49 protein-coding genes and 1 pseudogene (2 of these 50 only partly in view) are annotated in these 57,036 nt (G+C 67.5%); 15 read left to right on the top strand and 35 right to left on the bottom strand.

The annotated features are described in order from the left end of the window. Positions 1-38, top strand: the 3' portion of a protein-coding gene (locus FGM06_RS02840) for a UvrD-helicase domain-containing protein (protein ID WP_144797344.1). Its footprint begins 2,809 nt before the window's first position; only the last 38 of its 2,847 coding nucleotides appear in the window; its start codon lies beyond the left edge, outside the window; the stop codon is at positions 36-38. A 324-nt stretch (positions 39-362) separates the two neighbouring features. Here the strand turns inward: FGM06_RS02840 and FGM06_RS02835 are convergent, their stop codons facing one another. From FGM06_RS02835 to FGM06_RS02825, 3 genes are all read right to left on the bottom strand, one after another. After that, positions 363-1,334 (bottom strand): TatD family hydrolase, encoded by a 972-nt coding sequence (locus FGM06_RS02835; protein WP_144797342.1) that lies wholly within the window; start codon positions 1,332-1,334, stop codon positions 363-365. A gap of 322 nt (positions 1,335-1,656) precedes the next feature. After that, positions 1,657-2,598, bottom strand: coding sequence for a 2-dehydropantoate 2-reductase (locus FGM06_RS02830; protein ID WP_144797340.1), 942 nt, complete (start codon positions 2,596-2,598; stop codon positions 1,657-1,659). 475 nt (positions 2,599-3,073) lie between these two features. Beyond that, positions 3,074-4,750 (bottom strand): sensor histidine kinase, encoded by a 1,677-nt coding sequence (locus tag FGM06_RS02825; protein WP_144797338.1) that lies wholly within the window; start codon positions 4,748-4,750, stop codon positions 3,074-3,076. Between the two features lie 264 nt (positions 4,751-5,014). Between FGM06_RS02825 and FGM06_RS02820 the strand changes: the two genes are divergently transcribed. Beyond that, a complete protein-coding gene (locus FGM06_RS02820) occupies positions 5,015-7,318 on the top strand; it encodes a PAS domain-containing protein (RefSeq protein WP_144797336.1) in 2,304 nt (767 codons plus the stop codon). A gap of 88 nt (positions 7,319-7,406) precedes the next feature. Here the strand turns inward: FGM06_RS02820 and FGM06_RS02815 are convergent, their stop codons facing one another. The 4 genes from FGM06_RS02815 to FGM06_RS02800 all read right to left on the bottom strand — a co-directional run bounded on the left by FGM06_RS02815 (position 7,407) and on the right by FGM06_RS02800 (position 12,694). Continuing rightward, entirely contained in the window at positions 7,407-8,651 is a 1,245-nt protein-coding gene (locus FGM06_RS02815) for a glycosyltransferase family 2 protein (protein ID WP_144797334.1), read from the bottom strand. Between the two features lie 306 nt (positions 8,652-8,957). Continuing rightward, on the bottom strand, positions 8,958-10,175 hold the full coding sequence (locus tag FGM06_RS02810) for a hypothetical protein (protein ID WP_144797332.1): 1,218 nt from the start codon (positions 10,173-10,175) through the stop codon (positions 8,958-8,960). Positions 10,176-10,480: 305 nt separating this feature from the next. Further along, entirely contained in the window at positions 10,481-11,959 is a 1,479-nt protein-coding gene (locus FGM06_RS02805) for a hypothetical protein (protein WP_144797330.1), read from the bottom strand. Positions 11,960-12,409: 450 nt separating this feature from the next. Beyond that, entirely contained in the window at positions 12,410-12,694 is a 285-nt protein-coding gene (locus tag FGM06_RS02800; protein ID WP_144797328.1) for a DUF5789 family protein, read from the bottom strand. 171 nt (positions 12,695-12,865) lie between these two features. On the opposite strand from FGM06_RS02800, the gene FGM06_RS02795 reads away from it, so the two are divergent. Then, positions 12,866-14,074, top strand: coding sequence for a threonine synthase (locus FGM06_RS02795; RefSeq protein ID WP_144797326.1), 1,209 nt, complete (start codon positions 12,866-12,868; stop codon positions 14,072-14,074). Positions 14,075-14,132: 58 nt separating this feature from the next. Beyond that, the gene (locus FGM06_RS02790) at positions 14,133-14,585 is read left to right on the top strand and encodes a hypothetical protein (protein ID WP_144797324.1); all 453 of its coding nucleotides are present in this window, start codon (positions 14,133-14,135) and stop codon (positions 14,583-14,585) included. Between the two features lie 25 nt (positions 14,586-14,610). Here FGM06_RS02790 and FGM06_RS02785 read toward each other — a convergent pair whose 3' ends face one another. The 5 genes and pseudogenes from FGM06_RS02785 to FGM06_RS02765 form a co-directional block, all read right to left on the bottom strand. Beyond that, positions 14,611-14,898 (bottom strand): lipoyl domain-containing protein, encoded by a 288-nt coding sequence (locus FGM06_RS02785; protein ID WP_144797322.1) that lies wholly within the window; start codon positions 14,896-14,898, stop codon positions 14,611-14,613. After that, the gene (locus FGM06_RS02780) at positions 14,895-15,923 is read right to left on the bottom strand and encodes an alpha-ketoacid dehydrogenase subunit beta (RefSeq protein ID WP_144797320.1); all 1,029 of its coding nucleotides are present in this window, start codon (positions 15,921-15,923) and stop codon (positions 14,895-14,897) included. Before FGM06_RS02780 ends, FGM06_RS02785 begins: the two co-directional genes overlap by 4 nt. Continuing rightward, positions 15,916-16,962, bottom strand: a complete 1,047-nt coding sequence (locus tag FGM06_RS02775) for a thiamine pyrophosphate-dependent dehydrogenase E1 component subunit alpha (RefSeq protein ID WP_186310952.1) — start codon at positions 16,960-16,962, stop codon at positions 15,916-15,918. Before FGM06_RS02775 ends, FGM06_RS02780 begins: the two co-directional genes overlap by 8 nt. A 134-nt stretch (positions 16,963-17,096) precedes the next feature. After that, positions 17,097-18,260 carry a hypothetical protein gene (locus FGM06_RS02770; protein ID WP_144797318.1) on the bottom strand — a complete coding sequence of 388 codons (1,164 nt, stop codon included), beginning with the start codon at positions 18,258-18,260 and terminating at the stop codon, positions 17,097-17,099. 573 nt (positions 18,261-18,833) lie between these two features. Next, positions 18,834-19,475, bottom strand: a pseudogene (locus tag FGM06_RS02765) (SDR family NAD(P)-dependent oxidoreductase); the annotation flags it as partial. On the opposite strand from FGM06_RS02765, the gene FGM06_RS16235 reads away from it, so the two are divergent. Further along, entirely contained in the window at positions 19,386-19,568 is a 183-nt protein-coding gene (locus tag FGM06_RS16235; protein ID WP_241662548.1) for a hypothetical protein, read from the top strand. The pseudogene FGM06_RS02765 and the gene FGM06_RS16235 sit on opposite strands and share 90 nt — an antisense overlap. A 17-nt stretch (positions 19,569-19,585) precedes the next feature. Here the strand turns inward: FGM06_RS16235 and rdfA are convergent, their stop codons facing one another. The 3 genes from rdfA to FGM06_RS02750 all read right to left on the bottom strand — a co-directional run bounded on the left by rdfA (position 19,586) and on the right by FGM06_RS02750 (position 23,647). Further along, a complete protein-coding gene (gene rdfA / locus FGM06_RS02760) occupies positions 19,586-20,209 on the bottom strand; it encodes a rod-determining factor RdfA (RefSeq protein ID WP_144797316.1) in 624 nt (207 codons plus the stop codon). Between the two features lie 78 nt (positions 20,210-20,287). Further along, positions 20,288-22,255, bottom strand: coding sequence for an archaea-specific SMC-related protein (locus tag FGM06_RS02755; RefSeq protein ID WP_144797314.1), 1,968 nt, complete (start codon positions 22,253-22,255; stop codon positions 20,288-20,290). Between the two features lie 42 nt (positions 22,256-22,297). Next, on the bottom strand, positions 22,298-23,647 hold the full coding sequence (locus tag FGM06_RS02750; protein WP_144797312.1) for a DUF362 domain-containing protein: 1,350 nt from the start codon (positions 23,645-23,647) through the stop codon (positions 22,298-22,300). Positions 23,648-24,028: 381 nt separating this feature from the next. Here FGM06_RS02750 and FGM06_RS02745 point away from each other — a divergent pair, with 381 nt between their 5' ends. The 3 genes from FGM06_RS02745 to FGM06_RS02735 all read left to right on the top strand — a co-directional run bounded on the left by FGM06_RS02745 (position 24,029) and on the right by FGM06_RS02735 (position 27,362). After that, positions 24,029-24,790: an IclR family transcriptional regulator gene (locus tag FGM06_RS02745; RefSeq protein ID WP_144797310.1), complete on the top strand. Its 762-nt coding sequence runs from the start codon at positions 24,029-24,031 to the stop codon at positions 24,788-24,790. A gap of 51 nt (positions 24,791-24,841) precedes the next feature. After that, positions 24,842-26,044, top strand: coding sequence for an MFS transporter (locus FGM06_RS02740; protein WP_144797307.1), 1,203 nt, complete (start codon positions 24,842-24,844; stop codon positions 26,042-26,044). Between the two features lie 61 nt (positions 26,045-26,105). After that, positions 26,106-27,362 (top strand): CaiB/BaiF CoA transferase family protein, encoded by a 1,257-nt coding sequence (locus FGM06_RS02735; RefSeq protein WP_144797305.1) that lies wholly within the window; start codon positions 26,106-26,108, stop codon positions 27,360-27,362. Here the strand turns inward: FGM06_RS02735 and FGM06_RS02730 are convergent, their stop codons facing one another. Then, positions 27,363-28,346 (bottom strand): NADPH:quinone reductase, encoded by a 984-nt coding sequence (locus tag FGM06_RS02730; RefSeq protein WP_144797303.1) that lies wholly within the window; start codon positions 28,344-28,346, stop codon positions 27,363-27,365. A 106-nt stretch (positions 28,347-28,452) separates the two neighbouring features. Here FGM06_RS02730 and FGM06_RS02725 point away from each other — a divergent pair, with 106 nt between their 5' ends. Next, a complete protein-coding gene (locus FGM06_RS02725) occupies positions 28,453-28,836 on the top strand; it encodes a VOC family protein (RefSeq protein WP_144797301.1) in 384 nt (127 codons plus the stop codon). 34 nt (positions 28,837-28,870) lie between these two features. Here the strand turns inward: FGM06_RS02725 and FGM06_RS02720 are convergent, their stop codons facing one another. From FGM06_RS02720 to FGM06_RS02700, 5 genes are all read right to left on the bottom strand, one after another. Continuing rightward, positions 28,871-29,197 (bottom strand): Zn-ribbon domain-containing OB-fold protein, encoded by a 327-nt coding sequence (locus tag FGM06_RS02720; protein WP_144797299.1) that lies wholly within the window; start codon positions 29,195-29,197, stop codon positions 28,871-28,873. Continuing rightward, positions 29,194-30,399, bottom strand: coding sequence for a thiolase family protein (locus FGM06_RS02715; RefSeq protein WP_277752396.1), 1,206 nt, complete (start codon positions 30,397-30,399; stop codon positions 29,194-29,196). The genes FGM06_RS02720 and FGM06_RS02715 overlap by 4 nt, the downstream gene beginning before the upstream one ends. Before the next feature lie 245 nt (positions 30,400-30,644). Next, entirely contained in the window at positions 30,645-32,144 is a 1,500-nt protein-coding gene (locus FGM06_RS02710) for a tripartite tricarboxylate transporter permease (protein ID WP_144797297.1), read from the bottom strand. After that, positions 32,145-32,726 carry a tripartite tricarboxylate transporter TctB family protein gene (locus FGM06_RS02705; protein ID WP_186310951.1) on the bottom strand — a complete coding sequence of 194 codons (582 nt, stop codon included), beginning with the start codon at positions 32,724-32,726 and terminating at the stop codon, positions 32,145-32,147. 151 nt (positions 32,727-32,877) lie between these two features. Then, positions 32,878-34,038: a Bug family tripartite tricarboxylate transporter substrate binding protein gene (locus tag FGM06_RS02700; protein ID WP_144797293.1), complete on the bottom strand. Its 1,161-nt coding sequence runs from the start codon at positions 34,036-34,038 to the stop codon at positions 32,878-32,880. A gap of 299 nt (positions 34,039-34,337) precedes the next feature. Here FGM06_RS02700 and FGM06_RS02695 point away from each other — a divergent pair, with 299 nt between their 5' ends. Next, positions 34,338-34,769, top strand: coding sequence for a universal stress protein (locus FGM06_RS02695; protein WP_144797292.1), 432 nt, complete (start codon positions 34,338-34,340; stop codon positions 34,767-34,769). Here the strand turns inward: FGM06_RS02695 and FGM06_RS02690 are convergent, their stop codons facing one another. Further along, positions 34,770-35,825: an isocitrate/isopropylmalate dehydrogenase family protein gene (locus tag FGM06_RS02690; protein ID WP_144797290.1), complete on the bottom strand. Its 1,056-nt coding sequence runs from the start codon at positions 35,823-35,825 to the stop codon at positions 34,770-34,772. It abuts the gene before it with no gap. A gap of 180 nt (positions 35,826-36,005) precedes the next feature. Here FGM06_RS02690 and FGM06_RS02685 point away from each other — a divergent pair, with 180 nt between their 5' ends. Both FGM06_RS02685 and FGM06_RS02680 read left to right on the top strand, forming a co-directional pair. Continuing rightward, a complete protein-coding gene (locus tag FGM06_RS02685; protein ID WP_144797287.1) occupies positions 36,006-36,788 on the top strand; it encodes an enoyl-CoA hydratase/isomerase family protein in 783 nt (260 codons plus the stop codon). Beyond that, entirely contained in the window at positions 36,785-37,990 is a 1,206-nt protein-coding gene (locus FGM06_RS02680) for a CaiB/BaiF CoA transferase family protein (RefSeq protein ID WP_144797284.1), read from the top strand. The genes FGM06_RS02685 and FGM06_RS02680 overlap by 4 nt, the downstream gene beginning before the upstream one ends. Positions 37,991-38,426: 436 nt before the next feature. On the opposite strand, the gene FGM06_RS02675 is transcribed toward FGM06_RS02680, so the two are convergent. From FGM06_RS02675 to FGM06_RS02665, 3 genes are all read right to left on the bottom strand, one after another. Continuing rightward, positions 38,427-41,390, bottom strand: coding sequence for an FAD-binding and (Fe-S)-binding domain-containing protein (locus FGM06_RS02675; protein WP_144797282.1), 2,964 nt, complete (start codon positions 41,388-41,390; stop codon positions 38,427-38,429). 132 nt (positions 41,391-41,522) lie between these two features. After that, on the bottom strand, positions 41,523-43,781 hold the full coding sequence (locus tag FGM06_RS02670) for an NADP-dependent malic enzyme (RefSeq protein WP_144797280.1): 2,259 nt from the start codon (positions 43,779-43,781) through the stop codon (positions 41,523-41,525). Positions 43,782-44,122: 341 nt separating this feature from the next. Next, complete coding sequence (locus FGM06_RS02665) at positions 44,123-45,730, bottom strand: thiamine pyrophosphate-requiring protein (protein WP_144797278.1); 1,608 nt, start codon at positions 45,728-45,730, stop codon at positions 44,123-44,125. Between the two features lie 244 nt (positions 45,731-45,974). On the opposite strand from FGM06_RS02665, the gene ddh reads away from it, so the two are divergent. After that, entirely contained in the window at positions 45,975-46,913 is a 939-nt protein-coding gene (gene ddh, locus FGM06_RS02660) for a D-2-hydroxyacid dehydrogenase (RefSeq protein ID WP_144797276.1), read from the top strand. Between the two features lie 375 nt (positions 46,914-47,288). On the opposite strand, the gene FGM06_RS02655 is transcribed toward ddh, so the two are convergent. The 8 genes from FGM06_RS02655 to FGM06_RS02625 all read right to left on the bottom strand — a co-directional run bounded on the left by FGM06_RS02655 (position 47,289) and on the right by FGM06_RS02625 (position 54,199). Beyond that, complete coding sequence (locus FGM06_RS02655) at positions 47,289-48,059, bottom strand: IclR family transcriptional regulator (protein WP_144797274.1); 771 nt, start codon at positions 48,057-48,059, stop codon at positions 47,289-47,291. Positions 48,060-48,777: 718 nt separating this feature from the next. Continuing rightward, positions 48,778-49,182 carry a helix-turn-helix domain-containing protein gene (locus FGM06_RS02650; RefSeq protein WP_144797272.1) on the bottom strand — a complete coding sequence of 135 codons (405 nt, stop codon included), beginning with the start codon at positions 49,180-49,182 and terminating at the stop codon, positions 48,778-48,780. A gap of 117 nt (positions 49,183-49,299) precedes the next feature. After that, complete coding sequence (locus FGM06_RS02645; RefSeq protein ID WP_144797270.1) at positions 49,300-50,358, bottom strand: sulfite exporter TauE/SafE family protein; 1,059 nt, start codon at positions 50,356-50,358, stop codon at positions 49,300-49,302. Continuing rightward, positions 50,348-50,512 (bottom strand): DUF7512 family protein, encoded by a 165-nt coding sequence (locus FGM06_RS15930; RefSeq protein WP_186310950.1) that lies wholly within the window; start codon positions 50,510-50,512, stop codon positions 50,348-50,350. The genes FGM06_RS02645 and FGM06_RS15930 overlap by 11 nt, the downstream gene beginning before the upstream one ends. Positions 50,513-50,796: 284 nt before the next feature. After that, positions 50,797-51,972: an inorganic phosphate transporter gene (locus FGM06_RS02640; protein WP_144797268.1), complete on the bottom strand. Its 1,176-nt coding sequence runs from the start codon at positions 51,970-51,972 to the stop codon at positions 50,797-50,799. Positions 51,973-51,981: 9 nt separating this feature from the next. Then, a complete protein-coding gene (locus FGM06_RS02635; protein ID WP_144797266.1) occupies positions 51,982-52,440 on the bottom strand; it encodes a YeeE/YedE family protein in 459 nt (152 codons plus the stop codon). Next, a complete protein-coding gene (locus FGM06_RS02630) occupies positions 52,440-52,994 on the bottom strand; it encodes a YeeE/YedE family protein (RefSeq protein ID WP_144797264.1) in 555 nt (184 codons plus the stop codon). The genes FGM06_RS02635 and FGM06_RS02630 overlap by 1 nt, the downstream gene beginning before the upstream one ends. An 11-nt stretch (positions 52,995-53,005) precedes the next feature. Then, positions 53,006-54,199 (bottom strand): MBL fold metallo-hydrolase, encoded by a 1,194-nt coding sequence (locus tag FGM06_RS02625; protein WP_144797262.1) that lies wholly within the window; start codon positions 54,197-54,199, stop codon positions 53,006-53,008. Between the two features lie 248 nt (positions 54,200-54,447). Between FGM06_RS02625 and FGM06_RS02620 the strand changes: the two genes are divergently transcribed. Further along, positions 54,448-54,693 (top strand): sulfurtransferase TusA family protein, encoded by a 246-nt coding sequence (locus tag FGM06_RS02620; protein ID WP_144797259.1) that lies wholly within the window; start codon positions 54,448-54,450, stop codon positions 54,691-54,693. 2 nt (positions 54,694-54,695) lie between these two features. Continuing rightward, complete coding sequence (locus FGM06_RS02615) at positions 54,696-55,283, top strand: DsrE/DsrF/DrsH-like family protein (protein WP_144797257.1); 588 nt, start codon at positions 54,696-54,698, stop codon at positions 55,281-55,283. A 298-nt stretch (positions 55,284-55,581) separates the two neighbouring features. Here the strand turns inward: FGM06_RS02615 and FGM06_RS02610 are convergent, their stop codons facing one another. Both FGM06_RS02610 and FGM06_RS02605 read right to left on the bottom strand, forming a co-directional pair. After that, on the bottom strand, positions 55,582-56,223 hold the full coding sequence (locus FGM06_RS02610) for a DUF1641 domain-containing protein (RefSeq protein ID WP_144797255.1): 642 nt from the start codon (positions 56,221-56,223) through the stop codon (positions 55,582-55,584). A 2-nt stretch (positions 56,224-56,225) separates the two neighbouring features. Beyond that, positions 56,226-57,036: the 3' portion of an NAD(P)/FAD-dependent oxidoreductase gene (locus FGM06_RS02605; RefSeq protein WP_144797253.1), read on the bottom strand. Its footprint extends 332 nt past the window's final position; 811 of the gene's 1,143 nt are visible here — the last part of the coding sequence; the start codon falls outside the window, past its right edge — the gene reads right to left on this strand; it ends in the stop codon at positions 56,226-56,228.

Genomic DNA, 57,036 nt, shown 5'->3' with positions numbered 1-57,036 from the left:
CCGAACTCAAAGACCTCGTGCGAGCACACCAAGCGTAACTGTCTCCCGGGTTGGGCGGTCATCGACGAAAATCAGGAGGGTCGCGCCGCGTCGTCCGCCGGAGATGTCGTTGTTGACGTTGTCGGCGGACATGATGACGGGATAGGGATGCTGTGATCCGCTCATGACGGCGCCTCCCCGAGTGGAGTCGTCAAAAGCGAGGTTCGATCTCTCTCGAGTTCTCTTCAGCTGAGGCCGAGATGGTGCTGAAGAATTCGTTTCGATACACGACCACTTGTCACAACCTATATGAAAATACAGCCCGAACGGTGCGGGAACTGTTTAGACACGTCGAGTACCTCGGGACATGGCCTCGAGGTGGTTCACGCTAGATCCAGTATCTCTCGTGGATTCTCGTAAACGACTCGACGGACGTCCTCACGATCGACGCCGAGACGGAGCAGGTCGAGCATCGTCCGCTTCATCACGAACGGGTCGTTGTCCATCGCGCCGATCAGGTCCGTGTCGACGACGATCCGGTCGCTACCGTGTGCGTCGATCGCCGCGGCAATATCGCGGGCATCAATCCCCCGAAGCCACGGTGCACTTACGCTGTACGCGAGGTAGCAACCCGTGTTTTCCAACACGAAGTCCCGGACGCTCCGGCCGGCGTGATCGATCACAAGCTGCTCCTCGGACAATCCCACTTCGTCGGCGAGTGCGAGGTCGATTTCAACGGCCTCCGATTTCGGGTCATCCGAAGATAACAGCGGGTCGGTGAAATTGCGGTTCCCCTCCTCGTAGCTCTGGACATGTCGCGGGTCAACATCGCCTTTGCTCGACCCCGGCGTGTGGACGAGCACCGGAAGCCCCGTGTCGCGTGCGACACGAAACTGCTCGCGGACGACTTCCTTTTGACCCTCTAGCGGCCAAGATACGGTGTGTTGTGTCGACTCGATTCCAGTTTCACCGATGGCGATCACTCTCTCATCCTTACAATACTCGGGGAGCACGGCGACGAGTTCGTCGGTGTTCTCGACCCGAGACCACGTGTGAATCCCGACGGCAACGTATTGATCGTAGAAGTGCCGGTGATCGAACGCGGCGGCCCGCCGAAGTGCGTCGTCCCACAGAAACCGGACATCATCGGAACTCACTGGCCGATACGGTGCCCAATAGTACCCCGCCGCTATCGCGACCGCCGCCTGCCCGCCGCTCAGATCGAATTTCTCGCGGTCATTCCACGTCAACGACTGTGTGTGCTGGTGAATGTCCACCCACGGGATGTCGACCGGATCCGGTGTTGCCCCCGCTTCCGGCGAGTCACCTATCGGCCGTTTCGACGGTCCACTCATCGGTGTTGCCACTCGGGACGTTCAAACTGTCTAGGCTTGTCTCGCTCGCTCTGTTGATATGTCGACGGAGGGTTGCGCCTGTTCTCATCGAGATGGTGTGTACGTGTCGGTGAGCTTCGGATCCCGCTCTGTGCTCCGTTCTCGATTTGGCCGACACATTTTGTCATGTGTTACCACAACTGACCTCGCCAACGGCTTAACAGTTTGCTGAAAGCAGCGTCTCGTGTTATGTGAATTTGGCTCTGTTGGAATCCCTGACCGGTGATCGTTTTTCGCTGTCTCGCTGAATACGGGACGCGTATTCGGCTCGAATCAAACCGTATCAAGAGCCGTCGGCTTCGCTCGACCGGTTTCGCCGCGCCCACGGTTGCAGAATCGCGTAGATGGCCTCGTTCATGGGGACGGCGACGTCGTGTTCGCGGCCCCGCCGGACGACCGCGCCGTGTAGGGCATCGAGCTCCATCGGCTTCCCGTGCGTCATGTCGTAGTGGAGAGACGAGTACGAGTCCGCGCCGAGATCCTCGGCGAACTCCATCCACCGGTCGACGGTCCCCTCCGGTAGATCGGCGCCGGTGGCCCGGCCCACCCGACACACCTCGTCGACGATCCGTCGGTACATCTCCCGTGATTCACGGTGGCTCCGTATCTCGCCGAGCGGGAGGCGTACCGCCGCGGTCATGCCGGCATGCGCGCAGATGAACGCGGTCTTCTCCCAGAGGTCGGTCCGTATCGCGTCGGACAGCTCGGCCTCCATTCCGTCGGCGCGGTCGCACCACTCCAGGAAGCGTTCGGCGCGGTCGCTGCGCGCGTCGTCCAGTTCGCCGTAAGTGAAGCTGGTCGGCCCCCCGGTGTGTTCGACGACGCCCGGTTCCGCGATCGTCGAGAAGATGTAGGCGACACCGCCCATGACGTGCTCGCGGCCGATCTCGGCGACGAGCGTCTCCTCGTTGTCCAGGCCGTTCTGCAGCGAGACGACGGCGGTGTCGTCGTCCAGGAGCGGACCGAGTTCCCGGGCCGCCGCCTCGGTGTCGAACGATTTGACCGTGAACAGCACGACGTCGCAGCGGCCAACGTCGGCCGGGTCGTCGGTCGCGGGCAGATTCACCGAGAAGTCGCCGTCGACGCTCTCGACGCGGAGACCGTCCCGCCGGAGCGCGTCGAGGTGGTCGCCTCGCGCGATGAGGTGGACGTCGGCGCCGGCCCGAGCGAGACGGCCGCCGAAGTACGCGCCGACGCCGCCCGCCCCGTACACCGCGACCTTCATCGGTCCTCACTCTCCGTCGGAATCGGACTTGGGTCTGACATCGTTCAGTACGGTTCGGACCGGTCGTGTTAACGCTTGTCTCGTCGCACCGACCGCGAAGTTGTCGCGGAATTCCCTCGCGACGCTACCCTCCATCGCGGCGAGCGGCGATCTTGACACGGCGCAGTTCGAGAGCCGGTACGATACGGTCGAAGAGCACCGAGTTGGCCAGCCGCAGATCGAATACAAAAACTGGGTCGGTAACCGACTCAGGGAACGCCACACGGTGACGGTCTCCGACACGGGAGACAACAACGTCACGTACACGAAAACGTGCGAGCCGACGCGCTCGGACGTCCTCTCCCGATTTTTGCCGTGAACGAATCGGAGAGAAACCCGCGTTCACGGGCGATTCCGGTTGGGGCGCGGAACGTTTTGCACTGGCGAGACGCCCACTCGGCCATGAATCCGACACGTCGACGCAGCGGGTGACCGCTCACAACGCTACTGCGAGCACGTTCCCGTCGTCGTACTCGAAGCTGATCTCTCCGTGTAACTTGCGCGTACACCAGTAGGCGATCCACAGCCCGATCCCCTGCCCGTGTTGGAGTGCGGTCTCCTCGCCCGCCCGCAGGGTCTCGACCTCGTGCTCGGGGATCCGGTCGTTGCCGTCTCGAATCTCGATGCGAACCTCGCTGCTCGACTCTGTCGCCTCCGTGACCGCGATGTCGACTGTCGGCTCCGCGGCGTCCGAGTGAACGATCGCGTTCTCGACGAGATTGTCGAGGAGCACCGACAGGATCTCCCTGTCGGTACGAATCTCGTGGTCCACCGGTTCGACCGTCGACGTGATCGTCGCATCGCCGTGCGCGGTCGAACGCGTCCGCACGATTTCGGCCACGACGTCTTTCACCGAGAGCGACTCCGGTTGCACGCCTCGTTGTTGCACGTCCTCGAACTCGCGGACCTTCTCGGCGATCGAGTTCAGTCGGTCGCTCGCAGCGGCGATCATGCCGGCCTGCGTCGCTTGGGTCGTCTCACCGACGGTCGTTTTCAGCAGCTCCGCGTACCCGCCGATAACCATCGTCTCGTTTCGGAGGTTATGCCTGAGAACGCGGTTGAGCACCTCGAGCTGTTGCCCGCGCTGCCGTTCCTCGGTCACGTCGTACAGCACGGCCATACTCCCGACCGATTCGCCGACCGGGTTCGTCAAGTCGGTAAACGACACGGCGAACGTCCCGCCGCCGTCGGTCCCGACCGTGATCTCGCCAGTCTCGCGAAGCTCTTCGGACGTGACGCCGAGGACCGACTCCAACGAAATCGGAAGCGACGTCGACGACGGGGTCAAAAAGAGCTCTTCCACCCGGTCGTTCACCCGGACGACCCGTCCGTTGGTATCGAGGACGAACACGGGGTCCGATAGCGAGTCCAACCCGGTCTGCTCCGCCATCCGCTGTGTCGCCGGGTTCGTCTCGAACATGTGGGTGCCCACGAACGCGTACGCGTCGAGCGCGACGTGAATGAGCATCAACGGCGCGGTGAGATGCAGCTGCGGGATCGGTCCGACGCCGAGCAGCCACAGCGACACGCCGACAGACGGCGGGACGGTACTCAGAATGACCGCCGTCGCTTCACGCCGGTACAACGGCCCGTAACTCAGTATCGCTCCGATGAGCAGCAGCGAGCCGACGCCCGCGGTCCCGATCGAGAACAAGAACGCGAACGCCCCCCACGGTTGAACCGTGTACGTGGCCGTGGCGAGGCCGAACACCGGGTCGAGCTGGAAATCGGTCCACACGAGCTCATGAATCGGATTCGTCACCGCGAGGGCGACCGACACGAGCGGGACGACGGCGACGATCCCGAACAGCGGGGTGCGGATGAGGTTCCCCCGTCCGGTGTAATCGAGACCGAACGCGAGGAAGAACGGGCCCATGAAACACACGCAGACGAACGCCACGACCGCGAGCGCGATCCGCACCGTCGGGTCGAAGACGAGCAACGCGACGCCGTACGCGAGACAGAACACGGCGACCGACGCCATATTCCCCATGAACCAGTTCGCACCCGACTTCCCGCGCTGCCGGTACAGGTACCGCAAGAGATACGCGGCCCCGCCGCTGGCCGCAACCGAAGCGCCCACAATCGCGAGTCCAACCACTCCCGGAGTCATCAGTCGATACGCGTAATTGGCGTATAAACGATTATAACATTGTGGATACCGCCCATCGAGTCCGCCGAGTGGAGAGAGGACCCCGCTGAATTCGGTGTCGTACTCCTCGACCCACGGTCTGTGACGGACTGTTCGAGCCGATCCGCGCGAACTGTCTTCTGGAAAGTCAACTCAATCCTTGACGCTCGCCGTGCCGCGCCTCGAGCCTACCTCGGCGAACTCGTTTTGAGAAAGAATTATTTTCCGGGTGACACACACGCAGCCATGCACCTTCTCTGCGTTGACGACGACGCGGACTTCTTAGATCTCGCCGCCACGTATTTAGGACGGAAGCTCCCCGCGGCCACGATACACACCGCGACACGGGTCGAAGACGCGCGCGAACTCATCGAGACGGAACCGATCGCGTGCGTCGTGAGCGATTACGAGATGCCGACGCGAAACGGGCTCGAACTCCTCCGCGAAGTCCGCGACGCGCACCCGGACTTACCGTTTATTCTGTTCACCGGGACGGGGTCGGAGGAGATCGCGAGCGAAGCCATCTCCGCCGGCGTCACCGATTACCTCCAGAAACGAGGGCCGGAACAGTACGACCGGCTCGCCGCCCGCATTCGACACGCGGTCGCCGAGCACCGAACGGAACACCAGCTACGGGAACGCGTCAAAGAGCTCACCGCGATTCAAACGATCAGCGGCCTCCTCACCGACGGCGACGACCGGTCGATACACCCGCTCACCCACGTCGTCACGTACCTCCCGCAGTCGTTACAGTTCCCGGACGAGGCCGTGGCGGCGCTCACCGTCGACGACACGGAGTTCACCTCGCCCGGGTACGACCCGCCGGTCGAACGGCTCACGGTCCACGACGTGACGACCGCCGGTACCGAACTCACGCTCACGGTCGGGTACACGGCGGAGGTCGAGACCGCGGCGGACGGCGACGCGTTTCTCCCCGAAGAGCGGGAACTGCTGTCCACCGTCGTACGGCTTATCGCGGCGTACCTCGACCGGCAACGCGTTCTCTCGGATCTCCGAGAAGCGGACCGTCGGCTCACCCTCATCCTCGAACACACGACCGCGGTGATGTATCTGAAAGATACGGACGGACGGTACGTGTTCGTGAACGCCGCGTACGAGCGGTTGTTCGACGTAGACACCGAGGATCTCGTCGGCCGGTTCGACGAGGACATCCACCCGTCGGACGCGGCCGAACGGGTCCGCGCGAACGACCGCCGCGTGCTCGAGACGGGCGAGCCGATCGAAGTCGAAGAACGGATCACGGTGGACGGCGAGGAGCGAACGTACCTCTCACTGAAAGTCCCCGCGGTGGACGACACCGGCGACGTGGACGGAGTGTTCGGCGTGTCCACGGAGATCTCTGAACACAAGAAACGAGAACACCAACTCGAAGCGCTCAACCGAGAGATCCCGCGGTTACTGTCCGCGGAGACGGTCGAAGCCGTCGCCGAACGCGGGGTCGCCGCCGCGCGCGAGATCTTGGACCTCCGGGCGAACGCGATTCACTTGTACGACTCGGAGACCGAGGAACTGGCGCCGATCGCGTACACCGATGAGGTCGTAGCGCTCGTCGGTGACCCGCCGTCGTTCCGTGCCGGAGAGGGTATCGCGTGGCGGGTCTTCGAGGACGGGACCGCGACGGCGATCGACGACGTCCACGCCGACCCGGACGTCTATAACCCGGAGTCGCCGATCCGGAGCGAGTTACACCTCCCGCTGGGCGAGTACGGCGTTCTGATCGCCGGGTCACCGTCCCCGTCGAACTTCGATACGCAGGACGTGACCGTCGCCGAGATCCTCGCCGCTCACGTCACCACCGCGCTCTCGCAGGTCACCACCGAACGGACGTTACGCGAGCGAGAGGAGGAGCTGGAAGCGAAAAACGAGCGACTGGAACAGTTCGCTAGCATGGTCTCACACGACTTGCGGAACCCGCTGACAGTCGCGTCCGGGAACCTCGACTTGTACCGTGAAACCGGCGACGAATCCCGCCTCGACACGGTCGACACGTCGCTCGATCGCATTCGAGACCTCGTCACGGACCTCACCGCGCTCGCCCGCCACGGCGACTCCGCGGAGCCCCACGAACGGCTCGACGTGTGCGACGTCGCCCGCGACGCGTGGAAGCTGATCGATACGCGGTCGGCGACCCTGTCAGCGGAGCCGTGCACGGTGACCGGCAACGCCGGGCAGCTCACGGCCCTGTTCGAGAACCTCTTCCGAAACAGCGTGGAACACGGTTCCACGAGCAGCCGGGCGGAACCCGGCGACGCCGTCGGGCACGGCGGCGACGGCGTGACCGTTCGCGTCGGTCCGCTCGACGGCGGCTTCTACGTCGAAGACACCGGTGACGGGATTCCTCCGGAGGAACGAGACGACGTGTTCGATCACGGATACACGACCGGGTACGGCGGCAGCGGCGTCGGACTCACCATCGTCTCACGCATCGCGCAGGCACACGACTGGGAGGTCACCCTCACGGACGGCGCGGAAGGCGGCGCCCGGTTCGAATTCCGGACACCGGAATCGGCTGACCCGTCCGATTCCTGAATAGCACCCGGTCGAGAGGACCGGCCGGCGGTCGTCGTCGGGCGCCATCTCGGGGCAACGGCTGGGGCGTACGTCCCGCCGGCGCGGCTCACTCGTTCCCGACCTTCGTCGTCACCCGGAACGTCTCCGGCGGGTCGAGGATCCCCGCGACCGTTCCCATCGAGTGGATCACGGTGATCAGCGGCGCCAGCGGGAGCGCAAGCGCCCAGTGTCGGTGAGTGTCGCCGTAGTACGCGACGCCGAGCAGGAACCAGCCGAGCGTACACAGCGCCAGCCCCATCGACGCGAGGAAGAACCACCCGCCGTACGCGATCGTCACGCTCAACAGCGACAGCGGAACGGCGATCAGCGTCACGATCGGCGAGAGCGCCCACGCGTAGTTCCGCACGCGAGTCAGCAGTTCGTACCGGAACGGGAGCATCGTCGAGGCCTGCACGTTGCCGGCCGCCCAGCGGCGACGCTGCTGTAGGATCTCGTACAGCGACGGCGGCGCCTCGTTCCGACACACCGCGTCGGACAGCGCGAACGTCACGTCGAGCTCCTGGAACGCCGCCCAGACGAACGCGGTGTCCTCGACGAGCGTCTCACGGTCCCACGTCGTCCGCTCCTCGACGTCGGTGCGCACGGCGATCCCGCCGCCCCACGCGAACAGCGGAATCGAGAGGCGAGCGAACGCGCGCTGTTCGAACTGCACGCCCATCCGGTAGACGTCGGCCAGATAGCTGAGGTTCGACCCCGTGCGGCGCGGCTTCTCCCGGAGCTGGACGATGTCCGCGTCCGGAAGCCCGTCGAGCGACTCGACGACGCTGTCCTCGTCGAGGTACAGTACGAACTCCCGCCGGCACTCCAGCGCCCGCCGCGCCCACTCCTGCGCGCGGCCCTTCCGCACCGCGCGGCACGTGAACTCCTCGGGGACGACGTGGACCGTCGCCCCGCTCACGTCGATCGGCGACTCCGCGATCACGTGAACGTCGTCGAGCCCGTCGGGCAGCGAGTCGACGGTCTCCTGGACGACCTCGGCGGCGTCGACGGTCATGATCCGCACCTGCATCTCGTCGAGGCCGTACTCGTTCGGCGGCGGCTCGTACCCCGCGCCGACGACCGTCGTGAGGACGAGCCAGACGAGCGCGGTCGCGCCGAACAGCAGCGTCACGCCCCACAGCGCGATCCCGAACAGCGACGCGACTCCGCCGTCCCCGACGGCGGTCGTCGCCGCCGCCTGAGCGGGCGCCGTCCCGGGCCCGGTGATCACGGTCGGTGCGACCACCGTCGCGACCCCGCCGACGACGAGCACCAGCGTCACCGCGACCAACGCGATACGTTCGGTGTTCATCGTACCTCCCCCTCGCTCCCCGACCCCTATGAACCGTCCAAACGCTGCACCCGGATTCACCCGCCTTCTGACCGGATTTACGCCCTTAATCTCGCGTAATCCGACTTAATCGCACGACCCCAGCGCCGTGGTGAGTGTTAGTGTGACTGTGTATACCAATCCACACGAACACCGCCGAACCGACCGGTCACCCCCGCAACCGTGTCGCGCGCGTCGGACTGAGATCCGTCCCCGGCTACGTCCCTCCGTCCCCGACTACGTCGCGCCTCGTTTTCACCGCCAGTCCGTCGCGTGGGGTCGGGGAAATCAGTTCGATCGCGCAGCGAACACGCTCGCGACGAGGTACGCGTAGCCGAGCGCACCGAGGAGCGTGAGCCGACGGCCGAAAGCGATCGGTTCGGCCGAGACGGCCGCCGTCGCGGGACCGAGGATGGCGGGCGCGACGACACCGAGAATTTCGATCCCGAGCCCGCACCCGAGCGTGGCGATCGTCACGCTCGCCATTCGATTCGACGACCCGGGAAACACGCCCAGCCGCGGCGGATAGAACTGAAACGAGGTGCCGACGATCATCAGGCCGAGAAAGCCGAGCAGATTGACCCGGAGGTGCGTCTCGATCAACGCCGCAGAGGCGCCGCCGAGCGCGAAGTGACCGCCGAAGAGGACGCCGATGACGCCGAACGCCGCGCTCGGAGGGAGGGCGTACAGTCCGATTCGGCGCGTGTCGGACCGGACCCACATGCCGGAGACGACGAGCGCGAAGCCGACCATCGCGATCGCCATCAGGGCGGCACCGATCGGGAGCCACCGCTCGTCGACGAACCCGACGGCGATGAGCCCGGGAGCCGTCGCGGCCGCGGGCAGGACGAGCGCGGCCGACCACCGAGCCGGACGCGCGCCGAGGAACCGCGGAAGCAGTCGAAATCCGAGCGTGACCACGAGCAACGTCGCGGCACCGGCGGCCAAGAGATGCGTTGCGGCGGCCCGCACGCCGATCAGCGGCGGGAGCGCTCCCGTCTGCCCGGCGACCGTCTCGTAGGTGCCGGCGAGGAGATACAGGAGCACGACCGGCACGAAGTGGTTCGCGAACCGGTCGACTCGGCGGCGGTCGGCGTTGTGATCTCCGGTCCCGGTCGCCCCGCGTCGGAGCGGTCCGCCGATCGTCACTGCGATCGACCCGACGAACACGGCGACGCCGATCGCCCACAGCACGCTGCCGAGAGCGGCGAGCTCGACGCGGAGGCCGCGACCGAGAAGCGGGTCGATCGCGAGACACGCCGCTCCGGCAACGGCGAACGGGAACTGGACCTGCGGCGCGCGCTCGGAGACGAGTTCAGCGTCGAAGTACGCCGGTACGAGCGCGTAAGCCTTGCCGAACACGACGTTGAACACGAACCCGAACAGGGCCAACGCCACCGCCGTGCGCCGTGGGAGGCCGGCGACGGTGGCCGCCTGCCAACAGCAGAATGCGATCGCCCCGACGAGAACGTATCGACGCGACCAACGAGAGATTGCAGCGGCCATGACTCACCCGTTCGGGGTCGGAGCGGCGACCATCCCCACGATGACAGGACGATCCGTCATCGTCTCTCCGTCGAAGTCCTCCCCTTCGACTGTACTTTCACGGGACACCGCCGTTCGCTTCCGATCGCTTACTAATAAACGTTCTGTCAGAACCGTTCGAACGGTCGACGCACGGCGATGGTCGAGTGAGGCGCGACCCTGACCACAGGACGCCGGCGGATCTCGCGACACGTCGATTGACCTGCTGTCGCGGGCCCGTCGGCAGCGGGGGCCACCACCGACGCGCCGACGACTTCCGCCGCGAGTCACCGGCTCGACCAGCGGACGAACGGCTCTCCGCTCCCGGCCTGCCGGATGTACTCCCGTTGCATCCCGGCGATGGCGGTGTCGAGATCCTCGCCGTCGTCGAGCCGCGCCCTCACTCGGTCTCGCTTCCACGTCGCCGGCGTCGTGCGGGTCGTCCAGCGGCGCTCGACGGGATCGAGGAGATCGTCGATGCGGGCGTCCGTCAGTCCCCGGTCGCGGAGTCCGGTGCGAGCCAGGGCGAACAGATCCGAATAGAGAACGCTCGGATCGTCGGTTCGGCCGCCGTCGCGGGTCACCCACGCGAGGGGTGCGTCGAACCCCTCCCGGCTCGCCGCGTAAAGCGACTCTCGGGCGGCCCGCCACGAAAGATCGAGCAGGGGGTGATCGGTGATGACGACGCCGTGGAGCAGGCCGGCGACGAGCGCCTGGAACCCGACGACGTCGGCCACGCTCGGTTGGGCGGCGAGCGGTCGGTACTCGATCCGGGGCCCGTCGGGGCCGAACACGGGGCGGACCCATCGCCAGCAGGTACTCTGCTTGTGGAGCAACTCCCAGTAGTCGGCTTCGAACCCCCTGCGGGGCTCTTCCGTACGCCACTCGCGGAGGTACGGTGCACACAGTCGGTCGTCGACGATGCGATCGACTGCGTCCGCCGGGGAGTCGATGTCGCGGGGGAACCGAACCTTGCCCCGGTCGCGGACGTTCATCGACTCGAACACGGGGAGTCGGAGCTCGACCCCGGCGGACAACACCGTCTCCCTGTCGGCGTCGGTGTACAGCTCGGGCGGGAGAAACGGGGCGTTCGCCGCCAGCGCCACCACCGGGCCGACGGTGCGCAGCGCCGCGTTGAAGTACGGTGCGAACTCGTCGACCGGCGACTGGAGGTGGATCTGTAGCGAGGCGGCTAACGATTCGACGAGGATCGTTCGAAACGTCCGACGGCAGCCGGGGAGCGCTAGCTCGACCGACCCCTGGGTGGTGATGTCCGCCTCCAGCGCGTAGTACCGGTCTTCCGGCGAGAGGTTCGCTGACACTTCGAACCCCCCCTTCGTTTCGGTCGCGGAGAGATACGTCAACGGTCCCTCCGGGGGGCCGACTGTCCAGATCCCGTCGGTGACGAACCGCCGGTCGCGGGCCGCGAACGCCTCTCGGACAGCGGTTACGCGCTCGGTGAGACAGTCCGCCTGTCGCGCGACTCCCTCGGGATCGAACGCCGTCGCCGGCGTGTTCAACTCGGCGTTGTGCCGCCCCAGCTCGCGTTCACAGACCGACGGCATCGCCGTTTCGGGAGCGGCCGCGAGCCGGCCGTCGCCGTCGACGGTGTAGCCTTCGAGCTCGAGCCCGAGTCGAAATCCGCCGTCGAATTCACCGGCCTTGAGACGCTCTCGGAGCGCCGCCGCCTGTCGTTTGACTCGCCGTCGGAATGTCCGCCGCGTCGCCGCGCTCCGACTCCGTCGGACGATCGCAGCGCAGTCCATACCTCGTGTTCGGCGCCCAACATTATGATACTTGGTACCAATAGTCAATGTCGGCCCGGATCACCTCACGGGCGCGACGGCCACAACACCTGGCAGTAAGGTATACCATACGGTTATGTGAGTCGGTGACGTACCTCGCTGCGGAGTACTGAACACCAAATGAGAGACACTCGTCCGGTCGTCTGTGCGCGGTGCGGTGGCCCGAGCGGAGTCGACGACGTCGTCGTGAAGCATTCCTCGTCCGATCCGCTGGTCGTCTCCGAATGTGCGGGCTGTGGCGCGATCGTCGGTGTTGGTGCCCATCGGTAGCCCGTCGCCCGCGCGTTCCCCGACCTGTCGCTCCCCCGTCCGATCGGACGAGCTCGAACGGTCGACGACGCGTGAAAGCGACTGGCCGAAGCCGTTTTCGCCAGTGAGTAGCCCGTTACCAACTACCGGCCGGCTCGGGGTTTAAAACGAGGTCTCGTCAGACTCGGTGGCGGCGCTCCCGCGGTCGTCGTATCCCTTCCGCCCGACCGCGTCCTCCGGGAGCAGCGAGGTGACGAACTCCTCCAGTTCGGCCTCGGACCGGAAGGCGTCGGGCTCGTCGTCGACCACGCCGAGGATCTCCGCGAGCGGCATCGTTTCGCCGTTCGCGAACTCGACGACGGCCTCGTCGCACTCCTCGACGACGGTGTCGAACGCGACGGGGTACTGGCGGTCGCAGACGTCGGTCATCGCCGTCTCTCTGTCCATGCTCATTTTTCGTGATGAATACTGAAAAGGCTGGTGCCGGGCGCGCTCGCCGGCGATCGTGGCGGCGGTCGGGGAACCAGTACCGCTCGGCGGTCCGACGAGAGCGACGCGATAGGTGAGCGCCTCCGCGCGGTCGGAGGGTATACGTGACCGCGCGCCGCAGGACGCTCCATGTCTCCCGCGTTGCGGTGTTACCGATGTGAGGAACGATATCAGGACTCGCTCCGCGTCCGGTGCGACTGCGGAGAGCCGCTCTGGTTCGAGACCGACGCGGCGGCGTTCGACTGGGCGGACTGCCGGGAGTACGACGGCGCGTGGCGCTACGAGCCGCTCTTGCCGATCGACCGGCCCGACGGCGTCGCTCGGGCCGCGGGCGGCACCCCGCTGGTCAGGAGCGAGGGGCTCGACGCCGCCGCGGGCTGTCGCGTGTACGTCAAAGACGAGGGCGAACACCCGACCGGCGCGTACAAGGACCGGGGCAGCGCCGTGGCCGTCCCGCACGCGATCGCCGCGGAGGACGGCGCCGTCGGCACCGTCTCGTACGGCAACATGGCGATGAGCACCGCCGCCCACGCCGCGAGCCTCGCCCGCGAGTGCGTCGTCCTCGTCCCCGACGACATCTCCCCTGTCCGACTGGAACTCATCGGCCAGTACGAGCCGACGATCGTGCGGGTCGACGGCGACTACGGAGCCCTCTACGGCGACGCGCTCGCGCTGTCCGAGGAGCTCCCAGTCCGGTTCCTCGTCAGCGACGCCCCGGCCCGGATAAGCGGGTACGCGACCGCGCTGTTCGAGATCTGCGAGGCGTTCGCGCCCGACGCCCCCGACGCGATCGTGGTGCCGACGAGCTCCGGGGGGTTCGCCTCGGGGCTCTGGCGCGGGATCCGCGACCTCGACGCCGCCGGACTCCTCGACGAGCCCCCTCGCCTGTACCCCGTCCAGACCGCCGCGGCCGACCCGATAACGCGGGCGTTCGAGTCGGGCGCGACCGACCCGACGCCCCTCGCGCCCGACGAAACCGGCGAGACGATCGCGCACTCGATCGGGAACCCGGACCCGCCGAGCGGGGGTCGCACGCTCGCGGCGGTCCGCGACACCGGCGGCGCCGTCGTCTCGGTCACGGACGACGAGATTCGGGCCGCACAGTGCCGGTTCGCCGTCGAAGGCGGGTTCTGCGTCGAGCCGGCGTCGGCGGCGTCGCTCGCAGGCGCGACCCGGCTGTCCGAGCGCGGCGAGATCGCCGCCGACGACGACGTCGTCCTCGTCCCGACCGGGACGGGATTCAAAGAGCTCGGGACCGGCGACGCGTCGGTGGCGTCCGAGCGGACGGACCGGTCGGCGCTTCCGGAACGGCTCGCCTCGCTGCTCGGTGTTCGCTGATCCCGCCGGTAGAGAATCTCCGAGTCGGCTTTTCCCGTCGCGGTACGAACGCCGACTGATGAGACTCACGCCCGGATCGGAGACGGGATCGATTCGGCCGCACGCGTTCCTGTACCCGCTTGGGGTCTGGGCGGTGATGGCGGTCGTCGCCGTCGTCAACGGCGTCTTTCGAGAACTCGTTCTAATCCCCAGAATCGGCGACTACCCCGGGCACGTGGCGAGCACCGCGCTCCTCGTCGCCGCGATACTCCTCGTCTCGTTCGCCTACTTCTCGCGGACCCCGACCGAGTACGGACGGATCGAACTGATCGGTGTCGGCGTCCTGTGGACGATGCTCACCGTCGGGTTCGAGTTCGTCGTCGGGTGGGCCGAGGGCACGCCGGTTTCGGTCACGCTCGGCCAGTACGACGTGCTCGCGGGGCAGGTCTGGATCGCCGTCCCGCTCGCGCTGCTCGTTTCTCCGCTGCTGTTCGGCCGGTATCTGGATTCTTCCGCCTCGGAGCCCCGGTAATCGGGCGGACGGGGGAGGCGAGCCGTCACTCGGTCCGGATCCACCCGAGCGTGTCGCCGATCTCGAACTCGTCGTCCTCGCCCACGACGATCTCGTCGAGAGTCCCCGCCACGGGCGCGGGAATGTCGACGCTCACTTTCTCGACCTGTATCTCACACAGCGTGTCGCCGGCCTCGACCGCCCGGCCTTCGCGGGCGAACCAGTCGACGAGGATCCCCTCGGTCTCGTCGACGTCGGCCTCCCAGTCGCCGGTCGCGCGGACCGCGACCCGCATCCCGGAGCCGCCGTCGGCCGCCAGTCGTCGTCCGCTCATTCTGCGGACAGGACCGCTCGAACGCGCTCCTCGATGTCGTCGGCGTCCGGGATCACCTCGTTCTCCATCGGGCGGGCGTACGGGATCGGCACGTCGGGAACGGCCACCCGCTCGACGGCGTCGAGCGCGTCGAGGTCGCGGTCGGCGACCCGCGCGATGATCTCTCCGGTGACGCCGAACGACCGGTAATCCTCGTCGACGACGACGAGCCGCCCGGTCTTCCGGACCGACTCGAGGACCGTCTCGGTGTCGAGCGGGACCAGGCTCCGGAGGTCGACGACCTCCGCGTCGATCCCCTCCGCCGCGAGCGACTCCGCCGCGTCGAGCGCGCGGTGGACGTGGAGCCCGAGCGTGACCACGGTAACGTCGTCGCCCTCGCGCTTGACGTCGGCCGACCCGAACGGGATGGTGTAGTCCGTCTCCGGGACCGGCGTCTTCGGGCCGTCCGGCGCGGGCATCCAGCCGATCCCCATCAGCCGTTTGTGGAACAGGTACATCACCGGGTCGTCGTCGCGGATCGCGTTGTGCATCAGCCCCTTCGCGTCGTAGGCGGTCGACGGCACGACGAGCTTCAGTCCCGGAACGTGCGCGAACGTCCCGTAGAGGGTCTGCGAGTGCTGGGCGGCGTCGTTGTACGTCCCGCCGACGGCGGCCGTGAGGACGAGCGGCACGTTCACGTTGCCGCCGCTCATGTAGGTGTTCTTCGCGAGCTGGTTGTAGATCTGGTCCATCGCGACGCCGAAGAAGTCCGCGAACATCAGCTCCGCGATCGGACGCATCCCCTCCTGCGCGGCGCCGACCGCCGCCCCGAGGTACGCGGTCTCGCTTATCGGCACGTCCATGATCCGGTCGCGACCGAACTCGTCGAGTAACCCCTGGGTGCTGTCGAAGATGCCGCCGTAGTCGGCGACGTCCTCGCCCATGTAGAACACCTCCTCGTTCTCGCGCATCTCGTGGGCGATCGACTCGACCATCGCGCGGCTCATCGTCAGCTCGCGGTCGACGACGCCCTCCGACTCACTCATCGCCGTTCACCTCCGCGAGCTCGAACTCCGGTTCGTCCGTCGTCACGCCCGAGGGCGGGTTCACGAACACGTCGTCGTGGGCATCTTCGGGGGCGGGCTGCGGCTGCTCTTTCGCCCACGCGATCGCCTCCTCGACCCGCGCCTCCGCGTCCTCCCGGATCCCCGCGAGCCCGTCATCGTCGACGCCGTGGTCCCGAAGCTCCGATTCGAGCCTGTCGATCGAGTCGCGGGCGAGCGCGGCCTCCTCGTCCTCGTCGGACCGATACGCCTGCGGATCGCCCATGAAGTGGCCCATCCGGCGGTGGACCTGCACCTCCAGGAGCGTCGGTCCGTTCCGATCCCGCGCACGCCCGACCGCCTCGCCGGCCGCCTCGTAGACGGCGAGGGCGTCGTCACGGTCGACGCGAACGCCGGGCATGTCGAACCCGGCCGCCCGATCGGACCCGTCCTCCACGTCGGTGACGCGCTCTTTGGGCATGCTGATCGCCCAGTCGTTGTCCTCGACGACGAACACGACCGGCAGGTCGTGGACGCTCGCGAAGTTCAGCGACTCGAGGAACGCCCCCTGGTCGATCGCCCCCTCGCCGAGGAACGCGACCGCGACGGCGTCCTCGTTCCGCTTTTTGGCCGCCAACGCCGCCCCGGCCGCCGGCGGACACCCCTCGGCGATGATCCCGCTACACGCGAAGTTCACGTCGGGGTCGAACAGGTGCATGTGCCCGCCTTTGCCCTTCCCGAGGCCCGTCTTCCGCCCGAAGATCTCGGCGGTCATCCGCTTCAGGTCGACGCCCTTCGCGATGGCGACGTGATGGGGCCGATGCGGCGCCGTTACGGTGTCGTCCGGTCGAAGGTGGTGACAGACGCCCGCGGCGGCCGCCTCCTGACCCGCCGCGAGGTGGAGCTCCCCGGGAATCGGCCCCGCGGAGATGTCGAACGCCGGCTGTTTCCCCTCCAGGTACTCCTCCTGGAGGCGTTCCTCGTAGTACCGCGCCGTTACCATGTCGGCGTACAGCTCGCGCATCTTGCCTACTGATACCATGCCACAGTAATGTACACGGTTAATAATATTAGATACTTCTGGTGGCATCCGAACGACATATCCGGAGCACACTCGCCATCGGCGGGTCACCTTCCGGTCGCGTTGCCGCTGTTCCCGATCGGAGTCTCCGGCGCCTACCCGAGATCGGCGACGATCCACGGCTTCTCGTCGGGGTCGTACTCGTCTATCGCCCCGCTGTGGCTCCGCGTCTCCGGAGCGAGCACGCCGACGTGTTTCAGCTGCTGGACGAAGTTGAAGAGGACGTTGTTGCGGATCACGTCCCGCCAGACCGACGGGTCGCGATAGAGGCGCGCGGTCTTCCCTCGCTCGATCAGCTCTCGGGCGCGAGCGGCGCCCCGCGTCGTGCAGAACGCGCTCAGGAAGACGTTCGGGTACTCGCGGACCAGCCGCTCGACGAGGTCGAGGAACTGCACGCGCGGCCCCTCCTTGCGGAGCGCGTCGAGCAGCAGGCCGAACTCCGGGTGCCGGGAAAACGAGTTCCGGAGGAGCACCGCGAGCGGCGGGTGGACCTCGGCGACCGTCTTCCCGGTCACGTCCCGCTTCGTCAGGCGGAGGTCGTCGAGGTCCTCGACCCCGTACCCGCGGAGCACCGTCGCGGCCAGCTCGCCCTGGGAGGTCAGCGCGTGCGGCGAGCCGAGCGCGAGGAGTCCGAGCGTCCGCGCGCTCGCGACGGTCTCGTCCCCGGCGCCGAACCCGTACTCGTCGGCGATGACGTCGACGAGCTCGTCGCGCGCGAGCGGCCCGTACCGGTCGAGGGCGACGACCGGCGCGAGGTAGTTCAGCGGCTGCGCGAGGCTCAGCGTCGTGACGTCGCCGCCGAACGCGTTTCCGCGGAGCCGGATGGACAGCTGCCCCTCGACGTCGGCGACCTCCTCGGCCGACTCCGCGCTCGGCGGGTCGCTCCACGAGGTCGCCCCGTCGCCGTCGACGCCGATGACGCCGACCCCCTTCGACCGGAGCAGGTTCGCGTGGGGCGCGACGGCCTCACCGTCGCCCGCGAGGTACGAGACGTGCGCGCCCTGCTGGTACGTCATCGCCTGCCCGATGCCGCGGAGGAGGTTCGTCGACCCCTTCACCTCGATCGCGAACACGCGGTCCGCGTCGGTGAAGCCGAGCACGTCCGGGTACCGCCTCCGAATCGAGATCTCGTGGCGGCGACACCGGTCGAGCACGTCCGCGTACGTCTCGCTGTGGGCCTCCGGCACGTGCACCAGCGGCTCGTAGTTCCGCTCGTCGAGCGCGGTCACCACGCGGTCGAACACCGCCGCCTCGTCCATACGGTGCCGTCTGACCCGCGGACAATAAACGGTTCTCTCGCCTGCCCGCCGCGGCCATCGAACTCGCCGACGCGGTGTCGACGCCGCCGCGGATTGACGTGTCTATACGGTAGGCCAGCCGAACGGACCGAATCGGACCGGGCGACGACGCTCGACGATACGTCTAACTACCAAACAAAAATACATACTATATTTCTTATATTTATACGTTCCCGGATAGTCGCACTCGATCTCGACGGATGACGGTATCGGCGTTTTTGTCGGCTGAGAGGTGCCGAGTGCCGGAGAATGAGCGACAACCGTCGACCCCACCGCGAACCGGCTGATCGATGGATATCCGTTCGTCGAGGAAACGGCGTTAGTGCCTATTTCAAGGTTCGTATTCGCCGAAGAATCGCAAACTGCGTGAGCGTTTCGGGAACGACCGACTCTGAACGATCCGATCTCGTAAATAAATAGTATGTTTGTTAGGTTAACAGAATAGTATAAACACTTGTGTATCTGCGCCCACCGGTTCCGACGCGACCGCCACCGTCGACGGACCGCACCGTCACCGAAACGCTCGTCGTGCGATCACCGGTTTCGACGGTAGTCGAGATAGCGGTCGTCTTCCATCACCTGCGACCGGCCGCCGTCGACGAGGACGCTCTCGCCGGTGACGAAGCTCGCGTCGTCGCTCGCGAGGAACGCCGCGACCCCGGCCACGTCGGCGGGTTTCCCGAGTCGACCGACCGGATGAATGTCCTCCGTGTTCCCGTAGTCGTCGCCCAGCTCCTCCCGGGTCCGGTCGATTTCGATCCAGCCGGGGTTGATCGTGTTCACCGTGATCCCGTCCGGGCCGAGCTCCAGCGCCAGGGCGCGGGTCATCCCGTTGATCCCGGCCTTGACCGCGTTGTAGGGGAAGAGACCGGGCATCGTGAGGTACGCTTGGTTCGAGGCGGTGTTGAGTATCGTCCCGCCGGCGGGCATGTGGTCGGCCGCGTGCTTCGCGCACAGCCAGAACGACCGGAAGTCGGTCTCGACGACGAACTCCCAGTCCTCCACCGTCGCCTCCCGAGCGGTCGTCTCCGTCTGGACGCCCGCGTTGTTCACCAGCACGTCGATCCGTCCGTACTCCGCGGCGGCGTGGTCGACGAGCGCCTCGATCTCAGCGGGCTCGCGCATGTCGGCCCTGACGAACGTCGCTTCGCCGCCCGCCGCCTCGATCCCGTCGACGGCGGCGAGGCCGTCGCGAACGAGGCGTACGCGACGATCACCGAGAACGCGCGCCGGACGGTCGACGCGGTCGCGGCGGCCAGGAAGCGGTAGGCCGCCAGCCGGCCGAATCAGTCCCCGTCCGCCGCGGCGTCGTCGGTCGCGCAGCCGCAGCCGCCCCGGCGGATGAGTTCGCTGACCGGCGCGTCCGCCCCGCAGTGCGGACAGACGGCCCGCACGTCCACGAGGACGTCGTAGTCGTCCCGATCGAGCTCGCCGGCGTTCGCGAGCGACGAGATCGCCGACTCGCTGACCGCCGAGAGCCGCCCCTGCAGCTTCTCGATCGTCTGGATCTTCCGGTCGACGCGCCCCTCCTCGTCGCTGGGGAGGCTCGCCCCGCGGTCCTCGGTGAGGTACGTGTGGATCGCCTGGTGCGTGACGAAGTCGGCAGTCAGTTCGTCGACGTCCACGCCCTCGCGTTCGAGTCGCCGTCGCGCCCGCGTCGCCTCCGGGCCGGTCCCGTTCCGCAGCGCCTCGTACGTGCTCGAGACCTCGACGTCGAGCGACGAGCTGGCGGACTCGCGGACCGCCGCCGCCACCACCGCCTCGTTGAACTCGTCGGCGAGGTCCCGCAGGCTCGTGCGCTCGCCCGTCTCGCCCGTCCACTCGGCCTCGAGCGTCGATCCCATCTCGTCGAGATCGTACGCCTCGATCACTCGCCCGACTTTCGTGTTCGGTCCGTCCTCGCCGGTCATATCGGTGGTTCGAGGGGTAGCGTTACAAGGGTATCGGTGCGACGACGCGGTTCCGACCCGAACGGCGCCGGTCCGGACTCAGTCGATCCGCTCGACGTACGCGTACTCGTCGGGGAGCGCGGCGGCGTCCTCCGGGAGCAGGGCGGCCACGAGGTAATCCGCGTGGTCGCGGAAGTAGTCGACCACGCGCGCGATGCGGTCCGAGTCGATCGCCTCCAGCGAGTCCAGGATGATGAACGGCACCGTCTCGTGAACGTCGTGAACGAGGTACCCCGCCAGCGCGAACACGAGTCCGGTCACCTCGCGCTCGCTCTCCGAGAGGTGGTCGACGGTGTCCTCGTAGGCGGCGCCGTCGGGCGACGAGCGGACGATGTGGAGGTCGAACCGCGTCTGCGTGACCTTCCGCCGCCCCTCGCGCACGTCGGTCTCGCGGCGCTCGATCCAGATCCGGTCGAGGTTCTCGTACCCGAGGATGTCGAGGACCGTCGCCATGTGCTCGTTGAACTCCTCGACGGCGCTCTCCTCCAGCCGGTCGACCCGCGTTCGCAGCTCCGTCAGCCGGTCCGCGATCGCCTCCCGCTCGGCCTCGAGCTCCTCGCGGCGTTCGATCGCCTCCTCCCGCTCGTCGATCTCCGCTTCGATCTCCGCGATCTCGTCTTCGAGCCGCCCGATCCGGAGCTCGATCTCGTTGGCCTCGCGGTGGCGCTCCAGCGCCTCGTCGTGACCGTCCACGTCGATCGACTCGGCCTCCGCCTCAAGCTCCTCGATCTCCGACCGCTTCGCCTCGATCCGGTCCTCGAGATCCGCGATCCGAGACTCGGTCCCCTCGATCTCCGACCGGACCGCGTCGAGCCGCTCCTCGGCGCGCTCGACCTCGCGCTGCGCCTCGCGCAGCTCTGACTGCCGGTCGGTAAGCTCCTGGATCTCCTCGCGGAGATCGCCTCGCTCGTCGAGCCGCTCCGACCGGAGGTCTCGGAGGCGGTCGAGCGTCGCCTCGATCTGTTCGGTCTCGACCACGGAGCCGCAGGTCCAACACGTCGTCCGGTCCTCGCCGGTCAGCGCGTCGGTCGGGCTGTCGCCGCCCCGGGACGCGCCGGCGGCGGCGACCGCCTTGTCGCCGCTCCCCTCGACGTCGATGGCGGGAGCCGAGCCCTCGAGCATGTCCTCGTTGAAGTTGATGACGCTGCCGAGCTCGTTGATCGCGTCGTCGAGCGCGCGCTGGCGACGGCGCAGCTCGCCGATGCGACCGGCGAGCTGATCGGGGCTCTCGTCGGGCTCCTGTGCCGACTCCACCGTCTCCTGGAGCTCGTCGCGCTCCGCCTTCAGCTCCGTCAGCGTCGACCGTTCGGTCTCGAGGTCGAACTCGAGGTCGTCCAGCTCCGAGCGGGCGTCGCGAACGCGCTGGAACGCCTCTTCGAGCTCCCGCTTGCGGGTGCGGCTCTCCTCGACGCCGGCGTCGAGGTCGTCCAGCTCATCCCGGACCGATTCGAGCTCCGCCTCGGCCTCCTCGAGCTCCGACCGCTTCTCGCGGAGCTCGGCCTCCAGCTCGGGGAGGTCCTGTTCGAGCCCGTCGAGCCGGTCGATCTCGTCTTCCAGCTCGGACCGCTCGCGCTTGCACTCCCGGATCTCGGCGTCGATCGAGTCGGTGTCGATCGGCCGCATGATGATCTCTTGAAGGTCGTCGCCGCGGGCGACGGCCCGGCGCGCCTCGTTGTTCTCCAGCAGGAACGCGAACAGGTCCGCGAGCTCCGGGTCGTCGAGGTACGGGTCGCCGCCGAACGCGACCGAGTCCCCGCGTCTCTTCAGCGTCCGGGTGTACGTCTCGTCGCCCAGTTCGAGGGTCACTTCGCCCTCGTCGGCGTCGCCCTTCAGCGAGCTCCGACGGCTCCCGAGTCCGGCCATCAGCGCCTGCAGGAACGAGGTCCGGTTCGTCGCGTTTCGCCCGGCCAACACCGAGACCCCCTCGGGGAGGGTCACGGACGCCTCGTCGATGCCGCCCACATTTCGGACGTCGACGCGCACGGCCGATTGAGAGGTCTGATCCATCGATTATCTAGTTGAACTCTCTCATATCCTTAAATCTATCTCTCAGCCGCCGCGCTCTCCGGTTTCGTGCGGGGTCGGCGCGACGAACCGGCCGTCGTCGAACTCGATCGGGCTCGGCTCCGCGACGACCCGCAGGTCGTCGCGCTCGCGGGCCTCGTCGACGAGCGCGGGAGAGGCGTACAGCCGGTCGAGCCGCATCGTGTCCGTCGCACGGAGCACGCGGACCGTGTCCGGATCGACGACGCCGACGGTCGACAGCGACGCGACGAGCCCCGCGCGGTCCGTCTCGACGACGGGCGGGAGCCGAACCCCGCGCGTCGTGCTCGCGGTGATCGCGTTGATGAGCGTGGTCGAGCTGTCCAGCTCGGCGGCGAGATCTCGATGGACGAAGTCCGCGGAGCCCATCCCCATGGCGTTGCCGTGGGTCGTCTCCGTCAGCCCCCGCACGAAGATTCGCTTGACGTCCGGCAGCTCCGGCTCCGGCTCGTTGATCGCGAACGGGCGCCGGCCGATCACGTTCGTGTCCATCCCCTGCCCGCTGACGTCTTTCCCCTGCCGATCGAGGACCAACACGTCGACGTCGTCGAAGGGGACCGTCGGCAGGCGGTCGTACGCGTCCTCCAGCAGCTCCGCCTCGCGGTCGAGGAAGCCGGACGGAGGGACGCCCTCGATCACGGCGGTGTCGTCGAACTGGTCCTCGACGATCGCGACGCCGCCCGCGACCGGGAGTTCGGCCAGCAGCTTCTCCGCGATCTCCGGGATCATGTTCCGGAAGCTCCAGTCGACCGCCCACTCGTGGGCGGTCTTCGCCCCGCGCTGTTTCCCCATGCCGATGACGAGCATCTTCGAGAGCCCGCTCTCGACGGGGCCGTCGTAGTCGGTGTGGGGTTTCACCCGGTTGACCGGAACGATCGCGTCGGCGGCGGCGGCGTTGGCGTCCGCGTACACGGGAACGCCTCGATCGGGGGTCTCGCCGACCCGCACGACCTCCATGCTCGACCGGATCTCGCAGCCGATCGCCTCCGGGGTCACGCCGAGCGATTCGAGCATCTCCCGCTGGCCCTCCGCGGTCGCCCCGCCGTGGCTCCCCATCGCCGGGAACACGAAGGGGTCGTAGCCGGCGTCCTCGATCGCGCCGACGACGCCGCTCACGATCGACGGGAGGTTCGCGATCCCGCGACTGCCGGCGCCGACGGCGACTTCGCCGCCCTCGGGAACCCCGTCGAACTCCAGCGACGCCACCGCCTCGGCGGCCGCGGCCTCGACGCGGTCGCTCGGGATCGGGTCGGTCTCCCATGCGCGCTCGATGAGCCCCAACTCCGGGAGCGGCCGGTCGCCGCACGCGTCGAGCACGGTCGCCTCGGGCACGACGAGATCGTCGAGTGAGTCCATGTGATCGACTCCCGCTCGACCGACATAAACGTGGGGGCCGCGACGCGATCCGTCCCGGAATCGCCCCCGCGAGCGGTATCGCCGCGACGTCGAACGCGTGCGGCGGACGGAATCTCCGTTACAAACGTACGGCTGTAATGAAACACGACGAGATCGAATCTAGATCCGAATAATCCGGATCTGTTATACCCGACGACGACGGGTCTTTCTCGGCTTGATTACCGATAACGACGCGCTGGCCCGCCGAGAGGCGTTCTACATGCTTAGACGATGACTCAAGACGCCGACGGTTCTCGGCGACACCGACGGCCTCGTACGGCCAAATATTCTTTATTATCCGAGTACACGGGAAGTTAAGTAGTTAGGAGCGGACTGTGACGTATGGAAAAAGAACTCAAATCGGTCGCTAAAACGACTGAAACGTCGTTACGGGTGATGGATGCGCTGCGCGAAAACGACGGGATGACGATCGCCGAGTTATCCGAGTATCTCGGATTGGCCCCGAGCACGGTCCACCGCCACCTCGCGACGCTGAAGAAACACGGGTACGTCGTCCGCGACGGCGACGTGTACGCGCTCGGCCTCCAGTTCCTCACGGTCGGCGGGCAGATCCAGCGCCGCGTGACGGCCTACCCCATGATCAAGGAGAAGGTCGACGCCCTCGCCGACGAGACGGGCGAACGGGCGCAGTTCATCGTCGAGGAGAACGGCGAGCGGGTGTACCTCTACACCGAAGTCGGACAGAGCGCCGTTCAGACGGGCGCCCACGTCGGAAAGCGCGGCGCGATCCACACGAGCGCGGCGGGGAAGGCGATCCTCGCGGCGTACGACCGCGACCGGGTCGAGGCGATAGTCGACGCGCACGGACTCGACGCCGGCCACGACGCCATCACGACCCGCGAGGACCTGTTCGCGGAGCTGGACGGGATCCGTGAGCGCGGCTACGCGTTCAACCGACAGGAGACGACGGCGGGCGTCCACGCGATCGGTGCGGCCGTGGTCGCCGGCGGCGAGGTGGTCGGCGCGCTGAGCGTCTCCGGGCCCGCCAACCGGATCACCGGCGACCGCTTCACCGAGGCGCTCCCCGAACGGATCCTCGGCGCGGTCAACGAGCTGGAGCTCCACATCGAACACTCGGTGTGAGGATCGCCGGCCCCCGAGAGTTTATAATGTCTCTCGGCGCTCGTCGAACCAATGAACGCGAACGATCGGTCGCTCGTGCGATTCACCTCTCTCGCCCACGGGATGTTTCACACGTACGAACTCTCGATACCGCTCTTCGTCGGGCTCTGGATGGCCGAATTCGACGTCTCGGCGGCCGTCATCGGCACCGTCATCGGCGCCGGCTACGCGTTCATCGGCCTCGGCGCGCCGGTGAGCGGGATCCTCTCGGACCGGTTCAGCTCGCGGCGACTGATCTTGATCTCCATCGCGGGAATGGGGATCGGGTTCGGGATCGTGGCGCTCTCGCGCGGCGTGGTCTCGCTCGGCGCCGCCGTGCTCCTGTGGGGCTGTTTCGCGAGCGTCTACCACCCCGCGGGGCTCTCGCTCATCAGCCGCACCGCGGACGCCCGCGGCTCGGTGTTCGCGTATCACGGCGTGGGCGGCAACGTCGGGACGGCGTTCGGCCCGCTCCTCACGGCGCTGTTGCTCATGGTCGCCGACTGGCGGCTCGCGGCCGGCGCGCTGTCGGCCGTGGCCCTGCTCGTCGGGCTGGCCGGGACGCGGATCGAGTTCGAGCTCGGCGAGGCCGAGGACGCGGGCGAGACGGGGTCGATCGCCGACGAGCTCCGACAGACCGCTCGTGACTCCCGCACCCTGTTCGCGACCGCGTTCGCGGTCGCGCTCGTCGCGGTGCTGTTGTACGGCACGTACTACCGCGGCCTGTTGACGTTCCTTCCCGACGTCCTCGCCGAGTCCCCGGCGCTCCAGTCCTTCGAGCTGCTCGATCAGACCGTCCAGCCGGCCCAGTACGTGTACACCGCCCTCCTGACCGTCGGCATCGGCGGCCAGTACGTGGGCGGGCGGCTGACCGACCGCGTCTCCAGCACGACCGCCTTCTTCGGCTTCTTCGCTGTCTTGGCCGGCCTCGCGGCGGCGTTCCCGTTCGTCCGGGAGCTCGGCACCGTCGCGCTCGTCGGCGCCTGTCTCCTGCTCGGCTTCTTCGTGTACGGCACGGCCCCGATATACCAGGTCGTCGTTGCCGAGAACGCCGACGAAGCGGTGCAGGGGCTCTCGTACGGCTTCACGTACCTCGCGATGTTCGGCGTCGGCGCCCTCGGCGCGTCGCTCGCGGGGTTCGTGCTCACGCACGCGACGAGCGCCGTGCTGTTCTTCCTCCTCGCCGGGATCGCCGGGCTCGGCGGCGCCGCGGTGTTGCTGTTGATGCGGCTGTAGCCGTTCCCCTCACCGCCCGCGGTCTCCCAACCTTTATGCCGTCGTCGTCGGAGTGGTAGGTATGAGCCCAGACGAGAAGCGACAGCGACTCTTAGAGGAGATCGTCGTGGTCGACCTGACGACGTTCGTCACCGGCGGCTTCGCCACGATGATGTTAGCGAATCAGGGGGCGGAAGTGATCAAGGTCGAGCGGCCGGGCGTCGGCGACGACAGCCGGTACTCGGGGCCGCCGTTCGTCGACGTCGAGGGGTACGAGGGCCCCGGGAAGCCGGCGTCCGACGAGGGGGAGTCGCCGTACTTCTGGACGGTGAACTACGGTAAGCAGAGCATCGAACTGAACCTGAAGACGGAAGAGGGGCTGACCGCGCTGTACGACGTCGTCTCCGAGGCGGACGTCGTCGTCGAGAACTTCCGGCCGGGCACCGCCGAGCGCCTCGGCGTCGACTACGAGACGCTCCGGGATCACAACGACGACCTGATCTACTGTTCGATCTCGGCGTTCGGCGAGACGGGCCCGTGGAGCGACCGGCCGGGGTACGACCTGCTCGTGCAGGGGATGAGCGGCACGATGAGCGTCACGGGCTACCCCGACGCGCCGCCGGCGAAGGTCGGGCTCCCCCAGACGGACCTCATCACCGCGATGTGGTCGGCGTTCGGGATCGTCACCTCGCTGTACAACCGCGAGCGGACCGGCGAGGGCGAGCGCGTCGAGCTCGGGATGCTCGACGCGGCGCTCCCGTGGCTCACGAAGCAGGCGGGCAAGAGCTTCGTCGGCGAGGAGACGTCGCGGATGGGGACGAAGGACCCGGTGCTCGCCCCGTACCAGATGTACCCGACGGCCGACGGCCACCTCAACGTCGCCTGCGGGAACCAGAAGCTCTGGGAGGAGTTCTGCGACGCGATCGGGCGCGAGAACCTCTCGTCGGACGAGCGCTTCGCCACGAACTCGGCGCGGGTGAACAACATGGACGCGCTCGAGGCGGAGCTCTCGGAGGTCCTGCGAACCAAGACGACCGACGAGTGGGTCGACCTGCTGGCCGACGAGCGCGGGCTCCCCGTGGGCCCGGTGTTCGACGTCGACGAGGCGCTGGACAACGAACAGGTGCGCGCCCGCGGCGTCGTCAGTTCCATCGACCACCCCGCCGCGGGGGAGATCCCGGTCATCGAACACCCGCTCAACTACGACCGGGCCGACTCCGGGTTCGAGAAGGCGCCGCCGCTGCTGGGCGAGGACACGGTGCGCGTGTTGAAAGCGGCCGGCTACGACGACGCCCGCATCGACGAGCTGATCGAGGCCGGCGCGATCCCCGAGCCCTGATCAGCGGCCCGTATCGAGGACGACCTTCCCGAGCGTCCCCGAGGATCTCAGTTCGGCCAGCGCCTCCGGCACCGCGTCGAGCCCGAAGGCCGAATCGATCGCCGCGGTGAACGTCCCGTCGGCGAGCCCCTCGCCGACGCGTTCGAGGATCGCCGCCTGATCGCCCGCCGAGGCCACGATCGACATGAACCGGAGGTCGGCGTCCGCCTGCTTCGCCGCCATCGACGTCCCGCCGTCGACGGTGATCGGCCCGTTCTCTCCGATGACGACGATCCGGCCGCCGCGCGTCAGGCAGGCCAGGTTCGCCGCGAGGTGCGCGTCCGCCTGCGGCTCGAACACCACGTCGACCTCGCGGCCGTCGGCCGCCGCCGCGATATCGTCTGCGAGCGACTCGCTCCGGTAGTCGACGACCGCGTCGGCGCCGAGTTCTCGCGCGAACGCCGCGGGTTCGCCCTCGCGGGCGGTGCCGACGACGGTCGCGCCCGCCGCCGCGGCGACCTGCACCGCCGCGTGACCCACGCCGCCGGACGCGCCGTGGACCAGCGCGACGTCGCCCAGACGGAGGTCGCCGCGGGTCACGAGCGCGCGCCACGCGGTCGCGAACGCCATCGCGGCCGCCGCCCCCTCCCGGAACGAAACCGACTCCGGGAGCGGCGCGAGTTGGTCGACCGGCGCCGCGGTGTACTCCGCGTACGTCCCGGGCGAGAACAGGCCGAGCCCGGTCGCGAACACGCGGTCGCCCGACTCGACCGCGGTCACGCCCTCGCCGACGGCTTCGACGACGCCGGCGAGGTCGGAGCCCCCGACGTGCGGGAGCCCGGACGGCGGGCTCACGTTCCCTTCCCGGACGTACGTGTCGATCGGGTTCACGCTCGCCGCCTCGATCCGCACGAGGGCCTCCCCCGGACCCGGCTCGGGGCGGTCGACGGTCTCCAGGGTCAGTACGCTCTCGTCTCCGTGTTCGTGGAATCTGACGGCACGCATACGGGTCGTACGACGAACGGACGTATAGTGTTGTGCCCCCGGCGCCCGCGGCGAACGTTTCGTCTCCCCGCCGAGCGCTTATGTGCTCGCCGCCCCGAGGGAGCGCATGCACGTCACCGGGCTCGATCACGCGGTGTTGACCGTCGCCGACGTCGACCGCGCCGTCGACTTCTACGCGGATACCCTCGGCGGCACGGCCGAGACGTTCGACGGCGGTCGGCGGGCCGTCTCGTTCGGCGACCAGAAGATCAACTTCCACCCGGCCGACGACGTGTACTCGCCCCACGCCGAGCGGCCGACGCCGGGCAGCGGGGACCTCTGTCTCGTCGTCGACGACCCCATCGAGGTGCTCCGCCGGGACCTCCGCGACCGCGGCGTCGAGATCGTCCACGGCCCCGTCGAAAAGGTCGGCGCACGAGGGCGAACGGAGTCGGTGTACGTTCGCGACCCCGACGGCAACCTGGTCGAGCTGGCGCGGTACGACGAGTAGCCGACCGCTCAGGCCGGGCGAGTATCGCGGCGACTCACTCCGCGGCGGCGATGCGGACGCCCCACAGCGGCCCGTCCTCAGTGACCCGAAGCTCTCGGTCGCCGACCAGGCGCACCTCGTCCCCGATCGAGAGCTCCTCGTCGAGCTGGGCGACGACGTTCGCGCCGCCGGGGAACGCGGCGAGTCCGAGCGCGTTCGGCTCGCGGACCCCCTCCGGCGTGACGTGCACGGTGGTCACGGAGAGCAGCTCGCCGTTCCCGGCCGGAACGGCGTCGAACTCCGCCCCGCCGCACTCCAGGCAGCGGTGTTTCTCGTAGTAGGTCCGGTGCCCGCAGTCGCGACACTCGAGCAGGTCGGTCACGCGTCGCCCTCCAGCAGCGTGCAGACGGCGTTGTTTCCGAACCCGGCGACGTTGACGGCGAGCCCGCGGGCGGCGCCGTCGACCGCCCGCTCGTCGGGCAGGTCGCCGCGGAGCTGCCACACGAGCTCGATCACCTGCGAGATCCCCGTCGCGCCGAGCGGGTGCCCGCGGGCCTTCAGCCCGCCGCCGGGGTTGACGGGGAGCGCCCCGTCGAGGTCCGTCTCCCCGTCGCGAGTGAGTTCCCACGCGCGCCCTGCCGGGGCGAGCCCGAGCTCCTCCATCTCCAGCCACTCGAGGATCGTGAACGCGTCGTGGATGCACGCGATGTCGACCGCGTCCGCCCCGAAACCGGCCGCGTCGTACGCGCGCTCGCCGGCCGTCCGCACGCTCTCGATCTCCAGCGGGTCCGCCCGGTCGGCGACCGCGTGCGTCCCGGTGGCGCTCTCGCAGGCGGCGACCCTGACCGCGTCGTCGCTCTCCGCCGGACCGGACTCGATCAGGACCGCCGCGGCCCCGTCGCTGGTCGGACAGCAGTCGTAGAGGCGCAGCGGCTCGGCGACCGCCGGCGACGCCAGCACGTCGTCGACGGCGATCCGCTTGCGGAACTGGGCGTACTCGTTCGAACTCGCGTTGGCGTGGTTCTTCACGGCGACCCGCGCCAGGTCGCGCCGGTCCGCGTCGGAGCCGCGCAGGTAGGCGGCCGCCGCCAGCCCGCCGAAGGACGGCAGCGTGACCCCCTGTTCGTACTCGCGGTCGTGTGTGATCCGGCTGATGATCTCCGTGGCCGTCGCCGTGTCCGCGGCGGACATCTTCTCGCCGCCGACGGCCAGCGCTCGGTCGCTCCGACCGCTCGCGACCGCCGCGACCGCGCTCTGAAACGCGCTGGCGCCGCTCGCGCTGGTGTTCTCGATCCGCCGGGCGGTGACGCCGGTCATCCCGAGGCCGCCGACGAGCGCGTTCGCCAGCCCGGACCGCTCGTTGAACGCCTCGGCGGCCATGTTCCCGACGTGGACCGAGTCCACGCCGGCGGGGTCGCGGTCGGCGTCGTCGAGCGCGCGCTCCGCCGCGACGAGGAGGAGTTCGAGGAGCGACCGATCGTCGGCGTTCGCGAACGCCGTCATGCCGGCGCCGGTGATCGCCGGGGAGTCGCCGCGGACCGGTGATGCGTCTACTGCCCGCGCTTCTCGCTTCTGGGCGGTCATCGTACGTTCGAACTCAGACGCTAGACCGGTTTATAGGTACGGTTCGCGCCACTCGTTGCACGCGCCTCGCGGCCGCCGCGAACGACCCCGTCGACGGCGGAGAGTGCTCGTCAGTGGTCGAACCGGGGAAGCCGTCTTCAAAATGGAACCGAGAACTGCGACGCGAACTGCGTCGGTCGGCGGACGTCCGTCGACGCCGACCGAGTGTCGAAGCGATCCGCCGTGCCGGGGCGACCGGCGGCGCGCTACCGGCGGTTGCTCACCGCCTCCTTGATGTACGGTCCGACGAACGGCCCGACCAGCACCACGATGATCAGGATGGAGATGCTCAGCGTGAGCGGTCGGCTCGGCGACACGAAGATGCCGTACCCGCCGCCCGATAGCTGAAGCGCCCGGAAGAAGTTCTCCTCGGCTATCGGCCCCAAAACGATCCCGAGGACGAACGCTATCACCGAGTACTTGTACTTCACCATGTAGTAGCCCAGGATGCCGAGCGCCAGCACGCCGAAGGCGTCGAACCAGTTCCGCCTGAGGCTGAACGCGCCGATGAACGAGAGGACGATCACCATCGGAATGATGACGTCCGTGTCGATCTTGGTGATCGCGCTCGCGTACGGGATGACCGAGTAGCCGACGGCCAGGATGATGAAGTTGCCGAGGAACACCGAGACGAACAGCGCGTACGTGATGTGCAGCTGATCGCCGAACAGCCCCGGACCGGGCTGGAGCCCGTGCATCAGGATGCCGCCGAGGAACACCGCCGTCGAACCGCTCCCCGGGATCCCGAAGGACAGCGTCGGGACCAGCGACCCGCTGACGGTCGGGTTGTTCGCCCCCTCCGGGGCGATGATCCCGCGCGGGTCACCGTCGCCGAAGATCCCGTCGGCGGCCGAGGAGCGCGCCTCCTCGGCGTACGCGACGAACGTCGATGTCGTCGCACCGGAGCCGGGGACGGCGCCGATCAGCATGCCGATCACGCCCGCTTTGAACAGCGCTTTCGGGTAGTTGAACACCGTCTTGATCCCGTCGGTGATGCTGCCCGTGATGCCGACCGCGTCCTCCGCGATCGACGTCTGCACGGCGAGTTTCATCATCTCCGCGAACGCGAACATCCCGATCAGGGCGGCGACGAAGTTGAGCCCGTCGTACAGCGCGAGCTGTCCGAACGCGTAGCGCGGCGTCGGCGCCATGATGGCGACGCCCATCGTCGAGATCATGAAGCCGAACGCGCCCGCCACGAGCCCCTTCACGATCGACCCGTCCGCGACGATCGTGATGAGCGAGATCCCCAGGATCGCGAGCAGGAAGTACTCCACCGATCCGAACAGGAGGACGACCTCGATGAGGACCGGCGAGATCGCGATCAACAGGATCGCGGCGACGAACCCGTTAAATGCGGAGGCCGTCGTCGCGATCGCGAGCGCGTTCTTCGCGAGCCCCTTCTTCGCCATCGGGTAGCCGTCGAGCGTCGTCGCGGCCGCCGACTCCGTCCCGGGAGCGTTCAACAGGATCGCGGCGATACTCCCCCCGAACATCGCGCCGCTGTAGATGGAGATCAGGAGGATGAGCGCGGGCGTCGGATCGAGCGGGACGGTGAGCGGGAGGACGATCGCCATACCGACCGGCGAGCCGATCCCCGGCAGCGCACCCAGAACGATCCCGGCGAGCAGTCCGGCGGCCATCCAGCCGATGACCGGCCAGCTGACCGCGATCTGTATCCCCTCGACGAGGCTTGCGACCGCCATCTAGAGACCCCCCGTGAAGACCAACGCTCCCTGGTCGAACGGCATGAGCAGGAAGACGATGAATCCGTACACGATGACCGTCGCGAGCCCGGCGAGCAGGGCGCTCTTGATCACGTTCACTCTGAACCACGTCATGTACGCGAAGACGAACAGCGGCGTCACGTAGAGGAAGCCGATCGCCCACCCGAGCGCGAAGTAGACGCTCGAGAAGACGATCATGATCACCGTGTTGTTGATGTCGAAGCCCCACTTCTGGTGCAGCGGGGGACCCTTCACCTCGACGTCGTCGGCATCGTCGTCGTCGTCGGTGTCGATGTACTTCTCATCGATGTCGGTGTCTTCGACGTCCGTGGAGTCCTCGTCCTCCTGGGCGTCCTCGACGGCGCCGACTCCTTCCGTGCGGTCCTCTTCGAAGCTCTCCGTCATACTCACTTCCTCGGCGACGATCTTCTGGAGCGGTCCCGGGAGGTAGCTCTGTATGAGGAGGAGGAACGAACCGATCCCGACGACCTGTGCCATCAGCTGCGGGAAGATCGCCGCGTTCTCCGGGTAATCCTTGAGTATCGGGTCGACGTAGAACACTATCGACAGCCCGAGAAGCGTTACGAGTAGTACGTGTTCTGCTGTGATTCCTTCAAGTCGTTGTGAGTAATTGACCATGACAGTGTTAACTGATCCGCCGGACTCCAAGTATAAATAAATTAAGTACGACGCGCGACGCGTCGCAACCGGCTCAGGGCTGGTTCTCGTTGACGAGGTCGAGGATTTCGAGTTCCTCGTACTGCGCGAAGGCGTCCTCGAAGTTCTGCTCGGCGACCTCCGGTCCTTCCCACACGACCGGGTTCCCCGTCTCCTCGCTCCACGACTGCACGGCCTCGTGCTCGGTGGTCGCTTCCAGCGTCTCGGCGTAGAAGTCGACGATCTCCTGATCCATCTCCGGCGGGCCGTACATGCCACGCCAGACGCCGCCGACGAAGTCGATCTCGGGGTAGCCGAGGTCGGTGACCGAATCGATGTCCGGGTAGACTCCGGTACCGGGCCCGAAGAATGTCACCACGGGGTAGATCCGACCGGTGTTGACGACGGACTGGGTCCCGGCGTCGGTCCCGATACCACAGGGAACCTCGCCGCTGGCGACCGCCTGCGCCACCGGGCCCGTCCCGGTGTACTGCACGCGGTTCTGCCAGTTCCAGCCGACCTCATCTTCGTACGCGTACTTGTACAGCAGAACGATGATGTCCTGCGAGCTCCCGGACGACTGGACGCCGATGTTCTCCCACTCGCCGCTCTCGTACTTCGCGAGGACGTCGTCGAACGTCTCGACCTCGCCCTCGTACTCCTCGTTGACGACGAGACACCACGTCGACTGCCCGACCACGCCGAGTCCCGTGAGGTCGCGGATGTCGAAGTCCGGCTCGTTGAGCAGCTGCGGCGCGACCTCGAGCGGGCCCGCGTTGCCCGCGATAGTCTGTCCGTCGGGCTCCGAGCGGTACAGCTCGCCGAGACCGTTCAGGCCGCCGGCGCCGGGAATGTTGTCGATCTGCAGCGATTCGCCCAGCTCCTCCTGGAAGCCCTCCTGGATACCGCGGGCGTACGTGTCGGTTCCGCCGCCCTCGTCGTACGGGACGATGTACCGGACGGTTCCGTCGGGGGACCATCCGTCGCCGCCGTCGCCGCCGTCGCCGCCGTCGCCGCCGTCGCCGCCGTCGCTTCCGTCACTGCCGTCGCTTCCGTCACTGCCATCGCCGCCGTCGCCGCCGTCGCCGCCGTCGCCGCCGTTGCCGGAACAGCCGGCGAGCGAAATGGCGGAGGTTGCGCCGATCGCCTGCAGGAAGCGTCGCCGCTTCGTGTTTGACGTCGATTCGACCGAGTCGGTTGGTGTTTCTTCAGTCATCTTGTCACGTTGGTCGGCTTAGCTGGTTTTTTCTCGCCCGGATCTGCTTTCGGGGTAGGCTTTCGCCGTATCCATGCATGCCATTCGATGGCATTATCATAAATGTTTCTATCAAAATCTCCGTTATTCGCCGTCGCTCCGGGATCCACCGGAGACGATCTTTCCGGTCGACCGGCGGAAGCCCGCTCGGTCGCGTCGCGTTCGTCGGTACGCCGCGTTCGCCGGTAGTGCCGCGGTCCCGTGTCGCGAGCCTGCCCGTCGGAGGAACATTTTATATTCCGGGGCTGAATACGGTCCCTATGGTAATCGTTGCAGCCGTCGATCGGTCGGAGAGAGCGCCGAGCATCGTCGAAGAAGCGAACGAGCTCGGCGAGGCGTTCGACGAACCCGTCCACGTCGTCCACGTGTTGACCCGCTCGGAGTTCGTCGGACTCGAACGAACCAGCGTGAGCGACACCGGAAAGTCGATTCCGACAGACGACATCCGAGAACTCGCCGAGGACTTCGCACAGGAGGCGATCGACGAGTCGGGCGTCGACGACGCGACCCCGGTGGGACTTCTCGGCGAACCGGACGACGAGATAATCAACTACGGCGAGTCCAACGACGCCCGGTACCTCGTCATCGCCGGTCGGAAGCGGTCGCCGGTCGGGAAGGCGCTGTTCGGGAGCACCGTTCAGTCCCTGATGCTCAACTCCGACGTCCCGGTCGTCTCGCTCCGAACCGACTGATCAGAGCCGATCTTCGATCGCCGCGACGACCTCTCCGGTCGACGCCGACCCTCCGAGGTCCGGCGTCGACGGAGCGTCGTCGTCGGCGAGCACCTCTCGAACCGCACTCCAGAGAGCGTCGGAAACGGCGGTCTCGTCGAGGTCCTCGAACAGCATCGCGGCCGAGAGCACGGTGGCCATCGGGTTCGCGACGCCCTGCCCGACGATGTCGGGGGCGCTCCCGTGAACGGGCTCGAACATCGACGGGTACTCGGCGTCGACGTTGATGTTCCCGGACGGCGCGAGCCCCATGCTGCCGCTGACGATGGCGCCGATGTCCGTGAGGATGTCGCCGAACAGGTTCGACGCGACCAACACGTCGAACTCCTCCGGCCTGCGGACGAGGTCCATGCTCCCGGCGTCGATGAGCAGCGACTCGACCTCGACGTCGGGGTAGTCGGTCGCGACGTCCTCGACGACGTCGTCCCAGAACGTCATGCTGAACGCTTGGGCGTTGGACTTCGTGATGCTCGTCAGATGCCCCTCGCGCTCCGTCGCCGCCTCGAACGCCGCCCGCACGATCGTCTCCGTCCCCTCGCGCGTGTGGACCGCGCTCTGGATCGCCACCTCGTGGTCGAACCCCTCGTGGACCCGACCGCCGGCGTCCGAGTACTCTCCCTCCGTGTTCTCCCGGTACACGACGAAGTCGATGTCGCCGGCCTCGTACCCGCGGAGCGGGCTCTCGACGCCGTCGAAGAGGATCGACGGGCGCTTGCACACCTGCTGGTTGAACCCCTTCCGGATCGGCAGCAGGAGCCCGTGCAGCGTGATGTGGTCCGGGACGTCCGGATGGCCGACCGCGCCGAGGAGGATCGAGTCCGCGTCGACGATCTGATCGAGCGCGTCGTCGGGCATCATCTCCCCGGTCTCGAGGTACCGTTCGGTCCCCCAATCGTACTCCGTGAACTCGACGTCGACGCCGTGGCGGGACGCCGCCTCGTGAAGGAGCGGGAGCGTTTCGTCGACGACCTCCGGACCGATACCGTCGCCTGGTATCGTCGCTATCTCGTACGACATAGTTCCGGAATTCGCTCACACAAGCTAAACTCTTTGGACTGTGACACCCCTTGCCCGTCCGGTGCGCGGGGCGATCATCCCCCGCGTCTGACGGGACTCGTCGCCCGTGATCGCTCCACTCGCGATCCCCGCGATTACCCCACTCACAATACTTTTCACTCCCCGATGGGAGTGTGATTCATGGTAAGCGAGACAGCCTACGAGAGTATCTCGCTCGACGTCACCGACGGAGTGGCGACGATCGAGTTCCACAGGCCCGAGGTGTACAACGCGCTCAACGACACGGTCATGCTGGACCTGCTCCGGGCGTTCGACGAGATCCAGCTCGACCGGTCCATCGACGTGGTCGTGATCACGGGCGAGGGCGACGACGCGTTCTCCGCGGGCGCCGACATCTCGCAGTACGCGGGCTCCGCCGAGGAGCACGACCCGCGACAGAAGGACCGCCAGGAGCTGTTCTACGAGATGTACCGCAAGCCGTTCGACTGCCACGCGCCCGTCATCGCGAAGGTCAACGGCTACTGCGTGGGCGGCGGCCTCATCTTCGCGATGTACTGCGACATGCGGATCGCGGTCGACGACGCGAAGTTCGGCGTCCCCGTGACCGACATCGGCCAGATCCCGACCGGGAACTCCACGTGGCGCGCGATCGAGCTCGTCGGCGAGGCGAAAGCGAAGGAGCTCGTCTACACGGCCGGGATGATCGAGGCGGACGAGGCGGAGCGGATCGGCCTCGTCAACCACGCCGTTCCGCGCGAGGAGCTCGACGAGACGGTCGGCGACATCGTCGAGGCGATCCAGAGCACGGGACGGAGCGCGGTGAAGAACTCCAAGCGCGCGTTCAACCACGCGGTCGACGCGCAGAGCGCCGAGGAGAACCGCGAGTTCGAGTCCGAGGTCTGGTGGGAGCAGTTCGCGACGGACGAACGGGAACGGCTCGTCGACGAGTTCAACGACGCATGACCGGGGGACCGCTCGCCGACCTCACCGTCGTGGAGATGACCGGTCACCGCGCGGGCCCGTTCTGCGGCGCGCTCCTCGCCGACATGGGCGCCGACGTCGTGAAGATCGAACGGCCCGGCGTCGGCGACCCCGCCCGCAGTCAGGGCGTCGGCCCCGACGGCAAGTCCGGTTACTTCATGGCGAACAACCGGAACAAGCGCTCCGTCACGCTCGATCTCAAGTCCGACGCCGGCACCGAGGCGGCGCTGTCGCTGCTGGAGGAGGCCGACGTGTTCATCGAGAACTTCGGCTACGGCGTCACGGACAAGCTCGGCGTCGGCCACGACGCCGCCAAGGAACGGAACCCGGAGATCGTCTACGCCAGCATCAAGGGGTACGGCGAGACCGGGCCGCGGAAGAAGCAGGCCGGCCTCGACCTCATCCTGCAGGCGGAGGGCGGGATCATGAGCGTCACCGGGCCGGAGGGCGGCGAGCCGGTCAAGGTCGGGCAGGCGATCGGCGACCTCACGACCGGCATGTTCACCGCGATCGGGATCCTCGCCCGCCTCTACGAGCGGGGGAACGCGGGCGGCGGAGATACAGAAGACGGCTTCAACGGCAAGTTCGACGTCGGTCTCTTCGACTCCATCGTGACGCTGATGAACGAGTACCTCACGTCGTACTCGATGGACGGGTCGGTTCCGGGGCCGCAGGGCACCTCCCACCAGACGCTCGTCCCGTACCAGCGGTTCGAGACCGCCGACGGCGCCCTCGTCACGGGCGTCCCGAGCGACGACCGGTGGGACGACTTCGTCGAGCTGGTCGGCCGCGACGAGCTGGCGGAGTACCCGACGAACGACGACCGGTTCGAGCACGCCGACACCGTTGTCGGGATTATCGAGGAGGAGTTCGAGACGGAGTCCACGGAGTACTGGCTCGATCGCCTCATCGACTACGGCTTCCCCTGCGGCCCGATAAACGACGTCGAGGACGTCGTCAACTACGACCAGACGCGGGCGCGCGACCTCGTCGTCGAGCACGACGACCCCGACTGGGGCGAGTGTCTGCTCCCAGGCCACCCGATCAACTTCCCCGACCACGATGACATCATCCGGTCGCCCGCGCCCCGGCTCGGTGAGCACACGGAGTCCGTGTTCGCCGACGTCGCCGGCGACCAGACGACGCTCGACGAGTGGCGGGAGGGCGGCGCGTTCGGCGACTGATACGGAATGTCGGTTTCTCGTCGTTTTTGTTTATAAACAGTCGACCGCGGATCAGTGGTGAATGCCTCCAAAGTCCCAGCCCCTCGACTGTACGCGATCGACGACGCTGCGGTGAACACCGCTAAAGCCCCAGCCGCGAGGACTCGCGCGGCTTGCTGCGCTCCTCGCTCAGTCGCTGACGCTCCTTCGCTGTGGTGCTTACTGCGCCGTGCTTCGCCCTCGCGGCTGCCCCTTTGAGTCCCGCCCGACCGCACCGCAACCGCACCTCACGCCTCCCCAGCCTCGCCGCTCGCTACGCTCGCGGCGTCCCTCGCGCGTGCTCCTCGCGGCCTACCGGCCGCTCGGAGGCACGCGCCACCGCCTCGTTTATTTATAAATAGCGTCGCCGTCGCTCGTCCCTATTTAAACAGCGAACGCCGCCGCGAGCCGAGGCGCCCTACGCCAGCGCGTCGGCGATCTTCTCGATCGGATGCGGCGGCTTCTCGTCGTACTCGTCGCCGATCTGCGTCCGGCAGGAGGCGCCGGGAGCGACGACCGCGTCGCCGTCGCTGTCGTCGATCCGGTCGAACAGCATCGATCCGATGGCCTGGCTCATCGAGTAGTGCTCCGACTCGTAGCCGAAGGTCCCGGCCATCCCGCAGCAGGAGGTGTCGAGCGGGTCGACCCGGAACCCGGTCCGCCGGAGGACGCCGACCGCGTGGTGGTCCTTCTTGACGGACTTCTGGTGGCAGTGGCCGTGGTAGGTGAGCCGCTCCGCGCCGCCGTCGACGTCGAGCGCCTCGTCGAGTCGGTGCGTGTCGAGGTACTCCAACACGCCGTAGGCGTTCCCGGCCACGCGGGTCGCGTCGTCGGACGACAGCAGGTCGAGGTAGTCGGACTGGAGCATGACGGCGTCGGACGGCTCGACCACGACGACGTCGCGCCCGTCGTCGACGTGCGGCGCCAGCGCCGCGACGTTGGACTCGGCCGTCTCGCGGGCCTTCCCGAGCAGTCCCTTCGAGTGCGCGGGGCGACCGCTGTCGGTGATCTCGTCGGCGACCGTCACGTGGACGCCCGCCGCCTCGAGCACCCGGACCGCCGCCTTGCCGGCCTTCGGGTTGTTGTAGTTCGTGACCGTGTCGGGCACCAGCACGACGCGCCGGTCCGCGGTCGACTCGTCCACCGTCGACCCGCCGCGGTCCGCCCACCAGTCGACGAACGTCTCGCGGTGGAACGTCGGGAGCGAGCGTTCCCGGGCGATCCCGAGCGTCTTCTCCATGACGACGCGCGCGCCGGGGACCTTGGTCCCGAGGTTCGAGAGCGGCGCCGTCGCGCTCCCGAGCTTCGAGAGCGCGTCGACGTTCGCGAACAGCTTCGACCGGAGGTCGGCCCCGTGCTCCTCGTGGTGGGCGTGCTCGACCTCCACCTTCATCTTCGCCATGTCCACCTCGCTTGGGCAGTCGATCGAACAGCCCTTACAGCCGACACAGAGGTCGAGCACCTCGCGCATGAACTCCGTGTCGAACTGCTCGCCCTCGGGGAGGTCCCCGCTCATCGCCTGCCGGAGGAGGTTCGCGCGACCACGCGTGCTGGTGATCTCCTCCTGCGAGGCGCGGTACGTCGGGCACATCACGCCGCCCGCCCCGTCCTGACTGGTGCGACAGCCGCCGCAGCCGTGACAGAGCTCGGCCATCCCCTGGAACCCGTTCTCGTTCTCCCACTCTAAGGCCGGCTCGAAGCCGGCGTCGAACTCGTACTCCTCCCCGAACCGGAGGTTCTCGCTCATGTCGTGGTCGCCGCAGACGCTCCCGGGGTTGAGCAGCCAGTCGGGGTCGAACGCGGTCTTCAGGTCCTGGAAGACGTTCCAGAGGCGGTCGCCGTACAGCTTCCGGTTCCACTGGGTCCGAGCGCGCCCGTCCCCGTGCTCGCCCGACACCGACCCGCCGTACTTCACCGCCAGATCCGTGGCGGCGTCGGAGATGGACACCATCGTCTCGGTCCCCTCGGCGGTCTTCGTGTTGATGAGCGGCCGGACGTGCATGCAGCCGGGACCGGCGTGCGCGTAGAAGCTCCCGAACGTGTCGTGGTCCTCGAAGATCTGCTTGAACTCCTTGGTGTACTCCGGCAGGTGCTCCGGCGGGATCGCGAGGTCCTCGATGAACGCGATGTGCTTCTCGTCGCCCGTCCGCGACAGCAGGATCGGCGTCGACGCCTTTCGCATCTTCCAGAACTTCTTCTGCGTCTCCTCGTCGTACGCCGCCATCCCGTCGAACGCCAGGTCGCCGACCCGGTCCTCGAGGAGGTCGTCGACCTGCCGCTTGGCCGTCTCCTCGTCGTCGGCGTAGAACTCGATCAGCAGGAACGAGTCGGTCTCGTCGGGCAACAGGCCGATGACGTCCTTGAACTCCTCGAGGTCGCGCGCCAGGTCGACGAGGACGCCGTCGAGCACCTCGACCGCCGCCGCGTCGTGTTCGAGGATCGGGCCGACGTCCTCCATCGCGTCGAGCAGGTCGTGGTACGTGAGCAGCGCGACTCCCTTCGTCTCGGGGATCGGTTCGAGGCTCACCTCCGCCTCGGTGACGATCGCGAGGGTCCCCTCGCTCCCGACCAGCAGGCGCGCGAGGTTGACGGTCCCCGCCTCCGCCTCCTCGATCAGCACGTCGAGGTTGTACCCCGACACGTTCCGCTTGAGGTCGGGGTACCGCTCGTCGACCTCGTCGGCCTCCTCGTCGATGACCCGGACGACCTCCGCGTAGATCCGTTCGAGGAGCTCCCCGCCGGGGTCGGCCGCCTCGCGCAGCTCCGATACCTCGATCTCGCCGAACGTCTCGACGCTCCCGTCGGACAGCACCGCCTCCACCTCCTCGACGTAGGCGTCGGTCTTCCCGTACTTCAGGGAGTGCGCCCCGGTCGTGTTGTTCCCGATGGCGCCGCCGAGCGCGCTCCGGTCCGCGGTCGACGGGTCGGGCGCGAACTTCAGGCCGTGCGGTTCGAGGGTGCGGTTGAGCTCGCCGAGCGTGATCCCGGTCCGAGCCCGGACCCGCGCGTTCTCCGGGTCGACGTCGACGACGTCGGTCATGTACCGCGTGAAGTCCAAGACGATCGCCTCGTTCACCGACTGGCCGGCGAGGCTCGTGCCGCCGCCGCGCGGGAGCGCCGGGATCTCCTCCGCGGCGCAGTACTCCATCACGGCGGCGACGTCCGCGGTCGAGGTCGGGTAGACGACCCCGATCGGCGTCACCTCGTACGCGCTGGCGTCGGTCGCGTACATCTGCTTGGAGTACTCGTCGAAGCGGACGTCGCCGTCGACGAGCGCGTCGAGGTCGGTCACGAGCGCCGAGTCGTGTTCCGCGTCGCTCTGGTAATCGTAGTTCGCCCGGGGGTCGGCGGACGGATCGGCTACTGTGTTTTTAGATCCCATCGGTCAGTTGAGTGCATTCGGCGTGGCGTGCTCATGAATGTTACGCGTCAACACGGTACGACAATCGGGCGGAACGGCGGGACAAACCGAATTAAAAAGAGTCGAGAGGTCGAGGACGCCCGACGGAGCGAGCTACTCGCGCTGTTGGGCGTCGACGACGGCGACGCTCGCGAGGTTGACGATGTCCTTGACCTCGTCGCCCCGCTGGAGCACGTGGACCGGCTCGTCCATGCCGACGAGCATCGGGCCGATGGCGTCCGCGTCGCCCAGCCGCTGGAGCAGCTTGTAGCCGATGTTCCCGGACTCCAGGTTCGGGAAGACGAGGACGTTCGCGGCCTCGTCAAGCTCGGAGAACTCGTAGGTGTCGGTGAGCATCTCCTCGACGAGGGCCGTGTCGGCCTGCATCTCCCCGTCCACCGGGAAGTCGACCGCCGGGTCGTCGCGGAGCATGGCGGCCGCCTCCCGCGGCGCCTCAGTCGTCTCGTCGTCGACGCTTCCGAAGTTGGAGTACGACAGCAGCGCCGCCCGCGGTTCGACGTTGAACTGTCGCGCCAGGTCGGCGGTGTGCCGCGTCGTCTCCGCGAGGACGTCGGCGTCGGTCTCCCGGTTGACCGTGACGTCGGCGAAGAACACGACCCGGTTCCCGATCGTCAGCATGTAGACCCCGGAGACGTACTCGGCGTCGTCGGCGGTCCCGATGACCTGCAGCGGCGGCCGGAGCGCCGAGGGGTAGTGGTGGGTCAGCCCCGTCAGCATGGCGTCGGCGTCGCCCTGGTCCACCATCACGCTGCCGAGGTAATCGGTGTTGTTGCGGATCAGGTCGCCCGCCTCGCTGCGGGTGATGCCGTTCCGCTTGCGGAGCTCGTGGAGTCGGTCCGCGTACTCGTCGTACTCGCCCGTCGTCGGGTCGACGACGGTCGCCTCGAAGTCGAGCCCGAGGTCGCTGACGGTCCCCGCGATCGCGTCGGCGTCGCCGAGCAGCACGGGCTCGGCGATCCCCTGCTCGGAGAGCTGGTACGCCGCGCGGATCATCTTCTCGTCTTCCCCCTCGGCGAGCGCGATGCGCTTGGGGTCCTGTCTGGCCTTGTTGGTGACGATCCGCATCATCTCGCGGGACTTCCCGACCCGCGCCTCCAGGTCGTCGCGGTACTCGTCGAGGTCGACCTCCTCGCGCGCCGCGCCGGACTCCATGGCCGCCTCCGCGACCGCCGGCGCGACCTCGAACAGCACGCGCGGGTCGACCGGCTTCGGGAGGATGTACTCCGGCCCGAACTGGAGCGGCTCGTCGCCGTATGCCTTCAACACGGCGTCGGGAACGTCCTTCCGCGCCAGCTCCGCCAGCGCCTCCGCGCAGGCGACCTTCATCTCCTCGTTGATCTCCGAGGCCCGGACGTCAAGCGCGCCGCGGAAAATGAACGGGAAGCCGAGCACGTTGTTCACCTGATTCGGGTAGTCGGACCGGCCCGTCGCCATGACCACCGTATCGTCGCGGGCGTTCTTCCCCTCGTCGTAGCCGATCTCCGGGGTCGGGTTCGCCATCGCGAAGATGATCGGGTTGTCGGCCATCGACCGCACCATCTCCTGCGAGACGATCCCGCCGGCCGAGAGGCCGACGAGCACGTCCGCGCCCTCCATCGCGTCCGCCAGGTCGCCGTCCTCGACGTCGCGGGCGAACTCCCGCTTGTACTCGTTGACGTCGCCCGCCTCGGCCCGATCCTCGGTGATGATCCCCGTCGAGTCACAGAGCGTGATGTTGTCGCGCTCGACGCCCAGCGAGACGTAGAAGTGCGCGGTCGCGAGCGCCGACGCGCCGGCCCCGGAGAACACGACCCTCATGTCGCCGAGGTCCTTGTCGACGATGTCGGCGGCGTTGATGAGCCCGGAGCCGTTGATGATGGCGGTGCCGTGTTGGTCGTCGTGGAACACGGGGATGTCCATCTCGTCTTGGAGTCGGTTCTCGATCTCGAAGCACTCCGGCGCCTTGATGTCCTCGAGGTTGATCCCGCCGAACGTCGGCTCCATCGCCGCGACCGCCTCGCAGAAGGGGTCGACGTCTGCGATGTCGAGCTCGACGTCGAACACGTCGACGTCCGCGAACCGCTTGAACAGCACGCCCTTCCCCTCCATGACCGGCTTCGACGCCGTGGCGCCGATGTTGCCGAGGCCGAGTACCGCGGAGCCGTTCGAGACGACGCCGACGAGGTTCCCCTTCGCCGTGTAGTCGTACGCCTTCTCGGGGTCCTCGGCGATCTCGCGGCACGGCCCCGCCACGCCCGGCGAGTAGGCCAGCGAGAGGTCGCGCTGGGTGTTGGTCGGCTTCGTCGTCGCGATCTCGATCTTCCCGGGCGGGTCGGCCCGGTGATACTCCAAGGAGTCGTCTTCCAGCGTCATACCGATCGATCACGCGAACCGCATAAATACTTATGGGCATCTCTCTTCGTCTCGCGACGCGCGCTCCTGCCCGCCGGCACGCTCGACCCGGCGAGCCCGGATCGAAATACGAGTATACGGGATGGGGCGGCAGGGAAGCAGATCGGCGTCTCGTCGCGATCCGACCGACGTTGCGACAGCCGCGCACTCGGACATAATCGAGGATCGGCCTCGGTCGGTTCGTTCCGCTCCCGCGACGGGGGCGGCGATCGATCCATCCGAGCATCTCGAACGCATTCGAACGACCGATGCCCACCGCGGGCCACGCGTGGACGGTCGGTCGTCGGGAGACTCGCTCTACCTCAGTCGAGGTCGGGTCGAGAGAGCTCGGTCTCCTTGGAGGTGATGATCTCCAGGAGGGCCGGCGTCCCCTCCTCGGTCTTCTCGATGGCGCGTTCGAGCGCGGGCGCGACCTCCTCGGGGTCCTCGACGCGCTCGCCGTAGCCGCCGAGGGCCTCGCCGACGTCGGCGAAGTCGCCGCTGAACGGCGTGTCGTACGACGCCATCTCGTAGTTGTTCAGGTGGATGGTGAGGATCGGGGCGTCCTCGCGGGCCGCCGTCTCGAAGTCGAGTCCGGTCATCCCGATGGCGCCGTCGCCCATGATGTTGATACAGAGCTTCTCGGGGAAACGGACCTTCGCGCCGAGCGCGAGCCCGAGCCCGTAGCCGAGCTGGGTCGTCTTCCCCCAGCCGATGTACGAGAGGGGCTCGTCCGTCTCGTAGAACGGCGCGAGGAAGTCACGCGGGTTCCCGGCGTCGGCCGTGATGATCGTCTCGTCGGGGTCGACGACGTTCGTGATCTCGTGGATCACGCGGTAGGGGTTGATCGGCGTCTCGTCGGACGTGAGCTTCGGCTCCCACTCGTCGAGCCAGTCGGACTTGACCGACGCGATCTCCTCGGCGACGTCGTCGAAGCGGCCGCGGTCGTCGTCGACGCGCTCCGCCACGGCGTCGGTCACCGCGTCGAGCACGATCTGCGCGTCGCCGACGAGCGCCATCTCCGAGTCGACGTCTTTGTCGATGTCGGTGGGGTCGAGCGTCGAGTGAATGACGGTCTTCCCCTCGGGAACCGTGATCCCGTACGCCGTCTCGGTGAAGCTGCAGCCGACGCCGAAGAGGACGTCGCACTCGTCGAGGAAGTGCGCGAGCTGTCCGGGCTCGCTCTTGCTCCCGGCGCCGAGCGAGAGCGGGTGGCTCTCGGGGAAGGCGCTCTTGCCGTTCAGGCTCGTGGCGACCGGCGCCTCGAGGGTTTCGGCGAGCTCCTTCAGCTCGTCCCATCCCTTCGCGTAGTGGACGCCCTGCCCGGCGAAGATGACCGGGTTCTCGGCGTCGACGAGCGCGTCCGCGACCGCCGGGACCGCGTCGGGGTCCACGCCGGCGCGGTTGGCGCTCGACGGGTTGTACTCGAAGTCGCCGATCTCCTCCCAGAAGACGTCCTTGGGCACCTCGACGACCGCGGGGCGGGGACGGCCGTTGCGGGCCGCGGTGAACGCCCGGCGGAACGTCTCCCCGACCGCGTCCGGGTCCGAGAGCTGCTCGCAGGTCTTGCTCACGCTCTGGTAGCTCACCAGGGAGTTGAACTTCGGATCGACGTCCGTCTTGGCGCGGTCGTAGCCCGCCGGGATCGCCACCAGCGGCGCCGACTCGCCGTACGCCTGCGCGACGGCGCCGATGGAGTTCTCGGTCCCCGGACCGTGCTGGCAGGCGAAGGCGACGACCTCGTCGCCGGACGTGAGCCGGCCGATAGCGTCCGCCATGTGGACCGCCGTCCGCTCCTGACGGGTAATGATCGTCCGCAGACCGGCGTCCTCGGCGGCGCCCGTGTCGAACAGCGGATTGCTCGGGAACCCGAACACGTACTCTACACCCTCCTCTTTCAGCGCTTGCGCAATGGCTTCTGTAACGTTCATCTTTTATTAGATCGTATACCACAACCACCGGCCCGGGGTTAGATAAAGGTACCTGTAGAGGACGGTTTCGTCACTAGGCTGTAGAGGACGGTTTCGTCACTAGGCTGTAGAGGACGGTTTCGTCACTAGGCTGTAGAGGACGGTTTCGTCACCAGGAGGTCGCCGCGGATCGGGCCGCCGCGACGGCTCCCCTATTTTGCCGGCTCCCGAAGGACTGATGTTGCACTGCGACGACGGTCCGCGTATGTCCGACCGAGCGCCGCTCGATACGCTGTCCGTCCACGAGTCCGTGGAGAACGTCATCCCGCCCGAGGCCTTCGTCGAGGCGTTCGACGACCTCGACCTCGACGTCGAACTGGTCGGCGACGGCGGGAGCTACGACGAGACCGACGCCGTCGCCACGTACGTCCCCCGTCCGGAGTTCCTCGACGCGGGCTGGGTCCACTGCATCCGCGCCGGCTACGACGAGTTCGACACCGCGGCCTACGAGGCGGCGGGCGTCCCGCTCACCAACAGCACCGGCATCCACGACACCACCGTCAGCGAGGTCGCGCTCGGCTACATGCTGTCGCTCGCGCGGCTCCACCACGTCTACCGCGACCACCAGAACGAGCGGAGCTGGTACACGCCGGAGTACGAGCGACCGTTCACCGTGGAGAACGAGCGGCTCTGCGTCGTGGGCCTCGGGACGATCGGCCGCGGGATCGCCGAGCGCGCGGACGCGCTCGGGATGGAGGTGGTCGGGATCCGGCGGTCCGACGAGTCGGTGCCGGGCGTGTCGGAGATATTCGACCCGTCGGACCTCCACGACGCCATCGAGGACGCGCGCTTCGTCGCGCTCGCGCTCCCGCACACCCCCGAGACCGAAGGTCTGATCGGGGAGGCGGAGTTCGAGGCGATGCGCGACGACGCGTACCTGATTAACGTCGCTCGGGGGCCGTTGGTCGACGAGACCGCGCTCGTCGACGCGCTCGAGAGCGACGAGATCGCCGGCGCGGGCCTCGACGTGTTCGAGACCGAGCCGCTCCCCGACGACTCCCCGCTCTGGGACTTTGAGGACGTGATCATCTCGCCGCACAAGGGGTCCGCGACCAACCGGTACCACCTCGACATCGCCGAGCTCGTGACGGAGAACGTCGAGCGGTACCAAGCGGCCGAATCGCTGCGGAACCGGGTCGCGTAACGCTTCCCGCACCGACCTCGTATCTCTCTGTTGTTTCGTCATTGCGAACGCCTTATTATCCGTTTTACGTAACACCGTACACGATGCTTCCGGGGAAATATCTGTGTAATTCGAACAGTATCTTCTACAACACCGATTATTAGAGAAATATCAAAGATTTTGATCGGTTCTGATGCGCAATTATGACGAAAAACAGTCGCGTTTTGCCCTCGCGTCTCCTGCGTCGGCGCGAATTCTGGTTTCGTATATGCGAACTCGGGGGCGCTCCATTCGTCCGGCGAGGGGGCCCTACTCCGCCGGAACGTCCTGTCGGTTCTCCCGTCTCATTACATTACTACACTTGTAATGATATTCTCCTTGCCATTCCTCGTTTGCTCACGGCCGTCCGTGAGTGAGGTTGACTTCGATGACGTTCGCGGTCTGGTTGAGGCTCTCGGTGTACTCGCGGCGCTGGTCTTCGGGTTTCAGGCGGCTTATCGGCGTCATGATGCTGATCGCGGCGTTCCGACGCTCCCCGGTTTCGATCGGCGTCCCCACGCAGCCGAGCCCGCCCAGCCGCTCCTCCTCGTTGTACGCGAACCCCTCCTCGCGGATCCGATCGAGCTCCTCGAACAGCGCGTCCCGGGTCGTGATCGTCTCGTCGGTCCGAGCCGGCAGCCCGTGCCGGTCGACGATCTCGTCGACGCGCTCGTCGGAGAGGCTCGCGAGCAGGGCCTTGCCCAGCGCCGTCGTGTGGAGGTAGACGCGCCGTCCCAGGTGGACGTCGAAGTCGATCGCCTGCTCGCCGCGGGCGGTGTACACGTAGATGCCGAGCCCCCGCTCCTCGAACAGCAGGTTCGCCAGTTCGCCCGTCTCCTCGGCCAGCTTGCGCACCTCCGGCTTCGCGACGTCGTAGACGCCGTCGTACTGTCGGGCGATCCCGCCGAACTCCAGACACCGGAGGCCGAGCCGGTAGCCGTCTTCGCGCTTGACGACGAGCCCGTGCTCCTCGAGCGTGATCAGGTGCTTGTACACCGTGCTCTTGGCCAGGTCCAGGCTCTCGACCAACTCCGCGATCGAGACCCCCTCGCCGCGGTCCGCGATGGCCGTCAGTATCCGCATCGAGGTCCCCGTCGCCCGCACCGACTCCGTTTTTGGCCTCTTCATGGGCCTATCTCACCGAAGACGGGTTATAAGAATTATGGGGCGCACACGCCGTCCGGACGGAGCGAAGGGCGTTCGGCGCCCCTCGGCAGCCATCGCGCCGGTCGCACTGCCACACCGACCCCGCGGACGGGGAGTACGACAGTTGGCGACTCACGCGATTCACCGAGAACGCCCTCCGACGGCCGCGCTACGCGCCCGGTGAAACAACTGTCCGATAAAGTATACAACCGCGAAATAACCATATTTCATATGTTATCGGCCGAACCGTCATCTGACCTCCGACAGCAGTCTCAGTCGAGAACGATCCGCACGAATTGTTCGTTCAGCAGTTCTCTTGAGCCCAGTTGTATCCTACCGGCCCCCTTTTTGAACCGACGTCCTCGATCGAGCGTCCCGTCTCCGGTCTCGGTTTCCGAAACGCCGCGATAGGAGAGGTGATCGGGCGATAGCACCCTTAAAATCCCGAAGCTCCAGAGCCGTGGCGCCAGGTTTATTCCGACATCGCACGTCCCCCACTCGGTTCCGACCGCATCGGGTACCACAGAAATATATCATATCCGTCATAGACTTTTTTGTTACCTTTCTGGCGGCGGTAGCGGTCCACGCTCCCGTTTGCGATCGCTTCGAGCGTCCCCCGTTTCACACGCGGGTCACCGACGCCGAGGCGGGGCGACCCCCACTCCGGTCTCGGTCGCCGGACGGCCGGTTCGCGCCGGCGTTAGCTCTCTGCGGCGGGAGACGAGGTCTCGGCCCGGTCGTACTTGTCTTCGAACTCCTGGATGAGCTGTCCCATCTTCGCGTACCAGTCGTTGAGCATCCGCTGCATGTCGTCGGCGACCTTCTCCGGATCCGTCGGCCTGTACACGTGGTAGTATCCGCCCTGGTCGTAGTTCACCTGCTCCTTCTGAATGAATCCGGCCTGCAGGAGCCGCTGTACCGCGCGGTACGCGGTCGACCGCTCGCGGTCCACTTCGTCGGCGATCTCGTCGATGGTCAGCGGCGCCTCGGTCCGGACGAGCTCTTGAAAGACCTGCTTGTCGAGCTGCTTGAGCCCGTGGAAACACTCTAGGAGCCCCTCGCACACCATGTCTTGCTGGAGTTGTTCCGACATCGAATCCGGCATTTTATCGGGAGTATGTACGTGGTACGCCGTTAAAAGACTTGTGTATAGATCACACAATTTCGCGCTAACGCCGACGGCTCGCGGGGAACGTCGGGACTTCGAGGCCGAGTGACCGCGTCAGTCCGCCGTCGCGGCTTGGCGACTGCGCGTCGTCCGCAGCGAGACGACCGACGTGTAGATGACCGCGGCGGCGACGACGACGGCCGCGCCGATCACGAGGACCAGTCCGACCGTCTCCAGGAGCGAGTTCCCGATGTAGGATCCGATCTCGCCGATGCCGACCGCGACGGCGCCGGCGAGCAGCATCCCGCCGAAGTAGACCTTGATGCCGTCGGCGTCGACGACGGCGGTCGCGGCGGAGCCGACGCGGGCGCCGAGCGCGCTCCCGAACAGCAGCGGAGCGACGATGCCGAGGTCGACGCCGCCGCCCTGTCCGTAGAGGTAGCTCCCGAGCCCGCCGGAGAAGACGATCTCGAACAGGTCCGTCCCGACGGCGACGGGGACCGGAACGCCGATCGCGTAGATCATCGCGGGCATCCGGATGAAGCCGCCGCCGACGCCGAGGAAGCCGGACAGGAGGCCGGTCGCGAAGGCGACGGCCGTGATGACCCACGCGGAGACGCGGACGTCGCCGCGGAGCGTCACCATCGGCGGAATCCGGACGGTCCGCTGGATCGTTTTGGCGATCTCGGGGATCTCGTACTCGCTGAGGTCCCGGTCGGCCGCCTCGTGGTCGATGCCGCCGCCGCCGTCGTTTTTCAGGGCGTCGCGGGTCACCATCGCTCCGACGCCGCCGAGCAGAACCACGTAGGCGACGCTGATGACGCCGCCGGCGAGCCCCAGCGATTCGAGGTAGTAGACGCTGGCGCGTCCGGCCTCGATACCGATGGTCGTCCCGGTGATCATGATCGCGCCGAGCTTGTAGTCGACCTGCCCGAGGTCGTGGTGTTTCAGGGTCGCGATGACGGCCGTCCCGAAGACGAACGCCATCCCGCTACCGACCGCGACGGGCGCCGGGTAGTCCAGCATCAGCAGGGCGGGGGTCACGAGGAACGACCCGCCCATGCCGAAGAACCCGAACAGGACGCCGACGACGAGGCCGAAGCCGACGAACAGGGCCGCCATCTCCGGGCTCGTCCCGAAGAGCCCGAGTCCGTCCGGGAAGCTACTGAGCATCCGCTTCGCCTCCGATCACGAGTTTCATGAAGCGAGGCCCGATGAGCCGCTCAAGCCCCCCGTAACCCACGTACAGCACGATCGCTTCCAGGAGTATCGCGCCGATGAGTAGGGCCGTCTCCGGGTCCCACGTGGGGATCTCTAACCCTGACATCGATTCGTCCTCCGATCTCCGCCGTCGGAAATTCGCTGTTGGCACATTTCTGTTCAACATCCCCTACCCGGTTCGTGCCTATAACAGTTTTGGGCTTACCACACAATACTATATCCGGATAACCTCCGCCCGACCATCGATAACTTATACGGAACGTACGACGCTCCGCCGGACCGGGCAACGTCGGTGCACGGCGTGAAATCTACCGATCGCACGCGCGGCACGGCGACGGTCGTTTTCGGAACAGGACGACGGGCGGGTTCAGAAAAGGACGACTGGCGGGTTCAGAACAGGAGGAACGCGGCGGCGTACGCGAGTCCGAACGACAGGACGAACGATCCGACCCACGCTCCCACCGTCACGAGGATCTTCCGCGCGTCCACCGCCTCCCGCCCGCCGACGGCGGCACCGCTCCCGATGATGGCGCTGACGACGATCTCGTTGAACGAGACCGGGACGCCCAGCATGACCGCCAGCTGCGCGATCAGGAACGAGGGCACGAGCGCCGAGATGGAGCGCCGCGGCCCGAGCGACGAGTAGTCCTGTGCGAGCGACTTGATCATCCGCGGCGCGCCCGTCCACGACCCGACGAGCATCCCCAGGCCGCCGCCGACGAGGACGGCGAACGTCGAGACCGTCCCCACCTCGTCGAGCAGCGGCAGCAGCGGCCCGACGGCGAGTCCGACCTGACTCCCGCCCGCGGAGAACGCGACGAGCGAGCCCAGCGCGAGCAGCACGCGTCGCAGCCCGCCGGGCTCGTCGCGACTGACGTCCCACCAGACGACGGCGCCGACGGCCAGCGCCGCGAGCCCCGTGACACCGACCGCCGACGCGAGTCCGTCGACCGCCAGCGCCCGCTGCCCGAGCCCGCGGAGGGTCCCCGACGCGCTCCCCTCACCCAGGAAGCCGAACTGGACGTTCACGAGGACCGCCCCGACGAGGCCGGCGAGGACGGGCACGCTGAACTGTTCGGGGACGTCGGAGCGCGGGAGCAGGCTCGCGATCGAGAACGCGATGCCGCCCCCGACGAAGGGAGTCAACACCCAGACGGCGGCGATCTGCTGGTACTTCGCCCAGACGGGCGTCCCGCCGAGCGCGAGGCCGACTCCGATGACCGCCCCGGTGACGGTGAACGCGGTCGCGATCGGGTAGCCGGTCGTGATGCCGACCGCCATCAGCCCCGCGCCCAACACGAGCACGAGGATGACCCCCGCTACGGGGAGGCTGATCCCGCCGACGAGACCGCTCCCGACGGCTTCCGAGACGTTGCCGCCCTGCGTGACGGCGCCGGCGAACCCGAAGATGCCGACGAGGAACGCGGCCCGCATCGTCGCGATCGCGTTCGCGCCGACGGCGGGTGCGAACGGGGTCGCACCGCTCGACCCGGCGCCGATGACCCACGCCATGAACAGGCTGGCGAGCGCTGCACCGACGGAGAGGGCGATGAAAACGGGGTCCATACCGGTTCGTTAGTCCGCGCCGGCCGCGGCGGCGTCACGCGCTTGGCTGCGGCTCCGCCAGTACCCCTGCGCGTACGCGCCGAGGAACATCCCGGCGAGCGCCCAGAGGATGGTGACGTTGCCGACGCCGAGGCTCGCGTACGCCGCGCCCGGGCAGATGCCGGAGAGTCCCCAGCCGACGCCGAAGACGGCGCCGCCGACCAGGACGTTCCGGTCGAACGGCTTCAGACGCCGCTCGTACCGGTCGCCGGTCAGCGGCGCGGCGTCCCGAATCCGGGGCATCACAGCGAACGCGATCCCGGAGACGACGGCAGCGCCGAACATCACGAACAGCAGCCCGAAGTCCTCGAACGTGAGGAAGTTCAACACGACCTCCGGCCGCGCCATGTGGCTGAAGCCGAGCCCGAACCCGAAGATCAGACCGCCGACGAAGATCAGCGGCTTGAACAGCGGATGTCTGTCCGCCATTACGGGCTCACCCCCAGCGCGGCGACGACTTGCGCCGTCCCGATCGCCACGGTCAGGAACGTCGCCACGCCGACCAGCGACGTCTTCGACGCCGACCCGACGCCGCAGACGCCGTGCCCCGAGGTGCATCCCTTCCCGATTCGGGTCCCGATGCCGACGAGGACGCCGCCGACGAACAGCCGCCACGGCTGGACGTCGGTCAGCCACAGGGTCACGCCGGCGAGCTCGTAGGTCCGCCCGGTCGTTCCGGGCTGGTAGAGCGACGTCGTGATGACGCCCGACTGGACCGTCGCCGCGAACGCCGCGCCGCCGAGGATGATTCCGAGCGTGAACACGACGCGCCAGTCGCGAGAGCTCACGTACCGCTGGAACCGCGACTGCCCCGACACGTACGACAGCGTCGACTCGAGGAAGGTGCTCGCGCCGGCCGCGATCCCCGTTCCGACGTATATCACGACCGCGCCGAGGCCGACGAGCAGCCCGCCGACGGCGTACCGGCTGACCCCGTTTGGGAACAGATCGGCGGCCGCCTGCGCGACGAGTGGGTCAGGCATCGATGGCAGTCTCAGTCACCCGCGAGCGAGTCCTGGCTCGCGGCGCAGTTGTTCGGCCCGAGTTCGAGGGTGAACGCCTCCTCGTCGTCGACGGCGTTCTGACCGAGGTTCGTCGCGATGATGTCCTCGTAGTTGGCCGGCCGCGGCGGCATATCGGAGAGGATGAGTTCGACGAACGCGTCTTCCTCCATCGTGAGCGCGTCCATCTCCTCGACGAGTTCGCCGATCGGAGCGGTGTAGGTGCCGTCCTCGGCGGGCTCGGCGGCGTCGCTGAAGTGCGCGCCCCCGATCAGCGTGTCGTCGGGCAGGGTGAGAACGCGCTCCTGCAGGGACTCGTACAGCATGCGCGCCGCGTCCGGCGCGCCGTCGTCGCCCTCCTCGAGGTCCGGGCGGGCGACGCTCTCGACGAACAGCCCGTCGCCGGTCGCGAGCAGGCTCTCGTCGACGAGGTACGAGGTCATCCCGGTCGTGTGGCCGGGCGTGGAGACGACCTCGATGGCCGCGTCGCCGACTTGGAAGGTGTCGCCGTCCGCAGCCGTGGTCAGCTCGTCGGCGTAGGTGACGCCGCGGTCGACGGCCGCCTCGGGGATGACGCCCTCGACGCCCTCCGCGTCGAGGTCGCGCACGCCCGAGATGTGATCGGCGTGGATGTGCGTGTCAAGCGCGTACTCGATGTCGACGCCGAGGTCGGCGGCGTCGTCGAGGTAGCGGTCGGTGAACGCGCGCAGCGGGTCGATGATCGCCGCCTCGCCGTCGTCGTAGAGGAGGTAGCCGAGACACCCGGACGAGGGGCGCTGGTACTGCACCAGCGTGCCCGCGCCGTCGTAGTCGGCGACTTCGACGGCCTCGTAGATGCCCGCCCAGCCGTTCATGCCCTCTTCGAGGTGGTTCACGTCGTAGCCGCGCTCCGCGAGCGTGCCCGCGACGTACTCGCTGGCGCCGCCCTTCGCGCACAGGACGGTCACCTCGCGGTCCTCGGGGATCCGTTCGAGGACGTCCCCGTCGATCTCGTCGTCGAGGAACTCGAAGTACGGGACGTTGATCGACGTGACGTTCTCGCCGTCGATGCGCCATTCCTCGTAGTCGGATTGCATGCGTGCGTCGAGGAGCGTGACGGCCTCGCCCGCGTCGATGCGCTCTTTCAGCGTGTCCGGTGCGATCGTTTCGACGTCGACGTCCGGCGTCGGGAAATCTTCAGCGTCCATGTTGTACACCCCATCCTACCGGGTGAACGTACAAAAGGGTTCTCATAGTAATTCAATAACTGCACAATATAATGTCGAGCTCGGAGCGCATATAGTACAGTTTACACGTTTAGGTGGCGACTTATCGGTGTTTCACGCAAACCCGTCGGAATCGGTTGTTCGCGACACACCCAAGAAACAACATTCTTTTAACCGTGGCGAGAATATTGTGTGATAGCTCCAATACAGACCAACGGAGCAGATAACCAATGAGTGCAGAATACGATATCGCGGAGACGCTCGACGTGAAAGGCGCATCGTGTCCCATGCCGGTCGTGAAGACGAAGGGAGCGATCGACGAACTGACCGAAGGCGAGGTCCTCGAAGTGCTGGCGACCGACCCGGGAAGCGTGAGCGACATCGACGGCTGGGCCGCGGGGACCGCCGGCGTCGAGCTCGTCGGTCAGGAGGAAGGCGACGACGTGTACAAACACTACGTCCGCAAGACGGAGTGACGATGAGCGCCGACACACCGTCCCCGGACGGGACCGAATCCTCGGCGGACGACGCGCCCTCGCGCGCCGAACTGGCCGCGCGCGTCGACGAGTTGGAGGCGGCGCTCGGCGAGGCGACCGGCGAGGACGACGCCAAGAAGATGAGCATCATCGCGACGAAGGGGACGCTCGACATGGCGTACCCGCCGCTCATCCTCGCCAGCACCGCCGCCGCCTTCGGCTACGACGTCACGGTGTTCCACACGTTCTGGGGGCTCGACATCCTCCACGAGGAGCGGTCGAAGAACCTCAAGCTCAGCTCCGTCGGCAACCCGAACATGCCCGTCCCGAACGCCGTCGCCGCGCTCCCCGGGATGGACCGCGTGACGACGAAGATGATGGAAAAGCGCATCGCGGACAACGACACGGCCACCGTCGAGGAGCTCCTGGAGACGAGCCTCGACATGGGCGTCGAGTTCCAGGCGTGTCAGATGACCATCGACCTGATGGACTACGACGAGGACGACTTCTACGACGGCGTCACCACGGGCGTCGGCGCCGCGACGGCCCTACAGGACATGGCCGAAGCCGACATCCAGCTTCTGGTCTGATCCGTCGACGGACGCGCGTCTCGGTCGCTCGCGAGCCTCGATCGGCTCGGTGGATTCGGGTCCGAATTCTCCGCCATTCGCCGTCGCAGCCGCCGTGACGGCAGACGCCTCCGAAGCTCCGGGCGCTCGCTTATAAACAGTTACTGACAGACCGACGAACTGTAACGGAAGCACCCACTGTCGATCGCAACCGCTCCCGATCGGCCGCAACGGTTGCAGAACAGATCACCCGCCGAGGGTTTCGCGAAGCCGAACCCGCCTCGCTCGCGCGCCGGTCGGTGATGAGTCGGGCGCGACGTCAGCGCTCGTCGCCGTCGGATCGCTTGCGGCCGAGCGCGCCCGCGAGCGCCAGCAGATAGCCGAGGCCGTGCTGGACGTCCGGATCGCGCAGCTCGCGGACCAGGCCGACGGGCCCGACCCGTTCGGGGGGCTCGCGCTCCGCTTCGCCGAGGCTCGTCAGCAGCGTCTCGACGCCGTCGCTCGTGTCGTCGTCCGCGGCCGTCTGCGCGACCTCCCCGAGCGCGGCGCCGGTGCCGGCCAACGAGGCGACCATCTCGTCGTCGAGCGCGGCGGTCGCCAGCGAGCCGACCTCGGCGATCTCGGCCAGTTCGTCCAGCGTCCCGCTCCGCTGGAGGACGACTAGCGTCTCGAGCGCCTCCCGCAGCTCACCGCCGTTCTCGCCGACCGTCTCGGCCAGCGCGACGGTCTCGTCGGTCGCGATCCCGTCGGCGGACTCGGCGAGCGTCGCCCCCGTCGCCGAGAGCTCACGGACCATCTCGTCGTCGAGCGCGTTCTCGCCGAGCGAGAGCACGTCGAGCAGCTCGTTCACCGCGTCGAGGCGCTCCACGAACTCGGCGACCGCCTCCGGGTTCTCCTCGATCGCCGCCTCGAGGTCGCTCCGCTCGGCGACGCCGTCCCCGGCGACGCGTTCCTCGGACATGGTCAGAGCAACCCCCGTGCGGTGAGCCAGTACGACTCGTTGTACGCCAGCTTCGACCAGTGGAGCTTCCGCGACGGCGGCGCCGGCGCCGGCGGGTTCTCGTAGTCGAACTCGACGTACGACGCCGCGTCCATGCCCGTCTCGATGAAGCACAGCGTCTTCCCGTCGTACGTCGCCGTCGCCGGCCGCCCGCGGATCTCGCTGGCGAGGCGCCGACCGACGACGCCGGCCTGGTAGTGCGCGACGCTGCCCGCGTTCGGGACGCCGGTGGCCGCGGTGTCGCCGAGCGCGTAGACGTTCTCGGCGGCCTCGGCCTCGAGCGTGTGCTTGTTCACGTCGACCCAGCCGTCGTCGCCGAGCCCCGCCTCCTCGATCAGGTCGATGCCGCCGTGCGGCGGAATCGACACGAGGAGGTCGTAGTCGAGCTCGGTCCCCTCCATCGAGGTGATCGTCTCCGCCTCCGGGTCGACCGATTCGGCGTTGAAGAACGTCTCGACCTCGATGCCGCGCTCGTCCATGATCGGCCTCGCCCACTCGGCGATGTGGGGGTTGCCGTGGACGCGCTGGATCGGGTACGTGTAGGTGATGTCGACGTCCTCTCGGAGCCCGCGCTGCCGGAACCAGTCGTCGGCCATGAAGACGAACTCCAGCGGCGCGGCGGGGCACATGTGCGGCGTGCCGACGACGCTCAACACGAGCTCGCCCTCGGTGAACTCCAGCAGCTCCTCTCGGAGGTCGGTCGCGCCCGACTCGCTGTAGTAGTTGTATCCCCCCTCCGCGAGGCCGGGGACCCGTTCGGGCCTCAGCGTCGAC

Origin of the sequence: Halorubrum depositum, assembly GCF_007671725.1 — an archaeon.
GTDB lineage: Archaea > Halobacteriota > Halobacteria > Halobacteriales > Haloferacaceae > Halorubrum > Halorubrum depositum.
The sequence above is the reverse complement of the archived record's forward strand: the minus strand, read 5'-3'. Positions and strand labels throughout refer to the sequence as shown.

Excerpts from the sequence above, each read along its gene's own strand:
- FGM06_RS02835 (WP_144797342.1), bottom strand. The coding sequence starts at position 1,334 with ATGAGTGGACCGTCGAAACGGCCGATAGGTGACTCGCCGGAAGCGGGG.
- FGM06_RS02830 (WP_144797340.1), bottom strand. The coding sequence starts at position 2,598 with ATGAAGGTCGCGGTGTACGGGGCGGGCGGCGTCGGCGCGTACTTCGGC.
- FGM06_RS02825 (WP_144797338.1), bottom strand. The coding sequence starts at position 4,750 with ATGACTCCGGGAGTGGTTGGACTCGCGATTGTGGGCGCTTCGGTTGCG.
- FGM06_RS02820 (WP_144797336.1), top strand. The coding sequence starts at position 5,015 with ATGCACCTTCTCTGCGTTGACGACGACGCGGACTTCTTAGATCTCGCC.
- FGM06_RS02815 (WP_144797334.1), bottom strand. The coding sequence starts at position 8,651 with ATGAACACCGAACGTATCGCGTTGGTCGCGGTGACGCTGGTGCTCGTC.
- FGM06_RS02810 (WP_144797332.1), bottom strand. The coding sequence starts at position 10,175 with ATGGCCGCTGCAATCTCTCGTTGGTCGCGTCGATACGTTCTCGTCGGG.
- FGM06_RS02805 (WP_144797330.1), bottom strand. The coding sequence starts at position 11,959 with ATGGACTGCGCTGCGATCGTCCGACGGAGTCGGAGCGCGGCGACGCGG.
- FGM06_RS02800 (WP_144797328.1), bottom strand. The coding sequence starts at position 12,694 with ATGGACAGAGAGACGGCGATGACCGACGTCTGCGACCGCCAGTACCCC.
- FGM06_RS02795 (WP_144797326.1), top strand. The coding sequence starts at position 12,866 with ATGTCTCCCGCGTTGCGGTGTTACCGATGTGAGGAACGATATCAGGAC.
- FGM06_RS02790 (WP_144797324.1), top strand. The coding sequence starts at position 14,133 with ATGAGACTCACGCCCGGATCGGAGACGGGATCGATTCGGCCGCACGCG.
- FGM06_RS02785 (WP_144797322.1), bottom strand. The coding sequence starts at position 14,898 with ATGAGCGGACGACGACTGGCGGCCGACGGCGGCTCCGGGATGCGGGTC.
- FGM06_RS02780 (WP_144797320.1), bottom strand. The coding sequence starts at position 15,923 with ATGAGTGAGTCGGAGGGCGTCGTCGACCGCGAGCTGACGATGAGCCGC.
- FGM06_RS02775 (WP_186310952.1), bottom strand. The coding sequence starts at position 16,962 with ATGGTATCAGTAGGCAAGATGCGCGAGCTGTACGCCGACATGGTAACG.
- FGM06_RS02770 (WP_144797318.1), bottom strand. The coding sequence starts at position 18,260 with ATGGACGAGGCGGCGGTGTTCGACCGCGTGGTGACCGCGCTCGACGAG.
- rdfA (WP_144797316.1), bottom strand. The coding sequence starts at position 20,209 with ATGACCGGCGAGGACGGACCGAACACGAAAGTCGGGCGAGTGATCGAG.
- FGM06_RS02755 (WP_144797314.1), bottom strand. The coding sequence starts at position 22,255 with ATGGATCAGACCTCTCAATCGGCCGTGCGCGTCGACGTCCGAAATGTG.
- FGM06_RS02750 (WP_144797312.1), bottom strand. The coding sequence starts at position 23,647 with ATGGACTCACTCGACGATCTCGTCGTGCCCGAGGCGACCGTGCTCGAC.
- FGM06_RS02745 (WP_144797310.1), top strand. The coding sequence starts at position 24,029 with ATGGAAAAAGAACTCAAATCGGTCGCTAAAACGACTGAAACGTCGTTA.
- FGM06_RS02740 (WP_144797307.1), top strand. The coding sequence starts at position 24,842 with ATGAACGCGAACGATCGGTCGCTCGTGCGATTCACCTCTCTCGCCCAC.
- FGM06_RS02735 (WP_144797305.1), top strand. The coding sequence starts at position 26,106 with ATGAGCCCAGACGAGAAGCGACAGCGACTCTTAGAGGAGATCGTCGTG.
- FGM06_RS02730 (WP_144797303.1), bottom strand. The coding sequence starts at position 28,346 with ATGCGTGCCGTCAGATTCCACGAACACGGAGACGAGAGCGTACTGACC.
- FGM06_RS02725 (WP_144797301.1), top strand. The coding sequence starts at position 28,453 with ATGCACGTCACCGGGCTCGATCACGCGGTGTTGACCGTCGCCGACGTC.
- FGM06_RS02715 (WP_277752396.1), bottom strand. The coding sequence starts at position 30,399 with ATGACCGCCCAGAAGCGAGAAGCGCGGGCAGTAGACGCATCACCGGTC.
- FGM06_RS02710 (WP_144797297.1), bottom strand. The coding sequence starts at position 32,144 with ATGGCGGTCGCAAGCCTCGTCGAGGGGATACAGATCGCGGTCAGCTGG.
- FGM06_RS02700 (WP_144797293.1), bottom strand. The coding sequence starts at position 34,038 with ATGACTGAAGAAACACCAACCGACTCGGTCGAATCGACGTCAAACACG.
- FGM06_RS02695 (WP_144797292.1), top strand. The coding sequence starts at position 34,338 with ATGGTAATCGTTGCAGCCGTCGATCGGTCGGAGAGAGCGCCGAGCATC.
- FGM06_RS02690 (WP_144797290.1), bottom strand. The coding sequence starts at position 35,825 with ATGTCGTACGAGATAGCGACGATACCAGGCGACGGTATCGGTCCGGAG.
- FGM06_RS02685 (WP_144797287.1), top strand. The coding sequence starts at position 36,006 with ATGGTAAGCGAGACAGCCTACGAGAGTATCTCGCTCGACGTCACCGAC.
- FGM06_RS02680 (WP_144797284.1), top strand. The coding sequence starts at position 36,785 with ATGACCGGGGGACCGCTCGCCGACCTCACCGTCGTGGAGATGACCGGT.
- FGM06_RS02675 (WP_144797282.1), bottom strand. The coding sequence starts at position 41,390 with ATGGGATCTAAAAACACAGTAGCCGATCCGTCCGCCGACCCCCGGGCG.
- FGM06_RS02670 (WP_144797280.1), bottom strand. The coding sequence starts at position 43,781 with ATGACGCTGGAAGACGACTCCTTGGAGTATCACCGGGCCGACCCGCCC.
- FGM06_RS02665 (WP_144797278.1), bottom strand. The coding sequence starts at position 45,730 with ATGAACGTTACAGAAGCCATTGCGCAAGCGCTGAAAGAGGAGGGTGTA.
- ddh (WP_144797276.1), top strand. The coding sequence starts at position 45,975 with ATGTCCGACCGAGCGCCGCTCGATACGCTGTCCGTCCACGAGTCCGTG.
- FGM06_RS02655 (WP_144797274.1), bottom strand. The coding sequence starts at position 48,059 with ATGAAGAGGCCAAAAACGGAGTCGGTGCGGGCGACGGGGACCTCGATG.
- FGM06_RS02650 (WP_144797272.1), bottom strand. The coding sequence starts at position 49,182 with ATGCCGGATTCGATGTCGGAACAACTCCAGCAAGACATGGTGTGCGAG.
- FGM06_RS02645 (WP_144797270.1), bottom strand. The coding sequence starts at position 50,358 with ATGCTCAGTAGCTTCCCGGACGGACTCGGGCTCTTCGGGACGAGCCCG.
- FGM06_RS15930 (WP_186310950.1), bottom strand. The coding sequence starts at position 50,512 with ATGTCAGGGTTAGAGATCCCCACGTGGGACCCGGAGACGGCCCTACTC.
- FGM06_RS02640 (WP_144797268.1), bottom strand. The coding sequence starts at position 51,972 with ATGGACCCCGTTTTCATCGCCCTCTCCGTCGGTGCAGCGCTCGCCAGC.
- FGM06_RS02635 (WP_144797266.1), bottom strand. The coding sequence starts at position 52,440 with ATGGCGGACAGACATCCGCTGTTCAAGCCGCTGATCTTCGTCGGCGGT.
- FGM06_RS02630 (WP_144797264.1), bottom strand. The coding sequence starts at position 52,994 with ATGCCTGACCCACTCGTCGCGCAGGCGGCCGCCGATCTGTTCCCAAAC.
- FGM06_RS02625 (WP_144797262.1), bottom strand. The coding sequence starts at position 54,199 with ATGGACGCTGAAGATTTCCCGACGCCGGACGTCGACGTCGAAACGATC.
- FGM06_RS02620 (WP_144797259.1), top strand. The coding sequence starts at position 54,448 with ATGAGTGCAGAATACGATATCGCGGAGACGCTCGACGTGAAAGGCGCA.
- FGM06_RS02615 (WP_144797257.1), top strand. The coding sequence starts at position 54,696 with ATGAGCGCCGACACACCGTCCCCGGACGGGACCGAATCCTCGGCGGAC.
- FGM06_RS02610 (WP_144797255.1), bottom strand. The coding sequence starts at position 56,223 with ATGTCCGAGGAACGCGTCGCCGGGGACGGCGTCGCCGAGCGGAGCGAC.